At 66.2% G+C, this 57,671-nt stretch carries 39 protein-coding genes, 1 tRNA gene and 2 rRNA genes (2 of these 42 only partly in view); 17 read left to right on the top strand and 25 right to left on the bottom strand.

Features of this window, described 5'->3' with window-relative positions; genetic code table 11:
- From ASE79_RS07455 to ASE79_RS07470, 4 genes are all read left to right on the top strand, one after another.
- Positions 1-2,522, top strand: a 23S ribosomal RNA gene (locus ASE79_RS07455) (it extends 54 nt beyond the left edge of the window).
- A 318-nt stretch (positions 2,523-2,840) separates the two neighbouring features.
- Positions 2,841-2,939: ribosomal RNA gene (gene rrf, locus ASE79_RS07460) — 5S ribosomal RNA — on the top strand.
- A gap of 83 nt (positions 2,940-3,022) precedes the next feature.
- Positions 3,023-3,099, top strand: a tRNA-Met gene (locus ASE79_RS07465).
- Between the two features lie 879 nt (positions 3,100-3,978).
- A complete protein-coding gene (locus tag ASE79_RS07470; RefSeq protein WP_156359597.1) occupies positions 3,979-4,275 on the top strand; it encodes a hypothetical protein in 297 nt (98 codons plus the stop codon).
- A 199-nt stretch (positions 4,276-4,474) separates the two neighbouring features.
- Here ASE79_RS07470 and ASE79_RS07475 read toward each other — a convergent pair whose 3' ends face one another.
- Positions 4,475-7,588, bottom strand: a complete 3,114-nt coding sequence (locus ASE79_RS07475) for a TonB-dependent receptor plug domain-containing protein (protein WP_235516799.1) — start codon at positions 7,586-7,588, stop codon at positions 4,475-4,477.
- Positions 7,589-7,884: 296 nt separating this feature from the next.
- On the opposite strand from ASE79_RS07475, the gene ASE79_RS07480 reads away from it, so the two are divergent.
- The 3 genes from ASE79_RS07480 to ASE79_RS07490 all read left to right on the top strand — a co-directional run bounded on the left by ASE79_RS07480 (position 7,885) and on the right by ASE79_RS07490 (position 10,007).
- Positions 7,885-8,400: a hypothetical protein gene (locus ASE79_RS07480; protein WP_056415686.1), complete on the top strand. Its 516-nt coding sequence runs from the start codon at positions 7,885-7,887 to the stop codon at positions 8,398-8,400.
- Between the two features lie 106 nt (positions 8,401-8,506).
- On the top strand, positions 8,507-9,076 hold the full coding sequence (locus tag ASE79_RS07485; RefSeq protein WP_082445161.1) for a lysozyme inhibitor LprI family protein: 570 nt from the start codon (positions 8,507-8,509) through the stop codon (positions 9,074-9,076).
- A 19-nt stretch (positions 9,077-9,095) separates the two neighbouring features.
- Complete coding sequence (locus tag ASE79_RS07490) at positions 9,096-10,007, top strand: 3-keto-disaccharide hydrolase (protein WP_235516859.1); 912 nt, start codon at positions 9,096-9,098, stop codon at positions 10,005-10,007.
- Between the two features lie 24 nt (positions 10,008-10,031).
- Here ASE79_RS07490 and ASE79_RS07495 read toward each other — a convergent pair whose 3' ends face one another.
- The 6 genes from ASE79_RS07495 to ASE79_RS07520 form a co-directional block, all read right to left on the bottom strand.
- On the bottom strand, positions 10,032-10,349 hold the full coding sequence (locus ASE79_RS07495; RefSeq protein WP_056414179.1) for a hypothetical protein: 318 nt from the start codon (positions 10,347-10,349) through the stop codon (positions 10,032-10,034).
- Between the two features lie 66 nt (positions 10,350-10,415).
- Entirely contained in the window at positions 10,416-11,867 is a 1,452-nt protein-coding gene (locus tag ASE79_RS07500) for a DUF885 family protein (protein ID WP_156359598.1), read from the bottom strand.
- A 5-nt stretch (positions 11,868-11,872) separates the two neighbouring features.
- Positions 11,873-15,697 carry a LamG-like jellyroll fold domain-containing protein gene (locus tag ASE79_RS07505; RefSeq protein WP_056414186.1) on the bottom strand — a complete coding sequence of 1,275 codons (3,825 nt, stop codon included), beginning with the start codon at positions 15,695-15,697 and terminating at the stop codon, positions 11,873-11,875.
- Between the two features lie 72 nt (positions 15,698-15,769).
- Positions 15,770-17,083 (bottom strand): MFS transporter, encoded by a 1,314-nt coding sequence (locus ASE79_RS07510; RefSeq protein ID WP_056414189.1) that lies wholly within the window; start codon positions 17,081-17,083, stop codon positions 15,770-15,772.
- A 23-nt stretch (positions 17,084-17,106) separates the two neighbouring features.
- Entirely contained in the window at positions 17,107-17,904 is a 798-nt protein-coding gene (locus tag ASE79_RS07515) for a 2-keto-4-pentenoate hydratase (RefSeq protein WP_056414192.1), read from the bottom strand.
- Between the two features lie 175 nt (positions 17,905-18,079).
- A complete protein-coding gene (locus tag ASE79_RS07520) occupies positions 18,080-19,558 on the bottom strand; it encodes a UxaA family hydrolase (protein ID WP_056414195.1) in 1,479 nt (492 codons plus the stop codon).
- Positions 19,559-19,651: 93 nt separating this feature from the next.
- Here ASE79_RS07520 and ASE79_RS07525 point away from each other — a divergent pair, with 93 nt between their 5' ends.
- The 7 genes from ASE79_RS07525 (at position 19,652) to ASE79_RS07555 (ending at position 29,788) form a co-directional block, all read left to right on the top strand.
- The gene (locus ASE79_RS07525; RefSeq protein WP_056415690.1) at positions 19,652-20,689 is read left to right on the top strand and encodes a LacI family DNA-binding transcriptional regulator; all 1,038 of its coding nucleotides are present in this window, start codon (positions 19,652-19,654) and stop codon (positions 20,687-20,689) included.
- 340 nt (positions 20,690-21,029) lie between these two features.
- The gene (kduI, locus tag ASE79_RS07530) at positions 21,030-21,872 is read left to right on the top strand and encodes a 5-dehydro-4-deoxy-D-glucuronate isomerase (RefSeq protein WP_056414198.1); all 843 of its coding nucleotides are present in this window, start codon (positions 21,030-21,032) and stop codon (positions 21,870-21,872) included.
- A 113-nt stretch (positions 21,873-21,985) separates the two neighbouring features.
- On the top strand, positions 21,986-22,741 hold the full coding sequence (kduD, locus tag ASE79_RS07535; RefSeq protein WP_056414202.1) for a 2-dehydro-3-deoxy-D-gluconate 5-dehydrogenase KduD: 756 nt from the start codon (positions 21,986-21,988) through the stop codon (positions 22,739-22,741).
- A 91-nt stretch (positions 22,742-22,832) separates the two neighbouring features.
- On the top strand, positions 22,833-23,840 hold the full coding sequence (locus tag ASE79_RS07540; RefSeq protein ID WP_056414205.1) for a sugar kinase: 1,008 nt from the start codon (positions 22,833-22,835) through the stop codon (positions 23,838-23,840).
- Positions 23,827-25,386, top strand: coding sequence for a carboxylesterase/lipase family protein (locus tag ASE79_RS07545; protein WP_056414209.1), 1,560 nt, complete (start codon positions 23,827-23,829; stop codon positions 25,384-25,386). The genes ASE79_RS07540 and ASE79_RS07545 overlap by 14 nt, the downstream gene beginning before the upstream one ends.
- Positions 25,387-25,714: 328 nt before the next feature.
- Positions 25,715-28,717, top strand: a complete 3,003-nt coding sequence (locus tag ASE79_RS07550) for a TonB-dependent receptor (RefSeq protein ID WP_056414212.1) — start codon at positions 25,715-25,717, stop codon at positions 28,715-28,717.
- A gap of 78 nt (positions 28,718-28,795) precedes the next feature.
- Positions 28,796-29,788 carry an alpha/beta hydrolase gene (locus ASE79_RS07555; RefSeq protein WP_056414215.1) on the top strand — a complete coding sequence of 331 codons (993 nt, stop codon included), beginning with the start codon at positions 28,796-28,798 and terminating at the stop codon, positions 29,786-29,788.
- 16 nt (positions 29,789-29,804) lie between these two features.
- Here ASE79_RS07555 and ASE79_RS07560 read toward each other — a convergent pair whose 3' ends face one another.
- The 11 genes from ASE79_RS07560 to ASE79_RS07610 form a co-directional block, all read right to left on the bottom strand.
- Positions 29,805-31,418, bottom strand: a complete 1,614-nt coding sequence (locus ASE79_RS07560) for a family 43 glycosylhydrolase (protein ID WP_056414218.1) — start codon at positions 31,416-31,418, stop codon at positions 29,805-29,807.
- A 90-nt stretch (positions 31,419-31,508) separates the two neighbouring features.
- Positions 31,509-32,333: an HpcH/HpaI aldolase/citrate lyase family protein gene (locus ASE79_RS07565; RefSeq protein WP_056414221.1), complete on the bottom strand. Its 825-nt coding sequence runs from the start codon at positions 32,331-32,333 to the stop codon at positions 31,509-31,511.
- Positions 32,334-32,343: 10 nt separating this feature from the next.
- The gene (locus ASE79_RS07570) at positions 32,344-33,057 is read right to left on the bottom strand and encodes a GntR family transcriptional regulator (protein ID WP_235516801.1); all 714 of its coding nucleotides are present in this window, start codon (positions 33,055-33,057) and stop codon (positions 32,344-32,346) included.
- Between the two features lie 113 nt (positions 33,058-33,170).
- Positions 33,171-34,379 (bottom strand): CaiB/BaiF CoA transferase family protein, encoded by a 1,209-nt coding sequence (locus tag ASE79_RS07575; RefSeq protein ID WP_056414227.1) that lies wholly within the window; start codon positions 34,377-34,379, stop codon positions 33,171-33,173.
- The gene (locus ASE79_RS07580; protein WP_056414229.1) at positions 34,376-35,551 is read right to left on the bottom strand and encodes an acyl-CoA dehydrogenase family protein; all 1,176 of its coding nucleotides are present in this window, start codon (positions 35,549-35,551) and stop codon (positions 34,376-34,378) included. Before ASE79_RS07580 ends, ASE79_RS07575 begins: the two co-directional genes overlap by 4 nt.
- A gap of 18 nt (positions 35,552-35,569) precedes the next feature.
- Positions 35,570-36,943 carry an MmgE/PrpD family protein gene (locus ASE79_RS07585; protein WP_056414232.1) on the bottom strand — a complete coding sequence of 458 codons (1,374 nt, stop codon included), beginning with the start codon at positions 36,941-36,943 and terminating at the stop codon, positions 35,570-35,572.
- The gene (locus tag ASE79_RS07590) at positions 36,940-38,313 is read right to left on the bottom strand and encodes an MFS transporter (protein ID WP_056414235.1); all 1,374 of its coding nucleotides are present in this window, start codon (positions 38,311-38,313) and stop codon (positions 36,940-36,942) included. Before ASE79_RS07590 ends, ASE79_RS07585 begins: the two co-directional genes overlap by 4 nt.
- A 109-nt stretch (positions 38,314-38,422) precedes the next feature.
- On the bottom strand, positions 38,423-38,932 hold the full coding sequence (locus tag ASE79_RS07595; protein WP_056414239.1) for a MaoC family dehydratase: 510 nt from the start codon (positions 38,930-38,932) through the stop codon (positions 38,423-38,425).
- A 74-nt stretch (positions 38,933-39,006) separates the two neighbouring features.
- On the bottom strand, positions 39,007-40,572 hold the full coding sequence (locus ASE79_RS07600) for an OprO/OprP family phosphate-selective porin (protein ID WP_056414242.1): 1,566 nt from the start codon (positions 40,570-40,572) through the stop codon (positions 39,007-39,009).
- A gap of 157 nt (positions 40,573-40,729) precedes the next feature.
- Complete coding sequence (locus ASE79_RS07605; protein ID WP_056414245.1) at positions 40,730-41,641, bottom strand: acyl-CoA thioesterase; 912 nt, start codon at positions 41,639-41,641, stop codon at positions 40,730-40,732.
- A gap of 43 nt (positions 41,642-41,684) precedes the next feature.
- Positions 41,685-42,755: an FUSC family protein gene (locus ASE79_RS07610; RefSeq protein ID WP_200910339.1), complete on the bottom strand. Its 1,071-nt coding sequence runs from the start codon at positions 42,753-42,755 to the stop codon at positions 41,685-41,687.
- Between the two features lie 167 nt (positions 42,756-42,922).
- Here ASE79_RS07610 and ASE79_RS07615 point away from each other — a divergent pair, with 167 nt between their 5' ends.
- Positions 42,923-43,687, top strand: a complete 765-nt coding sequence (locus ASE79_RS07615; protein ID WP_162237014.1) for a hypothetical protein — start codon at positions 42,923-42,925, stop codon at positions 43,685-43,687.
- An 80-nt stretch (positions 43,688-43,767) separates the two neighbouring features.
- On the opposite strand, the gene cobA is transcribed toward ASE79_RS07615, so the two are convergent.
- From cobA to ASE79_RS07650, 7 genes are all read right to left on the bottom strand, one after another.
- On the bottom strand, positions 43,768-44,559 hold the full coding sequence (gene cobA / locus ASE79_RS07620) for a uroporphyrinogen-III C-methyltransferase (RefSeq protein ID WP_056414253.1): 792 nt from the start codon (positions 44,557-44,559) through the stop codon (positions 43,768-43,770).
- The gene (locus tag ASE79_RS07625; protein WP_056414257.1) at positions 44,549-47,143 is read right to left on the bottom strand and encodes a nitrate reductase; all 2,595 of its coding nucleotides are present in this window, start codon (positions 47,141-47,143) and stop codon (positions 44,549-44,551) included. Before ASE79_RS07625 ends, cobA begins: the two co-directional genes overlap by 11 nt.
- A 115-nt stretch (positions 47,144-47,258) precedes the next feature.
- A complete protein-coding gene (gene nirD, locus ASE79_RS07630; protein WP_056414261.1) occupies positions 47,259-47,597 on the bottom strand; it encodes a nitrite reductase small subunit NirD in 339 nt (112 codons plus the stop codon).
- The gene (nirB, locus tag ASE79_RS07635) at positions 47,594-50,095 is read right to left on the bottom strand and encodes a nitrite reductase large subunit NirB (protein ID WP_056414266.1); all 2,502 of its coding nucleotides are present in this window, start codon (positions 50,093-50,095) and stop codon (positions 47,594-47,596) included. The genes nirD and nirB overlap by 4 nt, the downstream gene beginning before the upstream one ends.
- 39 nt (positions 50,096-50,134) lie before the next feature.
- Positions 50,135-51,514: an MFS transporter gene (locus ASE79_RS07640; protein WP_056414269.1), complete on the bottom strand. Its 1,380-nt coding sequence runs from the start codon at positions 51,512-51,514 to the stop codon at positions 50,135-50,137.
- Between the two features lie 354 nt (positions 51,515-51,868).
- Complete coding sequence (locus ASE79_RS07645) at positions 51,869-53,083, bottom strand: CmpA/NrtA family ABC transporter substrate-binding protein (protein ID WP_056414273.1); 1,215 nt, start codon at positions 53,081-53,083, stop codon at positions 51,869-51,871.
- A complete protein-coding gene (locus ASE79_RS07650; RefSeq protein ID WP_056414275.1) occupies positions 53,083-53,661 on the bottom strand; it encodes an ANTAR domain-containing response regulator in 579 nt (192 codons plus the stop codon). The genes ASE79_RS07645 and ASE79_RS07650 overlap by 1 nt, the downstream gene beginning before the upstream one ends.
- 364 nt (positions 53,662-54,025) lie before the next feature.
- On the opposite strand from ASE79_RS07650, the gene ASE79_RS07655 reads away from it, so the two are divergent.
- Both ASE79_RS07655 and ASE79_RS07660 read left to right on the top strand, forming a co-directional pair.
- Positions 54,026-57,481 (top strand): DUF3857 domain-containing protein, encoded by a 3,456-nt coding sequence (locus tag ASE79_RS07655; protein ID WP_162237015.1) that lies wholly within the window; start codon positions 54,026-54,028, stop codon positions 57,479-57,481.
- A 119-nt stretch (positions 57,482-57,600) separates the two neighbouring features.
- Positions 57,601-57,671 carry the 5' portion of a hypothetical protein gene (locus ASE79_RS07660; protein WP_162237016.1) on the top strand. Its footprint extends 496 nt past the window's final position, so 71 of the gene's 567 nt are visible here — the first part of the coding sequence; it begins with the start codon at positions 57,601-57,603; its stop codon lies beyond the right edge, outside the window.

Below are 57,671 nucleotides of genomic sequence, written 5' to 3' on the forward strand. Positions count from 1 at the left end.
GACGTGGCACGCTGCGATAAGCGTCGGTGAGCTGTGAGCAAGCATTGACCCGACGATTTCCGAATGGGGAAACCCACCTATCCCGATTAATCCAATCGCTGCGGTAACGCAGGGTATTGGGTTAATTAGGTTAGGTATCACTTAGCTGAATAAAATAGGCTTCGTGAAGCGAACCCGGCGAACTGAAACATCTCAGTAGCTGGAGGAAAAGACATCAACCGAGATTCCGTTAGTAGTGGCGAGCGAACGCGGGGAGTGAAACAGTACCTGAAACGGATTGCCTACAAGCAGTTGGAGGGCTTTTATGGCCTGACAGCGTACCTCTTGCATAATGGGTCTGTGACTTAATGTATCAAGCAAGCTTAAGCCGATAGGTGTAGGCGCAGCGAAAGCGAGTCTGAATAGGGCGCCAGAGTTTGATGTATTAGACCCGAAACCCGGCGATCTAGGCATGACCAGGATGAAGGTGCAGTAACATGCACTGGAGGTCCGAACCGATTAACGTTGAAAAGTTACCGGATGAGTTGTGTTTAGGGGTGAAAGGCCAATCAAGCCGGGAAATAGCTGGTTCTCCGCGAAAACTATTGAGGTAGTGCCTCGCACGAACACCTTAGGGGGTAGAGCACTGGATGGGCTAGGGGGTCGCGAGATCTACCAAACCTAACCAAACTCCGAATACCTAAGAGTGATATGCGGGAGACAGACGGCGGGTGCTAAGGTCCGTCGTCAAAAGGGAAACAGCCCTGACCTACAGCTAAGGCCCCCAAATCGTATCTAAGTGGGAAAGCATGTGGGACTTCCAAAACAACCAGGAGGTTGGCTTAGAAGCAGCCATCCTTTAAAGAAAGCGTAACAGCTCACTGGTCTAAACAAGAGGTCCTGCGGCGAAGATGTAACGGGGCTCAAGATACGTGCCGAAGCTTAGGGTGTGCCACTGATGTGGTACGCGGTAGCGGAGCGTTCCGTAAGCCTGTGAAGCGATCTGGTAATGGGTCGTGGAGGTATCGGAAGTGCGAATGCAGACATGAGTAGCGATAAAGAGGGTGAGATGCCCTCTCGCCGAAAGACCAAGGGTTCCTGCGCAAGGCTAATCCGCGCAGGGTGAGCCGGCCCCTAAGACGAGCCCGAAGGGGGTAGTCGATGGGAACCACGTTAATATTCGTGGGCCTGGTGGTGTGTGACGGATCATGTGTGTTGTCATCCCTTATCGGATTGGGATGGCTTCGAAATGGTTCCAGGAAATAGCCCCACCGTATAGACCGTACCCGAAACCGACACAGGTGGTCAGGTAGAGTATACCAAGGCGCTTGAGAGAAGTGTCCTGAAGGAACTCGGCAAATTGCCTCCGTACCTTCGGAAGAAGGAGGCCCTCACTATGCGCAAGCACTTTGAGGGGGCACAGGCCAGGGGGTAGCGACTGTTTAGCAAAAACACAGGGCTCTGCTAAGTCGGCTTCAAGACGACGTATAGGGCCTGACGCCTGCCCGGTGCCTGAAGGTTAAGTGGAGGGGTGCAAGCTCTGAAATGAAGCCCAGGTAAACGGCGGCCGTAACTATAACGGTCCTAAGGTAGCGAAATTCCTTGTCGGGTAAGTTCCGACCTGCACGAATGGCGTAACGACTTCCCCACTGTCTCCAGGACATGCTCAGCGAAATTGAATTCTCCGTGAAGATGCGGAGTACCCGCGGTTAGACGGAAAGACCCCGTGCACCTTTACTGCAGCTTCAGAGTGGCATTAGGAAGAAACTGTGTAGCATAGGTGGGAGGCTTTGAAGCATCGGCGCCAGCTGATGTGGAGCCATAGGTGAAATACCACCCTGTTTGTTTCTGATGTCTAACCTCGTTCCGTAAGCCGGAACAGGGACCCTCTGTGGCGGGTAGTTTGACTGGGGCGGTCGCCTCCTAAAGAGTAACGGAGGCGCGCAATGGTGGGCTCAGGACGGTCGGAAACCGTCTGTTAGAGTGCAATGGCATAAGCCCGCCTGACTGCGAGACTGACAAGTCGAGCAGAGACGAAAGTCGGTCATAGTGATCCGGTGGTCCCTCGTGGAAGGGCCATCGCTCAACGGATAAAAGGTACGCCGGGGATAACAGGCTGATAACCCCCAAGAGCTCATATCGACGGGGTTGTTTGGCACCTCGATGTCGGCTCATCACATCCTGGGGCTGGAGCAGGTCCCAAGGGTTTGGCTGTTCGCCAATTAAAGTGGTACGTGAGCTGGGTTCAGAACGTCGCGAGACAGTTTGGTCCCTATCTGCCGTGGGCGTCGAAATTTGAGAGGAGTTGACCCTAGTACGAGAGGACCGGGTTGAACATACCTCTGGTGTACCAGTCGTTCYGCCARGAGCGCAGCTGGGTAGCTATGTATGGACGGGATAACCGCTGAAAGCATCTAAGCGGGAAGCCTCCCTCGAGATAAGATTTCATAGAGCCGTCGGAGACCACGACGTTGATAGATCGGATGTAGAAGTGCGGTAACGCATGGAGCTAACCGATACTAATTGCTCTATTCGCGCTTGAGAGTCTCACACCATCAATGACAACACTGGGTTCGCCCATGTAGAAGTGCGGTAACGCATGGAGCTAACCGATACTAATTGCTCTATTCGCGCTTGAGAGTCTCACACCATCAATGACAACACTGGGTTCGCCCRGCACGTCAGACGATAGTGCGGATGATTAAGACGACGCCAGATTGCCAATCCCCTCGCCGTCGAGGGATTGGTCGAACACAYTACAAACCTTGCACGGTATCGATTTTAAAACCCTCAAGCTTCGCCGCAAGGCGACGCTCGAGGGACCCAGATATTCACGTACGCATGTCGCACCGGCTCCATTGCCTGGTGGCTATAGCGTCGGTGTCCGAACTCGGCCGTGAAACCCRACTGCGCCAATGGTACTATCGCTCAAGCGATGGAAGAGTAGGTCGTCGCCAGGCATTGAAGCCCGTGCAACATGCATCACACGCGAATATTAAAACCCATTCACAATTGTCTCATACCCCTTCGCTAACGCGAATGTCGCGGGGTGGAGCAGCCCGGTAGCTCGTCAGGCTCATAACCTGAAGGTCACAGGTTCAAATCCTGTCCCCGCAACCATTTCCCTACCACGACAACGCCGCCCTCACGGGCGGCGTTGTCGTTTGTGGCGCAGGTCTTAAAGCTCGACCAAAACCTTGGCGGAGGGGCGTTGCGTACGTTCGGCGCCGTCGGCGTCAGTTCCTACGCGGTTCGACTATAGCGCTCGACGCGCGAACGCCCCGTGTAGTCGACCGCTATATCCACGATGCACCCCAGGCATTCTCGGCTGTCGTCATCGATACCGCGTACACATATGGAATCGTCTATTGCAGGCCAACGCGTCCGGGTGCGTTGCCTAGCGACCAACGCTGGTTGGGTGCCTGCGGGCCGGCTGTTGCGTTTGCGCGCCGTCGCTGGTGCTGGCGGTGCAGCCGGTAAACGGAGTTGCTGCATTGCTCTTCTCCGTCTGGTGCGCTTCGCTACCAGCGAAGGATTTCTGGCGAGCAGGTCAGGGGTGGTAGCGGGTACCGATATGGCATTGGCGTATCGAGACGCGGTCCGACCGGAAAAGAGCAAATCGGTTTGCCGACCAGAGAGTGCGCGCAGAACGGAAATATAGAACGATCCGCTTTCTAGAGCCGCTGAAACTATCGGCGTCAGGCTGACGCCCCCGGAAAGCAGGATTACAGGCCGCTGCGGCATGTCGGCGAGGCAAGAGTCGCCAGCGGGAGGCGTGGTCTCCAACCGGTCGCCGACCTAGATATCACCATGCAGAAAGCGGGGACCGCCTTGGCCTGCCGCTTTTCGCTTGACCGAGACCCGGTAATACTTCCCGTTCGACGCATAGGAGATCGAGGAGTTTCGCTTCCGTTCCGGGGCACCGTCCGCTTCAACCGGAACGTCACATATCTGCCCGGCTTGTGGCGGAGCACGGGGTGGCCGTCCTGCGGCGTCAGAATGAATAACGTGATGTGGCTGCTCACGCGGATGCGTTCGACCACCGTAACCGAACGCCAACCGGTCCATCCGCCCTCCGCGGCCAATATCTCGTCCATCAGAACCGGCATTTTCGCGGGCGAGGGCACCAATCAGCCTGACTTCACGGTTGCTTACCTAACCGCCGTACCGAACTGCATCGGCCTGACGTCGATCCGCGTCCTGCCGCGACAGGGCACCGCGTTTTTGAACGCGGCGACGCTTTCGGACATCAGGCCGCACCCGTCGGCTAGGTCGGTGCCCCGTTCCTACCGATGAAGGTCGTGGCGTAAGGGATTTTGTGTAGCGCCTGCCGTCTCAGGTCGAGCCACCGTTCGAAATTTCGATCGCATGGGGACTCGCGACGCACCGTTGTGCATCGTGCCCGCGGAGGCATCGGCTTGCGGTCTGCGAGAAGACGAAAAAAGGGCGGCAGGTGGATGACCTGCCGCCCCAGATATCGGTCCCGAAGGTTCGATTACATGTCGATAGTCAGGCCGACGAACAGGTAGCGGCCGATGGCCTCGTAGATGCCCGGATAGGTGTTGCCATTGCCGAGCGAGCCGATCGGCGATGCTGCCGCACTCAGGATCGGCGGCGTCTTGTCGAGGATGTTGTTCACGCCCATGCGGTAGGTGAACTTGTCGGCGACCCGCACCGTTGCGGCCAGATCGAAATAGTTCTGCGCCTTCACGCGGGCATCGTTGACGAAGAACGGACCGCTGAGATCGCTGTCGCTGCTGGTGCGCTCGAACTTCGTTGCCGACAGGTACCGCCAGTTGCCGGACAGACCGATACCGTTCGGCGTCGTCAGCGATACACGAGCCTGATGACGCCACTTGGACATCGGATAGCCGCACTGCGCGCCGTACAGGCCTGCGCAATCGAACTTCGCACCAACCTTGTCCGACGTGAACTTGTCGACATAGGTGCCGTTGAACGACAGCCCGATCGTGCCGATGCTGTCCGACCGGTAGGTGTAACCCGCCGACGTTTCGATGCCCTGGGTCGTCAGCGTACCCGCATTGACGTTGGTATCGACGATGTAGCCGGCATTACCCTGCCACAACGTGCCGCTGGCATCGCGTTTGATGGCACTGCAGAACTGCTGGTCGGCGGTCTGGAGGCACTGCGCGATGATCGTGTCCGCGCCGATGACGCCGATGCGGTCCTTGAGCTTGATGCGGAAGCCATCGACCGACAGGTTGAAGCCCGGCAGGAACGACGGACGCAGGATCACGCCGGCGGTGAACGTATCGGCCTTTTCGGGACGAAGGTTCGGGTTGCCGCCTAGTAGCCCGTTATACTGCTCGGACGGGTTGGCCGCGATCAGGCCGAAACGGTTCGCAGGCACGCCGGTGAGTGCGCACTGCGCCGCGGTGTTGCCGTTGACCAGGCCGTTGACTGCGGCGCCTGCGCAAGGGTCCGTCGCACCGTCCAGCTGGACCGATTGCTGTGCGAACAATTCCTGCGTGTTCGGTGCACGCACCGCGCGGTTGTAGCCACCACGGAAGCGGATGTCCGAAATCGGCGCCCAGACCAGTTCACCCTTGTACGAGCTTGCCGACCCGGCGGTGCTGTAGCTCGAATAGCGATAGCCACCGTTGACGGTCAGCTCATTGAAGAACGGACGATCGCTGACGAGCGGCACCTGGATTTCGCCGAACGCTTCCTTGACGTTGTAGCTGCCGCGGATCGGCAGTGTCGCACCGCCCTGGCCGGCCAGATCGCCGCTCAGGAACGCGTTGTCGACTTCGAGGCTCAGCGATTCCTTGCGATACTCACCACCGACGTTCAGCGCGATGCCCTCGTTCGCGAACGGCGACTGAACGCCGTATTCGGCGCCCTTGAAGGTGAACGACGCGTTGAGGACCGTCTCCTTGTTCTCACCCGACTGGAAGCCCGGCGTCTGGACATAGTTCAGCGCTGCTGGGGAGATGCCAGCCGAACCGAAGATGTTCAGCGGTACGCAGTTCGGATCGGTACCGTCGACGACCGACCGGCAGACTGCCTGGCCGTTCGTCGCCGAACCCGGGCGCGTATCGGTGATGGCGTCGAGCGCGCGCGTCGTACGCGACACCGAGAACTCGTTGCGATACACCTGGTTGAACACGGTGCTGCCGAACTGGCCGTACGCCTCGTACGAGATACCCTTGTCGAGCGTGCCGCTCGCACCGGCAACGAAGCGGTATTGCGTGTGGCGGAGATCGGCCTGGCGACCGCCACCTTCGACGTTGCGGCGGCCGATGCGGACATTGGCCTGCTGGTACTGCGAACCGTCCGGGTTGGTCAGGTTGATGACGTTGCCGTTCGCGTCCCGCACCAGGTTGGTGTCACGGAAGAAGGTAGCCTTCTGTGCAGCCGACAGGAACGGGTTGTTGCTGTTCAGGACCGAGGTGTTGTTGAAGTCGCCCGACGGTGCGATCTGCGCCACCGAACGGTCGTCCATGAACATGAAATCGGCGTAGGGCTTGAACGCGTCGCTGACTTCGTACTTTGCGAGGAAGCCTGCGGTATAGCGTTTATCCGGACGCTGATAATAGTTCAGCGGGTTGGCGTTATACAGCGTCGTACCCGGGACGAGCTGGCCCGCAGAATTGAGTGTATAGCCGGTTGGCGGCCCGCCCTCGACAGCGTCGTTGAGCGAGAAGTTTGCCGGGAACGCGGTTGCGGATCCGCCGCAGACATAGTCGTTGCCGACATTGCCCGTCGGTGCGTTGAGACCGCACGCGCTGTAGTCACGCGAACCCTGCAGGATCGCACCGATCTTGCGATAGCCGCCATAGCCGACGATGTGGCCGCGGCCGTCGCTGGTGCCGACGCCAACCTTGAAGTTGATGTCGAACTGCGTCCCGTCGAACGACTGACCGGTCGGCGCCGAATTCCCGGCGGTGGTGTTCAGCGCCTTGAAGCGGTCGCTGCGGTTGTTGTGGTTATAGATGCCGCCCGATGCATCGACGCTGAAGCCCTCGTAATCGGTATCAAGCACGAAGTTGACGACGCCGCCAATCGCATCCGAACCATAAACCGAGCCTGCACCGCCGGTCAGCACATCGACGCGCTTGATCAGCGACGCCGGGATCATGTTGACGTCGGCAGCAGCACTTGCGGTGCTGCTCGACGACGGGTTGCCCGGCATCAGGCGGCGGCCGTTGATCAGCACCAGCGTGCGCGATTCACCCAGATTGCGCAGGTTGACCGTCGCCGTGCCGGTCGAGCCGTTCGATACCGACGAGTTCTGCGCGGCGAAGGCCGATGGCAGGCTGTTCAGAACGTCTTCGATGCGCGTCGCGCCGCGCAGCTTGATCTCTGCTGCGTTGACGACGGTCACCGGGCTGGCTGACGTCAGGTTGGGATTCGAGATACGCGATCCGGTAACGACGATGTCGCCGCCGCCGGTCGTCCCGGCTGCGGCCGGATCCTCGCTCGGCGTGTTGGAGATCGCAGGCGTCGTGGCGGCTGCGCCGTCATCGCTTGCCGTGCCCTGAGCCGCGGGGGCGGGGGCGGGGGCCGTTGCGGTCTGGGCAAAGGCCGGCAATGCGCCAACCGCGCCTGCCATCATCGTCGACGCCAGCAGGCAATCTCGAAACATGTGGTTACGCATAGTTTTAATTGGTCCCTTTTCGGTATCAGCGATTTCTCGCGTCACGCGATCATTTGGGGGTCGAAAAGCCCCGATGGCGTCGATTTTTACAAGGCGAGCCCGGCTTGTCCAAAACAAAGTTACAAATTGGTCCCAGTTCATCGCATTGCGACGGCGTTGTTGCTTAATGGCAACATTGCTGACGTGATGCAGCACCGGACGGGGCAGGCGCCGATTGCGGCATTCGGCATGTCGGCCTATCGCTCGACCTCACCGTAAAACCAGGGGGCGACATGCGGGGCACGATGACGTCGACAATCACCGGCTTGATCGGGGTCGCGGCGATTGCAGCGACGACCACCGCGGCCAAACCGCGCGATAGAGAACGTCCGCCTCTACTGCGCGCGGTAACGCAGTGCCGCGCCGTAGCGGAGGCTGCTGCCCGCCTCGCCTGTTTCGATCGATCGGTAGCCGCACTCGATGAAGCAGAGACCAACAAGGTCGTTGTCGTCATCGATCAGCAACAGGTGCGCGAAACGCGTCGCAGCCTGTTCGGCGTCTCGCTTCCCGACGCGGGCCTGTTCGGCAATGGCAACGCTCTGCCGCAGATCGAAACGACGCTCACCAGTGCGTCGGTGGATGACGCCGGGCGGTGGAGCTTCGTCCTCGCAGACGGCGCACGGTGGACGCAGACCGACGATTATATCATCGCGCGGCGGCCGCGGGCGAACGACACAGTCATCATAAAGCGCGCCGCGCTCGGCAGCTTTCGATTGAGCGTCGGCGGGCAGCCCGGTGTAAAGGCCAGGCGGCAGAATTAGCGCATAGGCAATGCTGGCGTGCCGACATGGATTTCGCGACCGCGCGTGAGTTCCGGCAGCCGACGAGATCCTTGCGCTGACGCGGAAAACAAGAAGGCACCGATCGATGAAGGCAACTGTCCATCGCGTTGTACATTGGGGCGCGCGCGCAGGTTTCTGTCTGTTGGCCACCAGCGCGATGGCACAGAGCGGGCCTATCCAGGCTCATCGCAATTCCAATCTTCAACGCCACTGGGATCAGAAATTTGATGTTACTCTTCCCAAGGGCGTGGCGTCAGATGACTTGAAGGGGCGTTGCTGGTCGCAGCCGGCGCTGGAATCATACGTGCTCAATGGCCGCTTCTGGATCGAAGACATCTACGGACTTCCCTACGGTTACGTCGACAGTCACTGCCTGAGAGAACAGCTTTCGAAGATGAATTCGAGCCTTAACGCGTCCTACAAGCTTCTTCTGCGGTCACTTGCCGCGAACCGACGTCAGACTATCACCGCGTCTGAACGGCGTTGGGTTGTCCAGCGAAATAGGGAATGCAACGTCGCGGACGGGGTCAGTTTCGTGATGTTGGGGTCGTTCGTGTGCCTCATGAACATGACAAATGACCGCCTGGATTGGATCACCGCGCGCCAACGATCGCTGGTCGCCCAATGGTTGAGGACGAATGTTTATGTGGTTTGATCGAGCATTGGTGGCACTCATGGTGCTGTCTGCCCCCGCGACCGCGCAAACGTCGAAGGACCGGGCACGCGCCATGGCGGGCGAACCGGCAAGGGCAGCGCAGCGGCTGACGCTGACGGACATACCTGTGCCGACCAGCAAGCCGACCGCGTTGTTCGACGGGCGCAGCCTGAAGGGCTGGACGCCTTGGCTGGGCTATGCCGATCCCTCGATCACCTACCAGCCGAACCCGGGCGTGCCGCCGATCGGTACCAGCCGGGACACCAGCGGCGACTTCGCCGTGCGCTCCGTCGATGGTGCGCCTGCGATCTGGGTGAAGGGCAAGACCTGGGGCAGCCTCGTCAACACGGCCGACCTTGGCGACTATCACCTGCGGCTGCAGTTCAAATGGGGGGCGAAGACTTGGGCGCCCCGCGCGACGCTGCCGCGCAACAACGGGCTGCTCTATCATACCCACGGCACCGCCGGCGACGTCTTCGGCACATGGCGTCCATCGGTCGAGTTCGAGATCATGACCGGATCGACCGGCATGATCGTCGCGGTGGGCGGCAAGCTGCGTGGGCGCACCGGCGTGACGTTCGATCCCGCGTTGGTCGAACCGCATCTTCGCTTCCGCGCCGGAGGCCGCGAGATCGACATCGTCAACGGCACCCCGACCTGGAACGTCGAGGCCGCGACCGATGCCGAGCGTCCGATCGGCGCGTGGAACACGCTCGACCTGTATGTCGTCGGCGACCGCGCGGTGCATGTCGTCAACGGCGTACCGGTCGCCGAAGTACACGACCTGGCGACGATCGCGCCCGACGGCACCCGGCGGCCGCTGACGCATGGCCAGATCCAGCTGCAATCCGAAGGCGCGGAGACGTGGTTCCGGGCGATCACGGTCGAACCGATCACGACACTTCCGAAGATCGTCGTCGCGGGACGGTAAACGTCCGGGGTCGCCGCGATGTCATCACGCCCGTTGCAAGCCGGGCTTGCCGCGCTCGGTCACGAAGCTGTCGTCAGTCGACAGCGTCCCGTTCCGCGTAGCGATCGTGTCCAGCACCCTCAGGTGGTCGCGGCCGACGTCACAGAGAACATAGCCACGGAAGTCCGTCAGCGCCTTAAGGTTCGAGTTCTCGGCGCGCGACGACCGTGTGTAGTCGTCATTCTCGCCGACTCCGTCCGCGCCCGAACTGATCGAGGTCGCGAGATATTCGCTGCTGATGATCTGGCCGTTGCCGTGATCCTCGACCAACGCGCCGAATCTTTCACCGCGGTGCATCTGCATAGGGGATCCTTCGGGCATCGACGTGTCGACAACCCGCAAGCTAGCGAGTGGACGGGTGCTGCGCTGTCATGTGATGAACCCGCTGTTCATCGTCATTCGCTTGCGTCCCTCGAACAGCAGTGCCCTGGCATAGGCGATTGGCGGTCTGTTTCGACCGTGATCCGCCATTGTCAGCCACGCCATGGCTTCGGCGACGCGTGCGGCGGGTTCGAGCGAGATGCGCGCGAGTTCGACGTCGAAGGGGGCGAAGTAGGCGGGTTCGCCCTGCCATTCGATCAGCCGGTCGCGGGCGCGTTCGATCGACCAGCCGTGCAGATGAATGCCGAGATCGACGAGCGCGCGGGCGACGCGGAAGATGAGCCAATGGACATGGCCGAGCGCGTCATGGGCGTCGGCATAGGCACCAGTCCGGTCCGCCAGTTGCTCGGCGTAGATTCCCCAGCCTTCGACGAACGCGGCGGCGTAGTCGACCCGGAGCGGGTGGGGCGGCCTGGCCCCCTCGAGCCCGAGCTGGATCATATGCCCGGGGAGGAGTTCGTGCGCCACGACGCTGGGCAAGGTCCAGCGGGGGCGGCGGCGGATTTCCTTGAGGTCGACGACATAGGTGCCAGGGCGGGTCGGCGTCGGAACGTCACGATAGCCGCCGCGGCCCGCGGCCATCTCCTGCGTCGTCAGCGCGCGGGCGCCGGCGGCGACGGACCATGGCGGAACTTCGCCGAACGCAGACCGGATATGCGCGCGCGCAGTGCCGAGCATGCGGTTCATGTCGGCGACCGCGCGCGCGCGCCCATCATCGGTGTCGGGATAGAGAAAGCGCTCGTCGCGCCACAGTCTGGCGCAGCGATCACCGATCGATGCCTTTGGCGCGCCGACGCTGTCGAACAGATCGGCGGCCCGTGCCTGGAGGCGGCTCAGTTCGGCGTAGAGTCGACGTTCGGCATAAGCAGGCGTCATCGATCCGAGCGAGCGCTCGAGTTGAAGCGCGTACCAGTCCGTTCCCCCGCGGAACCTCCCCACCCCGGGTGCGGAGGGGGCGGTGTCGCGCAGGCTTTCCAGCACCGCGATCTGTCGGTCGATAGCGGGATGTGCAGCCGCGGCGCGGAGCGCGGCGACCGTCCGATCGAGCGAGAGGCGCGGGAGAATTATGCCGGTTTCCGCGTCCGCCAGAACGGCCGCGGTGTCCGCGTCGATCTTTGCCGGATCGGGGCGTTGCGCCTTCCAGGCTCCGGTCGTCGGGGTGACCCGGTAGAGGCTGCGTCCGGTCCGGCCGAACCGCGATCGCGCGATGGCGGCGTCGATCGATAGACCGCTGCGGGCGGTAATCAGGTCCAGGCGGTCACCCGGTTTCAGCGCGCCCGCGTCGAAGCGAGCGAGCAGGCGGAGCGCGTCGTCCGGGTCGGTTGCGCCGGCCGCGTCGAGCGCCTCGCGCAGGGACGCACTGGACTGCGCGCCTGCGTTCACGGGCAGGATGATCGAGGACGCCAGGCCGCCCAGCACGCTTCGGCGGTCCGGGGTCATCGACGTCACGGTAGGGGGACTCGGTTGTTGGCCTGGGTGATCTCGGGCTCGTCACCCGCGAGTGTGACGCGCACGGCCAACGTAGCGCGATCGATGCGCGCCGGGCGTACCAGGTTGACGACCGCCATTTTCGGCCGAAGATCGAGCGGGGCGGATAGCGGCGGAATGCGTGCGGTCGCGACGACGTGTCCCGCCGCGTCGATCAGATCCGCGCGCCCGCCTTGGACCGCCTTCGCGCCGAGGCTGTGGACGGTGACCATCACGTTGCGCCCCTTCGCGACCACGTCGTCGGTGCCGATGCCGAGGTCTGCGCGCTCCTCCACGGGGGATCCCGGCTGTACCAGCGTGAAATCGAACACCGTCGTCCCGGGGGCGAACGTCACGTCGGTGCCGGCGCTGCGTTCGAGCGTCATGGCCTGCGCGTGGCCGATCGGCGTCAGCGTCTTGCCGCCGTCGGTGCTGCTCGACGCCTGCATCGACCAGCGGCCTGCGGTGACGGTCCAGGTCAACATCGTCGCGCGCTGCGCATGGTCGGTCGTGTTGTAGGCGATTACGCGGAACCTGGTCGGCGTCGCGCCCGGCAGCAGGATCGCGACGCGCTCGGCGGCGCCCGGCTCGGCGAAGCGCCAGCTGACCGTGTTGCCGGGCCAGCTCTGGTTACGGCGCAGCGCGATGCCGCCGAGGCGTTCGCGTTGCAGGATCTCGCTTGGCTGGTCGACGCGATCGCTCCACCAATGCCCGTCGGTGTACATGTCCATGTGCTGCGACTTGTCCGCGATCGCATCGGCATGGAGGGCTGCCAAGGGAGCGGTGTCACCGGTCGCGACCCAGGCGGTGTAGCGCGCGAACGGATCTTCGGATTTGCCCGCTGCCAGTGTCGCGCGCGCCGCCGCGCCGCCGGGGAGCGCGTCGAACGCGTTTTCGTTGAACTCGGCGAGCGCGCCGGGTCCAGCCTTCGCAAGTCGCGCGTTGATCGGGCGAAGATATTTCGCATCGCCGGTATAGCGCCACGCGGCCCAGGTCGCCTGCAACGACGTGGAAATACCCCCGCCGTCGCCGACGCGTTCGGCATCGGTGCGCCAGTTGATCTCGTTGGGATAGCGCCAGCTTCCGTCCGGACCCTGTTTGCCGTGCGCCATCCAGCCGTCGATCACGCCGGTGACCAGGCCTCGGGCGAGCGGATTGGCGTTGTAGAGGCCGACCAGCATCGGGCCATGCAGGACCGTGAAGGCATAGGGCTTCTGCCATTCCCATGCGCCCTCGCGGTACATTTTGCGGCCGCCATACCAGTTGCTGGCGAAGTGCATGTGGCCGGCGGGATTCTTGAGGATGACGCTCTGGAGTGCGCGCGTGGTGTCCATCAGGCGTTCGACAGCCTTCGGCTCGCCCCAGTTGAGATAGAGGCGCTCGGCGTTGCTGTTCAGCCCTTCCTCATAGGCATGGAGTTCGTCCGCGGTGACATAGCCGAGGCCATTCACGATCATGCCGTTCCTGTAGACCGCGTCCGACAGCGCGCGGAGCGAGGCGTTGATCTTGTCGGGCTCGACCCCCATCAGCGCGAGGCCCGGCCATTGCTGGGTAAGATCGGTGTCGTCGGAGATGCCGCCGCCGAAATCGCCGTACGCGACCTGCCGCTCGTCGATCCACCAGGTGACGAACTGGCGGACGCGCTTCAGGTCCTCGAGCTGGCGGAAGGCCCAGAGCGGGACGCCGGCGGGGGCGACCGGCTGAACGAACGCCGGCAGGTTCTCCGGGCGATAGTTGATGTCGGCCCAATAGGCGCGCGCACGCGCGTTGTCGGGGTCGACGCGAAGCAGATCGGACATGTCCGCGAACAGGCGCCGGTACAGCCCGGCGCGCTTGGAGGCGGTGTGCTCCTCGACGAGGAAGCCCCAATTGTCCTTCACCTGCGCCATGCGATCGGCGACGTGTTCGGACAGGGCCTCAGCGCGGGGCTTGAAGACGAGGCGGATCCTGGCGCCATCGAGTGCGGTGGCATCGAAGTCGGGGGCGGCGCTGGCGATCGTCAGATAGAGGCTGTCGTTCGGAAGGATGCGGTCGCGAAGGTCCAGCCATAGCGTGCGCGCCGCGTTGGGCCGCACCGAGACGGACAGGTCGATCATGTCGCGGCCCGGCCAGATCGGGTCCTTCACGCGGATATTGAGCGCGATCAGGCCGGCGCCATCGGGCCTGGCGTTCAACGCGGGGATGTCGATCGCGATGCCGTCGAGGCCGTCGCTGAGATTTTGCCAGCCATAATCGAACGCGCGCGCGAGCGGCCGGTCCGGGAGCGCGTCGCCGAAGCTTGCGGGGATCAGGATGTGGACGATCGGCGCGGCGTCTTTGCGACGAACCGGTGCGCCCGATGCGCCGCCGCTGCCTGCGCCGACCGCGGCTTTCAGCCCGGCGGACGGCATCGCGACGACGGTGCTGCGCTCGTCGGGGGCGAAGCGACCGGTGATATAGGCGTTGAGCGGCGTCAGCGCGGCCAGGTCGGCGGACGCGTTCGCGTCGACGGTGTAGGATAGCTTGAAGCTGCCGGCGGGTTCTTCGCCTGCACCGATGTCATAGGCCCAGAGTTCCTGGATCGGCTGTTCCTGCATCGTATTGATGAAGCTGAGCGTGCCGCCGGTGCGGGGCGCGAACTGGTCGACGCTGCGAACGATGCCTTGGCTGCGGTTGGCGATCGGGATGCTCCTCGTCCCGTCGCTCCAGTCGAGCTGGCCATAGGCCGCGCCACGGATCTCGACGCGGTTGACGCGTTCGCCGGCGGGGATCGTCAGGTCGTAGCGCTTGCCGCCGTCGACATAGGTGTTCCAGTCGGGCAGCTGGAAATAGTCGTCGCGGCCGGGCAGGCGCGAGCGGTTGTAGACGCCGGGCCAGGTTGTCTCGGCAATGCCGTCGACGCCTTTCCACATCCATTGCTTGAGGTCCTTCGCGTCGGCGAATTCGACCTTTCGAACGCGGGTTACGGCAGCGTCGAGAACGGGTGGGGCGGTCTTGTCCCAGCCGTAGCGGTGGAGCCATGCGGTGCGTTTGGCGGCGGGGTCGGATGGCCGCGCGGGGGAAGGCTCGCTCTTGTCGGCGAGCGCCGCGACGTCAGGGGCCGCGAGCATATGGTCGTAGACGCGGATCTCGTCGAGATCGGACCCGCGCATGAAATTATAGCGGCTCTGGACCTGGTGCGGGGACATCACGCGACCGGCGAGACCGAACTGGTCGAGGCCGCTGTCGAGGTCGGCCTTCTGATCCTTCCGGGCGACCAGCGCGCCATCGACGTAGAGTTGCACGCCGACCGTTTCGTCCCAGGCGAAGGCGATGTGCGACCAGGCGTCGGGGGCGGGGGCTTGCCGAATAGTCCAGGAAACGCGGATGCGCGACAGGTTCGCGTCGGTGACGAAAGCGTCGAAGCCGTGGCCGTTCCAGTCGATCCGCAGGAACGCCATGTCCCAGCTGGAATGGTCCGCGAACCCCGCGCGGAAGATCACGAACGGCGCTTCGCCGACCGGCGTGCGGGCCCGCCAGAAGAAGGCGAGCGTCCCGCGGTCGGCGCGCATGTTGCCCGGCGCCTTCCACGCGACATAGCCGTCGTCGGCCCAGCGCGCGGCACCGCCGATCGCGCCATCGGGGGTGACGTCGACGCCGCTGCGGAAATTGGGCACGGGGTCGCCTGTGGCGTAGTCGGCGGTCAGCGATGTGTCGGCGGAGGCGCGGAACAGAAGGCCGGTCGCGTCCTGCGCGGCGGCGGGCGCGATGCTCGCGGCTGCCAATGCGAGGGCGGACGAAGTGGCAAAACGCTTCACGGCTCTCTCCTTGGGGCCAATCGACATTGCGCGATCTGGCCGGGTCTCTCTGCGTCTCAAGCCTGTCCGCCGGTGCGCGCGAACAGGGAGGGCGGAGCGTCAGTCGGCGTCCACGCGCGCCAGCCTGGGCGAGAGCAGGTGCACGACGGTGATCGCGATCAGATACGTACTGCCCGCGACCGCGAAGATCAGCGTGTAGCTGCCTGTGGTCTGCAGGATATAGCCGGTGAACTTGGCCATCATCATGCCGCCGATCGCGCCGACGGTGCCGCCGATCCCGACGACCGACCCGACCGCGCCGCGCGGGAACATGTCCGAGGGGATCGTGTAGAGGTTTGCCGAGAACGCCTGATGCGCCGCCGTCGCCAGCCCGACGATCCCGACCGCGAGCCATAGATTGTCGACATATTGCGCAAAGAAGATCGGCATCACCAGAAACGCACAGGCCAGCATCGTGATCTTGCGCGCGAAATTGGCGCTGTACCCGCGCTTCATCAGCTTCGACGACGACCACCCGCCCGCCACGCTGCCCAGATCGGACAGCAGATAGATCGCGACCAGCGGCGGGCCGAAGCTCTTGAGATCGAGATTATAGGTTTTGGCGAGAAAGTCCGGCGTCCAGAACAGGAACAGCCACCAGATCGGATCGATCAGGAACTTGCCCAGCGCGTACGCCCAGGTCTCGCGGTAGCCGAGCAGCTTGATCCAGCCGATCTTCTTGGCCGGATCCGCCGGATCGCTCTCGATATGCGCGAGTTCGGCGGCCGACAGATTCGCCACCTCGCGGGGACGCCGATAGATCGCGATCCACGCGACCAGCCAGACCAGGCTGATCGCACCGGTGATGATGAACGCCATCCGCCAGCCGAACGCGATCGTGATGATCGGGACGATCAGCGGCGTGATGACCGCACCGATATTGGCGCCCGCGTTGAACACCCCGGTCGCGAACGCGCGTTCCTTGGCGGGAAACCATTCCGACACCGCCTTGATGCCCGCGGGGAAATTGCCCGCCTCGCCAAGTCCCAGCACCACGCGCGCCGCCGAGAACTGGAACGCGTTGCCCGCGAACCCGCAGAGCGTATGCCCGAGCGTCCAGATCACGAACGCGACCGAATAGCCGATCCGCGCACCCAGCACGTCGACGATCCGGCCGAAGCTCAGATACCCGATCGCATAGGCCGCCTGGAACCAGAAGATGACGTCCGCATAGGTCGTCTCGTTCCAGCCGAGTTCGGCGGAGATGGTCGGCTTCAGCACGCCAATCATCTGCCGGTCGACATAATTGATCGCGGTCGCGGCGAACAACAGGCTGCAGATCAGCCAGCGATAGCGGCCGATGGTGCCGCCTGCGCCGGCGCCGTCCGAGCCAGCCCCGGCCGCGCCTGGGTCCACCATGTTGATGCTCGCCATTGGCTCTTCTCCTAAACCAGCCTCTAGCGGGCCTTGATGGTGCAATGGACGGCAAAGCGTCCGTCGAAACGCGCCTCGACGCGGTCGCCGACCGCGACCGGATGGACGCCGGTGACCGCGCCGGTCGATATCCATTGTCCCGGCGACACCGTTATGCCGCGCGCCGCCAGATGTTCGAGCAGATAGCGGACCGCACCGAACGGCCCGTCGAGCATCGCCGCACTCGTGGCGGCGCCGATCAGGGCGTCGTTGATCCACAGTTCGACAGGCCAGTCGTTGATGTCGGCGTCGCGCCAGCCCTCGGCATCGGCGCCGACGACCAGGCCGTTGTTATTGCCGAAATCGGAGACCGTGACGGTCGGCCCCAGCGCGTTGATGCCGGGGAAAGGCGAACTCGCAATCTCTATGCCGACATGGACCGCGTCGATCATCGCGCGCGCTTCGTCCGTCGTATAGGTCCGCTTGGCGGGGTCGGGGGCCGTGCCGATCCGCAGCAGGAACTCTGCCTCCGCGGCGGCAAAGCCTTGCGCGAACACCGGCATCGCGACCGGATCGGCACTGGCCTGGACGATCTGGTCGGCAAAGATCGGCCCCGTGAGGCGATCGATCCCGTCGAGCGGCGGGTTGATCCGGCCGACCTTCCACCCGGCAACCACGCCGTCGGCCAGCAGCAACGCTGCGTCCTGCACCGCATAGCCATCGTCGAGCGTGACCGGCACGTCGCCGGGAAATTCGGGAACGACGCCACCCTCCCGGCGCGCCTCGACAAAGGTCTTGGCGATCCGTGTCGTGTTGTCGTTCGTGTTCGGCCGTGCCGCCAAGAACCCCTCCTGTCATGTCATTCTATTTTGCCGAACGGTATGGGAAACCGGTGTCATTGACAAGCGGGCACGTTCCCCGCCTGGATTTGACGATGCCAACGCCGGGTGTTCGACCTGTTTTCGAGGGGCCGTACGGAACGCCGCAGGGTAATGAGGCTTGCCGGAGACGGCCGGTTCACAGCGTCACGCCGCGCTTCCAGATGGCGATCTCGCGTTCGCCATTGCGCTCGGCGGCGGTTTCGGCACCGGACGCGACCTGCAGGATCCGCCCGAGCAGTGCCGCTTCGGTCGCCGCAAAGCCGTCCTCCAGCACTGCGCCTGCGTCGAAATCGATCCAGCCCGGCTTGCGCTTGGCGAGGTCGGTATTCGAGGCGATCTTGATCGTCGGCACGGGAAAGCCGAGCGGCGTGCCGCGCCCGGTGGTGAACAGTATCGCGGTCGCGCCAGCCGCGGCCAGCGCGGTCGAGGAGACCGCGTCGTTGCCGGGCGCCTCCAGCAAGGTGAGGCCGTCGACCCGGATCCGCGCGCCATAGCCTATGACGTCGGCGACCGCGGCGCGGCCCGCCTTCTGGACCGCGCCGAGCGACTTTTCCTCGAGCGTGGTGATGCCGCCGGCGACGTTGCCGGGGGAGGGGTTCTCCGACACCGTCTCGCCGTGATCGAGGAAGTAGCGTTTGAAATCATTGACCACGTCGACGATCCGATCGAACACGCCTTCGCTTGCCGCACGGTTCATGAGCATCTGTTCGGCGCCGAAGATCTCCGGGATCTCGGTGACGAGGACGCGGCCGCCGGCGGCGGTGACCTGGTCGCTCATCCGGCCGACCAGCGGGTTGGCGGTAAGCCCGGACAGCCCGTCCGATCCGCCGCATTTCACACCGAGCACGAGCGTGTCGAGACCGACCGTCTGCCGCGGCGCCCTTGCCAGCGCGGCGAGTTCGGCGACCAGCGCACAGCCTTCGGCGATCTCGTCGCCGCTGGCCTGCGTCGTCAGCGTACGGATCAGCGGGCGCCGCGCCGTGGGGATCGTCGCGAGCAGCGCCTTGATCTGGTTTTCCTCGCAACCGAGCCCGACGATCAGCACGCCGCCGGCATTGGGATGGCAGGCAAGGCTCGCCATGATCGTCCGCGTGCCCTCGAGATCCTGGCCGAGCTGCGAGCAGCCATGCGGGTGCGTGAAGGCGTGGACGCCGTCGACCGCATCGCCGACGAGCGCGGCGGCCTTCGCGGCGATACGCTCGGCCGTGCGGGCGACGCACCCGACGGTCGACAGGATCCAGATCTCGTTGCGCGTGCCGACGCTGCCATCCGCGCGGACATAGCCTTCGAACGTCGCGGCCGATGCACCGGGCCCCGCCACGGTGTCGACCGGATCGAATCGATAGGCGAGCGTGCCTTCGAGCGCGGTCTTCAGATTGTGCGAATGGACGTGCGCGCCGGCGGCGATCGCCTGCGTTGCGGTGCCGATCGGATAGCCATATTTGAGCAACGGGTCGCCCGCCGCGATCGACGCGAGCGCAACCTTATGGCCTCGGCCGATATCGTCGGACAGCGTCAGCTCGCTATCGCCAACCGTTACGACAGCGCCTGCTTGCGCGTCGTCGAGCAGCGTTGCGACGCTGTCGCGCGGATCGACCCTCAAAGCCTTGGCCATCGCATCCTCTTAATCGGTAACCGGTGTCAAGATTATGAGGCGGTGACGGCTTTTCCGCAAGACGGCTCGATCGCGTCGGGCTATGTCGTTGTTATGCAGAAGACCGGTCAGCCGACGATCAACGATGTGGCCCGGATCGCCGGGGTTTCCAAGAAGACGGTGAGCCGGGTGATCAACCGATCGCCGCTGCTGAACGACGATACGCGCAAGCGGGTCGAGGACGTGATTGGCGAGCTCGGCTATATTCCCAATCCGCAGGCGCGCGCGCTGGCGCTCCGCCGCAATTTCCTGATCGGGCTGGTGCACGACAATCCCAATGCGCAGACCGTGCTGAACGTGCAGCAGGGCATGCTCGAGGCGTTGCAGGGGACCGAATTCGAGATGGTCGTGCGACCGCTCGATCGCGGTTCCGCGACGATGCTCGACGATCTGCGGCATTTTCTCGAGCGGCAGCGGCTGTTCGGGGTGCTGCTGATGCCACCGGTCAGCGAGAATGACTCGGTCGCCAAGCTTTGCGACTCGATCGGCTGTCGCTACGTCCGGATGGGCTCTGCGGTGATCGACGACAGCGAGCATATGGTCGCCTCGAACGACCGCGAGGCGGTGCGGACCGCGACCGAATATCTGATCGAGCAGGGGCATCGCCGGATCGGGCTGGTCGCCGGGCCGCACGGTTTCCGGTCCGCGCGCGAACGCCGCCTGGGCTTCGAGGATGCGCTGGCCGCGGCGGGAATCGCTTTGCCGCGCAGCATGATCGCGGACGGGAATTACACGTTCGAGTCGGGGCTGGTCGCGGCCGAGCGGTTGCTCGACGTGATGCCGCGGCCGACGGCGATCTTCTCGTCCAACGACGAGATGGCAGCGGGGATCATCCACGCCGCGCGGCAACGCGGGCTCGATATTCCGCGCGACCTGTCGATCATCGGGTTCGATGACACGCCGATCGCCGCGCATGTCTGGCCGCCGCTGACGACGGTGCGCTGGCCGATCGCATCGATGGCGCGCTCGGCGGCGCTGAAGCTGATCGCGGGCGCCGACGACGGCAGCGATCTTGTCGAGGAACCGTCGCTGTTCCTCTCGACGCTCATCCGCCGTGCATCGGTCTCGCCGCCGGCAGACGCCGATACCTGACGGCATGGCTCGAAATCGCGGTTGCACGATCTCCTGACACCGGTTACCAGATCACCTGAGGATCGCGTCAAGCGGCGAGGAGGATGGATGATGGCTAGGGCGCTGGAACTGCATCCGGACCGTCTTTTCCCGGCGGACCCGAGGGCAGGGGCGGGCGCGGCACCACGTCGAGCGCGCGGGATCGACTGCGGTTTCCTTGCTCGGTTGGTGACGGGCCACCGGCTAGCCGACCGGGAAGCCGCTGACCTCGCGCACGATCTTGCCAGCGGCCTCGTCCGCCGCGCCTGCCGTATCGACGACCCCCTTTTTGCCGCGCAAGCAGCCTGAACCGGAGCTCTTTATGTTCGACCGCACCTATTACGCCACGCATCCCGACATGATGGAATGCGTCTCCAACGACGAACTGCGCGACCGCTACCTCATCCAGAACTTGTTCCGCGATGGCGAATGCGTGCTCAATTACACGCACGCCGAGCGCTTCGTGATCGGCGGGGTCGCGGTCGCCAGCGGCAGCGTCAGGCTGCCCGACCAGACCGAGCCGGCGTCCGCTGCCGGGCATCCGTTCCTCGAGCGCCGCGAGCTGGCGGTCGTCAACGTCGGCAAGGTGGACGGCATCGTCACCGTCGACGGCGAGACGTTCACGCTGGGCAACAAGGATTGCCTCTACGTGACGATGGGCGCGAAGGACGTGCAGTTTGCCGGCGACGGGGCCCGGTTCTACCTGGCGTCGTGCCCGGCGCACAAGGCGTTCACGACGCGCGTGATCTCGGTCGGCGACGCGACGACTCTGGAGCGCGGGAGCCTGGAGGAGTCGAACGAACGGACGATCTACCAGATGGTCATCCCCGGTATCTGTGACAGCGCCCAGCTGGTGATGGGGCTGACGGTCCTGAAGCCCGGCTCGGTCTGGAACACGATGCCGCCGCACATCCATGAGCGTCGCAGCGAGATCTATTTCTACTTCGAGCTCGACGACCTCGAGAAGGACCGCGTGTTCCATTACATGGGCGAGGGCGACGCGACCCGCCACATCGTCATGGCGAACGAGGAGGCGGTGATCAGCCCGCCCTGGTCGATCCACATGGGGTCCGGGACGAAGGCATACGCCTTCATCTGGGCGATGGCGGGCGAGAACCAGGATTATACCGACATGAGCGTGCTGGATATCTGCCAGCTGGCGTAAAGCTCCCCTCCCGCGTGCGGGAGGGGTCGGGGGAGGGCGTGTCCACACGGGCCGGCGCGCGTTTCCCCTCCCCTAGCCCCTCCCGCAAGCGGGAGGGGAATGAGCGAGGACATATGACCAACCCCTTCGACCTGACCGGTAAGGTTGCCATCGTCACCGGCGCGAACACCGGCATCGGCCAGGCGATTGCGGTCGCGCTCGCCACCGCCGGCGCGGATGTCGCGTGCGTCGGCCGCACCCCCGCCGAGGACACCGCCGCGCAGATCCGTGCGCTCGGACGCAAGGCGGAGATCGTCTCCGCCGACCTGTCGACCATCGAGCCGGTCCAGCGCGTCGTCGACGAGACGATCGAGAAGCTCGGCGGGCTCGACATCCTGATCAACAATGCCGGCATCATCCGCCGCGCCGACGCGGTCGACTTTACCGAGGCGGATTGGGATGCGGTGATCGACACCAACCTGAAATCGGTGTTCTTCCTGTGCCAGGCCGCGGGCCGACACATGATCGCGCAAGGCTCGGGCAGAATCGTCAACATTGCGTCGATGCTGACCTTCCAGGGCGGTATCCGCGTACCGAGCTATACCGCGTCCAAGTCGGGCATCGGCGGGCTCACCAAGCTGCTGGCGAACGAATGGGCCGCCAAGGGCATCAACGTCAACGCGATCGCGCCAGGATATATCGCGACCAACAACACGGCGGCGCTGCAAGCCGATGCAGTGCGCAACACATCGATCTTGGAGCGTATTCCTGCGGGGGCCTGGGGCGAACCGTCCGATCTCGGCGGGGCGGCGGTGTTCCTGTCCTCGGCCGCTGCGAACTATGTCCAGGGCCATATCCTGGCGGTCGATGGCGGGTGGTTGGCGCGCTAGCCTCGCCACCGCAGCGCGAAATACCGGCTCCATTACCGCTTCGGAAAGCGGTTCACCGCCCCGTGCCGGGCATGAACGAGAGGAGGGCGATATGGCGAAGTTTCTGGCATTCGGCGAAATCATGCTGCGGCTTTCTCCGCCGGGCCGCGAGTTGCTGCTGCAGACGGCCAGGCTCGACGTCTGGGTCGCCGGCGCGGAGGCGAACGTCGTCACGCAGCTTGCGCGATTGGGGCATGACGTCGGCATGGCGACGGTCGTGCCCGACAACGATCTCGGGCGGGCAGCGATCACCACGCTGCGGGGGCATGGCGTGGACACGTCGGCCATCACCCTCGGCGGCGAGCGGATGGGGCTGTATTTCGTCACCTCCGGGGCAGGCTTGCGCGCCACCGAAGTCATTTACGACCGCGCCTGGTCGTCGTTCGCGCAGGCACCGCTGGGCGCCTGGGACTGGGATGCATTGCTCGCGGGCGTCGATCGCTTCCACCTTTCCGGCATCACGCCCGCGCTGGGCCCGGTGCCGGCGCAGAGCGCGCTTGCCGCCGTGGAAGCGGCGACTCAGCGCGGCATTCCCGTATCGTTCGACGGCAATTGGCGTGGCAAGCTGTGGGAGCGCTGGGAGTCGAACCCACGCGTGATCCTGACCGACCTCGTCGCGCATGCCGATCTGATGTTCGGCAATCACCGCGATATAGCCCTGCTGCTCGACCGTGACTTTTCGGGCGATGCGCAGGAGCGGCCGCGCGAGGCGGCGGAGGCGGCGTTCGACGCGTTCCCGCGATTGCAGACGATCGCGTCGACCGCGCGGCATGTCGAGCATGTCGATCTCCACCGGCTTTCGGCGCGGATCGATACGCGCGCGACGCATGTCCAGACGGACGAGGTCGTGCTCGCCGGGATCGTCGACCGGATCGGTGGCGGCGACGCCTTCGCGGCGGGCGTGCTGCACGGGTTGCGATCGGGCGGGGACATCGGCGACGCCGCACGGATCGGGCTGGCGCTGGCCGCGCTCAAACACTCGCTGCCGGGTGACGCGAGCCTGTTCCGACAGGCCGATATCGACGCGTATCTGGCCGGGGGGCTCGATGTCCGCCGCTGACGGCTGGACGCGGCGCGGCGCTCTCGGTGGAGGCGCTGCGCTGATCCTGGCGTCCGGCGTGCGCGCGGCGTCCCCGCGCGCGGTTCGTGCCCCGGCGGGCGATTTCATCGGAACGGCGGACCGGAACGTCCTGACCTTCAAGGGCATTCGCTATGGTCGCGCCGAACGGTTTCGCGCGCCGGTGGCCGTGGCGATGCCCGGCCAGACTCGTCGGGCACTGGAGTTCGGGCCGGTCTGTCCGCAGTCCGGACCCTATGGTCCGCAGGCCGAGGACTGCCTGTTCCTCAACATCTGGACGACTGCCGCCGACCCGCGCGCCCAGAAACCGGTGATGCTCTACATCCACGGCGGCGCCTATTCGAACGGCAGCGTCACCGATCCGCAGAATGACGGGCAGGCGCTAGCGGCGCGGGGCGACGTCGTGGTCGTGACGGTCAACCACCGGCTCAACGCGCTCGGCTATCTGTATCTCGCCCGGCTCGATGCGCGGTTTCCCGACAGCGGGAATGCCGGGCAACTCGACCTGATACTGGCGCTGCGCTGGGTGCGCGACAACATCGCAGCGTTCGGCGGGGATCCGTCTCGCGTCATGGTGTTCGGCCAGTCCGGCGGCGGCGCGAAGATCGCGACGTTGATGGGGATGCCCGCCGCCGCCGGCCTGTTCCACCGCGCCGCGACGATGAGCGGGCAGCAGGTCACGGCGTCGGGGCCGCTCAACGCAACATCGCGCGCGCGCGCATATCTGGGGAAACTGGGCGTGGCGGAAACCGACCTTGCGCCGCTGCTTGCGATGCCGGTCGAGACGCTCGTCGAGGGGCTCTCGGCAACCGACCCGGTCATGGGCGGCGGTGTGTATTTCGGGCCCGTGCTCGACATGACGTGGCTGGTTCGCCACCCGTTCTGGCCGGACGCCAATCCCCTCGGCAACACCATCCCGATGATGCTCGGCAACACGCATGACGAGACGCGGGCGTTCATCGGGTTGGACTCCCCGAAGGTGAGTGGCCTCGACTGGAGCAACGTGGCCGCGCGCATGGCCCCCGAACTCAGGATCGACATCCTGCCCGAATGGGTCGTGGCGCAGTATCGGGCGCGGTACCCGGACTGGTCGCCGACCGACGTGTTCTACGGCGCGACCACGGCGGGGCGCAGCTGGCGTGGGCAGGTGATCGAGGCCGAGGCGCGCGCCGATGCGGGGGCGCCGACCTGGGTCTATCAGGTGGATTTCGCGTCGCGGATGGATCCGCGGCGCGGCGCGTTCCACACGATGGATATCCCGTTGGTGTTCGGCACGCTGGGCGCGACCGGATCGCAGACGGGTGTGGCAGCGGATGCGCAGGCGGCGTCGAAGGCGATGCAGGACAGCTTCGTCGCGTTCGCGATCACCGGCGATCCCGATCATGCGGGCGCACCGAACTGGCCGCGATACGATCGGGCACAGCGGGCGACGATGATCTTCGACGCCCGGTCCAGGGTGGAACGCGATCCGCGCCGCTGGGAGCGCGAACTGTTCGCCCGCGTCCCGTATATCCAGCCCGGGACCTAGCTGTCGCGCCAAACGCCGGGCGGAACGTTCAACGGCCGCCAGCGTGGCATTTCCCGTCGTTTCATCGAACAATCATCGCTCCGTCACGGCGCGCAACACGGCGTGTTGACACGCCAAAGATCATGCGACATTGTTGTGACACCGGTTACCTAGGCAGGCAGGGGACGGTGGGGGGACCAGCAAGAGTTGGCCTTTCGGGAGAGGATCGGGTGCCCCCGTGGTCAGCAACGGGCCCAAATCTCCAATATAATCAGGTCGAAAGCGCAGCGGCGACATGTCGCGCGCGCAACCGGTGTCATCGGCGATGGCCGAATGGGGAGTGGATGCAATGGAAGTTCAAGCAACGGTTGCGATTCGGCGGACGGGCTGGCTTGGCGGCGTGTCCGCGAGCAGCCTGGTTCTCGCGCTCGCACTGCCTTCGATCGCAACGGCGCAGGCGGCCCAGATCCCCAGCAGCGTGACGCCGGGAACGCCGGCGCAGGTCGATCCCTCGCCCGCGCAGACCGCCGTCGTCCCGCAGGGTGGCGCAGCCGATCCTGCCGCGACGACCGCGCCGCAGGCCGCCCCCGAGACCGTGCCCGCCGACGGCCAGACCGCCGAGATCATCGTCACCGGGTTTCGCAAGTCGCTCGACGCCGCGCTCAACGTGAAGCGTCAGTCGGTCGCGGCGGTCGATGCGATCGTTGCCGAGGATATCGCCAAGTTCCCCGATCAGAACCTCGCCGAGTCGCTCCAGCGTATTCCAGGCATCTCGATCCAGCGCGACGCCGGCGAGGGCCGCGCGATCACCGTCCGCGGTCTGGGCGCCCAGTTCACCCGGGTCCGCGTCAACGGGATGGAAACCGTGGCGACGTCGACCGATGGCGCCAGTTCCAACCGTGATCGCGCGTTCGATTTCAACGTCTTCGCCTCCGAGCTGTTCAACTCGATCGTCGTCCACAAGACGGCGGAGGCGTCGCTCGACGAAGGGTCGCTCGGTGCGGTCGTCGACCTCAACACCGGCAACCCGCTTGGCGGCAAGATCGGTTTCACCGCGGTCGGCTCGGCCCAGGCCAGCTACAATGATCTCAGCAAGAACACCGGCCCCCGCCTCGCAGGGCTGCTGTCGTGGAAGTCGGCGGACGGCAAGTTCGGCGTTGCGGCGTCCGCAGCCTATTCGAAGACCAACAATTTCGAACTCGGCAACAACACCGTGCGCTGGGCCCAGGCGCCGTTTGACTCGGTCGACGGCACGCGCTGCTACACCACGCAGAACCGCGGCGGAGTCTATGTTCCCAGCACCGCCTGCACCGCGGCCGCGCTCGCCTTCCACCCGCGCATTCCGCGCTATGGCTCGGTGCGACACGAACGCGAGCGGTTGGGGATCACGGGCAGCGTGCAATGGGCGCCGAGCGATGCCACCAAGATCTCGATCGACGGGCTGTATTCGCGGTTCAAGGAAACCCGCGAGGAAAAATGGGGCGAAGTCCTGCTGCGCTCCAACGAGCGGTCGATCGACCTCAGCAACTACACGATCGATTCGAACAACAACCTGATCAAGGCGACGCTCAACGACGCCTGGGTGCGGACCGAGCATTATCTGCGCAAGTCGCAGACCGAATTCTATCAGCTCGGCGGCAGCTGGGATCAGGACGTCACCGACACGCTGCGCTTCACGCTGATGGGCGGCATCTCGAAGTCGGACGCGACGATCCCGGTCGAGACGACGTTCGTTTTCGACGACCGCGATGCGCAGGGCTATAGCTACGACTATACCGACATGAAGAGCCCGAAGCTGACCTTCGGCACCAGCGTCACCGATCCGGCGAACTTCCAGCTCGCCGAAATCCGCGATCGCCCGTCGGAAACGGTCAACAAGTTCCGCACCGCGCAGTTGCGGACCGAATGGGACGTCGCGGAAGGGTTTCAGATCAAGGCGGGCGGGCTGTACCGCAAGTTCACCTTCGACACGCAGGGCTTCTCGCGCGATGCCGTCGTCTGCCCCAATGCCGGCGGCCGCGACGTCGTGCTCGGCACGCTGACCTGCTCGCCGAACACGCTGTTCGGGCCGACCGCGGTCTACGGCTTCCCGGCCGGCAGCCTTGGTGAGATCTTTAACCTCGGCAAGGCAGGCCAGCCTTCGGGGACGACGACCAGCTTCCTCATACCGAACATCGATGCGTCGGCGGCGTATACGGGGCTCTATAACCGTCCTGCCACCGTGCTGGTCGGCGACACGCGCAGCGTCTCCGAGCAGGTGACCGGCGGCTATACCGAGTTCGACGTGAAGGGTGACATCCTCGGCCTGCGCTACGCCGCCAATGCGGGCATCCGGTACGTCCACACCAAGCAGCGCTCGACCGGGCTGTCTTCGGCGACCGTCGCCGGCGTGACCGTCAACACCCCCGCGACGGTCGGCCGCAGCTATGACGATTGGCTCCCCGCGATCAACGTCGCGCTGTTCCCGACGGAGGACGTCATCATCCGCGGCGCGATCGCCAAGGTGCTGACGCGGCCGAGTCTGGGCAGCCTGACGCCGGGTGGTTCGGTCGACGGATTCAACTACCGCGTTACGTTCGGCAATCCGCAACTCGATCCGTTCCGCGCGACCGCGTTCGATATCTCGGCGGAATGGTATTTCGCGCCCCAGTCGATCTTCTCGGTCGCGCTGTTCAAGAAGACCGTCGAGAGCTTCCCGGTCTCGGCGACGCGCAGCGGCACGTTCGCATCGACGGGTCTGCCCTTGTCGGTCATCCCGGCAAGCTCGCCCGCGGCGGGCAACCCCGAAGGCCAGCTGTGGCAGATCACCTCGCCGGTCAACGGCACGGGCGCGTCGTTGAAGGGGGCGGAAATCTCGATGCAGACCACGTTCCGCTTCCTGCCCGGGTTCCTGCGCAACTTCGGCGCGCTGGCCAACGCGACGTTCGTCGATTCGAGTGCGGGCTACTCGCAAGGCGGGCCGGCGACGGCGATCGTCCAGCCCGGCGGCACGCTCGGCGCGTTGCCCAACACGACCCGCACGGCAACGCTCTACGGCCTGTCGAAGCGCGCCTATAACGGCACATTATACTATGAGGATGCCAAGTTCAGCGCGCGCGGATCGATCAGCTATCGCAGCCCGTATATCGACGGCGCGTCGGCGACCGGCAACTTGTTCGAGGGGTATGGTGCGACGACCAACGTCGACGCGTCGATGCGCTACAAGCTGACGCCAGCGGTGGAGGTCTCGCTCGAGGGGACCAACCTGACCGACAATTACCGCAGCCGGTACACCGATCTCGACGCCCAGCGGAACTATGAGAATAATCACTTCGGCCGCACCTTCCTCGTCGGCGCACGCTTCAAGATGTAGGTCCCGATCGACATCGTCTCTCTTTATCCTCGGGCGCATACCTTCCGGCGTGCGCCCGTTTCTTGTGGACCCGAGCATATGATCGATCGTCGGCATGCACTGCTGGGAACGCTGGCCGCCGGCCTGTCTGTCGGCGTGCACGCACAGGCACCGCCGCCAGCGCGGATCGGACGCCGACGACCCAGGCAGCCCGACCCGACCGAAACGATCGAGCTCTGGCCGGCTGGCGCGCCCGGCTCGCCCTCGAGATTGCCGATCGAGGTGGTCGAGGATCGAGCGACCGGTGACGCGGTTGCCGATCGCGCCGTCCACGGCATCGCGCGCCCGCGCATGGTCGTGTTCCGGCCGGCCAGGCCGAACGGATCCGCCGCGCTGGTGATGCCGGGCGGCGGCTATGCCCGGATCGTCGTCGACCGCGAGGGGTATGAGATCGCGCGCTGGCTTGCCGATCGCGGCTGGACGGTGTTCGTGCTGTTCTACCGGTTGCCCGGCGATGGCTGGGCGGCCGGGCCCGACGTCGCCCTGTCCGACGCGCAGCGCGGCCTGCGGCTGGTCCGATCAAGCGCAACGCGGTTCGGGATCCACCCCGATCGGGTCGCCGCGATGGGGTTCTCCGCCGGCGGCCATGTCTGCGCCGATCTGGCGACGCGGTTTGCGCAGCCAATCTACGCGCCGGTCGACGCCGCCGATCGCGTCAGCGCGCGGCCCGATGTCGCGGCGTTGCTCTATGCGGTGCAATCGATGGCGCTGCCGCTTGCGCATCCAGGCTCGCGAGCGCTGTTGCTCGGCCCCTCGCCGACGCCGTCATTGGAGCGCGCGCATTCGACCGCCGCCAACGTGACGTCGGCGACGCCACCCTGTTTCCTGGTCCATGCCGAAGACGACCGAAGCGTCGCCGTCGACAATAGCCTGGCGTTCAGAGCGGCGGCGATAAAGGCCGGCGTCGCGGTCGAAACGCATCTGTTCGCCGTGGGCGGGCACGGCTTCGGCCTGAGCCGCGCCGTCGGCAAACCGGCGGCGTCATGGCCGATCCTGTTCGAAGACTGGTGCCGCGCACAAGGCCTTGGCTAACAAACTTCGCCTGCGATCACAGCGCCTCGTAGCGGAAATCGCGAAAGCGCGCCGCGCCGCTGCCGGCCGAATACAGACCGGGGCGCAGCATCAGGAACCCGCCGCGGACGTTGTGGTGATAGCCCGACACCTCCATCCCGCGATCGAAACGGTGCCAGCTCTTGCCCGCATCGCCGCTGGTATGGATCGCGATGATGTGCCGCGTATTCGTGATCCGGATGCGCATGTGGCGTCCGTGCGGATTGGCGGGACGGCCGCGCTCGTTGCCATATTGATGCGTGACGAACCGGTGTTCGTCGAAGCCCAGCCCGCAATACAGCTTGTCGTCGTAGAACAGCACCAGCCCCGCGGTTCCCCCCGGCGCGATCTCGATGTCGCAGTCGAACCGGTACGCCTGGTCGCCGGCGATCAGCAGCAGCGGCGATGAATCGACCGGGGCGGTGCCGCTGGCCTGCAGGATCAACGCGCCGCCTTCGGTGCGGGCGCGATCACGTTCGGCCGGCCCCGGTCGAAAGAAATTCCATTTGCTGCCGATTTGCAGCGTGCGGAAATCGTCCGAAAGCGGTTGGCCATGGGGTAGGGCCGTACCGCCGCGTGGCTTGGCGAGAGGTTTCGAAAGATCGCCGCCGGTCATCGCGAACCAGCCATCGGCGGTCCAGCGGATCGGGTCGAGCAGCGCCTGCCGCCCGAGCGTCCAATACCCGTTCTCGAAGCCGTGATAGACCGACCACCAATTCCCGTCGGGCGCCTCGACGAGGCTGGCATGGCCGCGCGACCACCATTTTTCGTCGGTGCTGACGGTCCGCACGACGGGGTTGGCGGGATCGTTCGTCCACGGGCCGTGGATCGAGCGTGACCGTGCGACGATTACCATGTGGCCGGTCGGTGGCCCGGCGGTGCCGCCGACCGCGGTGATCATGTAGAACCAGCCGCCGTGGCGGGTGATCTTCGGCCCCTCGGGACTGAAACCCTCGACGTCCCACGTGTCCGGATAGCGCCACGGGTCGTAGACATGCTCGACCTTGCCGACCGTCGACAGGCCATCGTCGACCAAGCGGATTCGGTCGCCGCCCGACAGGAACAGCCAGCGCGATCCGTCCTCGCCGACTGCATGGCAGGGGTCGATATGGTTGGGCAGTCCGAGGTCGATCGGGTCGGACCAAGGGCCGTCGATATGGTCGGACCAGATGACGTGGATCCCGTTCGGCTTTGCCTTGACCGGAATATACAGAAAGTACCGGCCGTTATGCTTCTCGAGGCTGACCGCCCACACCGATCCGATATTCCGGGTCAGCGCGGCCTTGCGCGGTTGCCAGTTCACCAGGTCGCGACTGTGCCAGATCGTCAGCCCTGGATAGGAATCGAAGCTCGAAAAGGTCATGTAATAGTCCGCGCCGTCCTTCAGGATGGCGGGGTCGGGATGGTCGCCTGCGATCAGCGGGTTGAGGAACCGGCCGTCGCCGAGGTCGGCCCTGCGCTGCCCTTCGAAGCCACGCCGCCAATTGCCGTCGAACCGCGGCACGCCCGCGCCGGGTTCGAGACCGTCCGCATCCGAGGCTGTCGCGGGACCAAGTGCGGCGGCGCCACCCGCGAGCGCCAGTCCGAACGTCTCCCGGCGATTATAGACCATCCGCATCTCCCGTCCTGATTTCGCGCTTCTACCAAGTACGTCGTACCAGCAGGTCGCACGCAATACAGGGGACCATGGTCCTCGCCCCCACTACGCCGCGGATCGGAAGGCGTCGTGCGTGGCGAGAAGGCGGCGGGCGCGGTCGACGACGGGTTTGTCGATCAGCTTGCCGTCGACCGCGACGGCACCGAACGCACCGTCGATCGCGGACATCACGCGCGTCGCCCAGTCCACGTCAGCGTCCGAGGGCAGGAACGCGCGGTTCACGACCGCCACCTGGCGCGGGTGGACGCAGAGCTTGCCGCCAAAGCCGAAGCGCCGCGCGTGTTGCGTGTCGCTTTCCAGCGCAGCGTCGTCCGAAAGGTCCGTCGAAACGCCGTCGACGGGTGCCGCAAGCCCGGCGCTGCGCGACTGCAGCACGATCTGCGTGCGGACATGATCGATTTCCGCCCGGTCGCCGTCGATGCCGGCATCGGCCTGGAAGTCGACGGTGCCGAACGATAGCCGCGACAGGCCGGGCGCGGCGACGAGCTCCGCCAGGTTCAGGATTGCCGAGACGGTCTCGACCAGTGCGTGCAACGGCTTTCCCCCCGCCGCCTCGCGCATCGCGGCGAAATCGGACGCGCGCTCGGCCTTGGGCAGCATCAGCCCGGCGACGCCCGGCAACGCCGCGAGCGCGCGGACGTCGTCGGCATGCCAGTCGGTATCCAGGCTGTTGACGCGCACGACGAAGCGCGGCTCGGTCAGGCTGGCGAGCGCGTCATGGACCGCGTCGCGCGCGGCGCACTTGCGATCGGGGAGCACCGCGTCCTCCAGATCGATCACCACCATGTCCGCGCCGCTCGCGCGCGCCTTTTCGAAGCGCTCGGCGCGATCGCCGGGGACGAACAGGATGCTGCGGGCGGCAATGGTCATGGAAAATCCTTTAGAGGCCGGATTCGGGATCGCGGCGGAAGGTCTGGGAATAGGAATAGCGGTCGGCGGGATGGGTATTGATCGCCATCTCGATCACCTCGCCGCGTGCGTTCAGATATTGGCGCGTCAGCCGCAGCCCGGGCGCGTCGGTCTCGGTTTCGAGCAGCGTGGCGATCGGTGCGCGGATCGCCACCGCCTCGATCTGCTGGCGAACCTCGGCGACGCGCTCGCCGAACTGTTCCTCGATCCGGCTGAAGATCGGCATCGACCCGACATCGTCGTCCAGCTTCAGGCTGCGAAACGCCGGGTGGAGATAGATGTCCGAATAGGAGATCGGGCTGGTCCCGGCGGCGCGGCGCAGCGCGCGGAGATGGAGCCAGGTCTGGCCCGGCGTCGCGCCGACCTGATCGGCGATCGGCCCCTCCAGCACGATCGTCTCGCGCGCGATGATCGTGAGGCGGGTCTCGTTGGTATATTGCTGGAGATCGGACAGCCCCTCCATCACCTGGCGATAGGCGGCCGGTCGCGACAGCCCGAGGACTCGCGTGCCGACCCCCGCCTGGCGCGAGACCATGCCCGACTGCACGAGCCGCTTGATCGCCTCGCGGACGGTGAAGCGGCTCGCGCCGAACTGATCGCACAGGTCGAACTCGGTCGGCAGCAGCGTGCCGATTGGATAGCGCCCGTCCTCGATCTCGTTGATCAGCGTCTGGGCGAGTTGCAAGTAACGCGGTTGCTGACGAAGCTGGGGCATTGGATATCCATCGGTCGCTTTGTCGGGTGATCCGGACAATAACTTATCGTTCAATGCCTTGGCGTTCGATGCAAGCGCTGGTGTCACCGTACCGCGCCGCGGGTCCGCAAGTCCGCCACATCGTCGCCGGTATAGCCGAGCGTCGCGAGGATCGCGTCGGTATCCGCGCCGAGCGCCGGCGCCGCCTTGTCCGGATGCTCGACACCGCCCGCGCGGATCGACGAGGCGATGCCGGGCAGGGGGCCGTGCTCGGGATGCTGGAAGTCGATGATCCGTTTCGACTCGGCGAGAAACGGATTGTCGAGCGCCTGCTGGACGTCGAGCACGGGCGCAGCGGGCACGCGGCCTTCGAACAGCTGCATCCACTGCGCGGTCGTGCGGGTCGAGAGCACCGCATCCAGATCGGCATTGAACGCGGGCCTGTTCTCCAGCCGTGCGGCGAAGGTCGCATAGCGCGGATCGGTCGCCCATTGCGGACGCTCGATCAGGCCGCACAGGACCTCGAAGAACTTCTCCTTGTTGCACATCACGAAGATCCAGCCGTCGCTGGTGGTGTAGAGCTGGCTCGGGGTCAGCGACGGGTGGCTCGAGCGCGACGTGCGTTCGACGGTGACGCCGCCGTTGAGATACCACTCGGCGACATAATTGAGGTTGCCGAGCGCGACGTCGAACAGGCTGACGTCGAGATCGCGGCCGATCCCGCTGCCGCGCGCCGAGACGACGCCCGCCAGGATCGCGAGCGCCGCGGTGGTGCCCGTCATGAAGTCGACGATCGACAGCCCGAAGCGCGCAGGCGGGGTGCCGGGCTCGCCGGTGAGCGACAAATAGCCCGCCTCGGCCTGCATCAGATAATCATAGCCCGGCCACGCCGCGCGACTGCCGGTGCGGCCATAAGCGGAGAGGTGGACGCACGCGATCGCCGGATTGAACGCCGACAGCGCCGCATAATCGAGCCCGAGCTTGGCGGGCAGGTCGCCGCGCAGATTGTTGAACACGACGTCCGACTCCGCGACGAGCTTCTCGAGCACCGCGCGCCCGTCCGCGCTCTTCAGGTCGAGGCCGATGCTGCGCTTGTTGCGGTTGAGCGATTCGTAGAAATGGCTGTCGCCCGGCGCGAAGAAATACGGGCCGACATGGCGGCCGATATCGCCGCCATCCTTGTGGTTCTCGATCTTGATGACCTCGGCGCCGAGATCGGCAAGTTGCTGCGTACCGAAGGGGCCCGCGCCATATTGCTCGACCGCGACGATGCGGAGCCCGGCGAGCGGCTGATTGGGGGCTGGCTGGCTCATGCCGGGTTCCGCGCGATGATCTGCTTGGCGATGATGATGCGCTGCAGCTCGTTGGTGCCCTCACCGATCGTCAGCAGCGGCGCGTCGCGGTAGAGCCGCTCGACGTTATATTCCTTCGAATAGCCGTAGCCGCCGAAGATCCGCATCGCCTCGATCGCATTCTCCAGGCCGGCTTCGGTCGCGAAATACTTCGCCATGCCCGCCTCCATGTCGCAGCGCTCGCCGCGGTCATACGCATTGGCCGCAGCCTCGGTCAGCAGGCGCGCGGCGTAGGTGCGCGTGGTCATCTCGCCGAGCTTGAGCTGGATCGCCTGATGCTCGCAGATCGGCTTGCCGAACGTCTTGCGCGTCTGTGCATAGGCGACCGCCTCGTCGAGCGCCGCCTGCGCAATCCCGACGCCGCGCGCGGCGACGTTGATGCGGCCGAGCTCGAGCCCGCCGAGCACCTGCTTCAGCCCGACGCCCTCGACCCCGCCGATCAGCCGGTCGACCGGCACACGGTACCCGTCGAAGGTCAGCGCGTTGCTGTCGATGCCCTTGTAGCCGAGCTTTTCGAGCTTTTTGGAGACGATGAACCCGTCGCCCTTCTCGGCGATCAGCAGGCTCATCCCCTTGTGGCGCGGCTCCGCGGTCGTGTCGGTCTTGACCAGCAGCAGGATGGTGTTGCCCGAGCCCGAATTGGTGATCCACATCTTGCTGCCGTTGACGACATAGTCGTCGCCGTCGCGGACCGCGGTGGTGCGGATCGCCTGAAGGTCGGTGCCCGCGTCGGGCTCGGTCAGGCCGATTCCGCCGCGCAGCTCGCCGGTCGCGAAGCGGGGCAGATAATGATCCTTCTGCGCGTCGGTGCCGCAGCGCTGGACGGTCATCGCCATGATCATGTGGCTGTTGATGATCCCCGCGACCGACATCCACACGGTCGAGATCTTCTCGATGATGCGGGCATAGGTCAGCGTCGAGACCCCGAACCCACCGAATTCGGGCGCGATCATGAGCCCGAACAGGCCCATCTCCTTCATCGTGTCGACGATCTTCTGCGGATATTCGTCGTCATGCTCGAGCTGGTGGACGAACGGCTTCACATCGGTTTCGAGGAACTTGTCGATCGAATCGAGAATCATCACCTCTTCGTCGGTCATCGAGGCGGCGGGGAGAGCGGACTGGGTCGTCATGAGGGATCTTCCTTGAATTCAGGCGCGCTGGGCGAGGATGTCGCCGAGTGCGGAAGCGGGGTGCCGGTCCATGTCGAGCACGGCGGCGCGGATGTGGGCGGCACGGGTCGAGTCGACCGTGCGGTCGGCGTTCTCGGAATATTTCGCGTCGATGTCGGCGTTGCTCAGCGGTCGGTCGGACGCGCCGCGATTGATCGCCTCGCGGTGCGCGAGCCTGCGCCCATCGCGGGTTTCGACGATCACTTCGCCGGTGAAGTGCTTGGGATAATCGCTGTCGGGATCGATCGCGTAGGTGACGCGCGCGGCCAGATCGAGAACGTCGGGATCGTTCAGCGCGGCCGGATCGAGCGCATCCAGCGTGAACTTGCCCGTCAGCAACGCGGTGGCCACGGTGTAGGGGATCGAGAATTGCGCGTCATAGCCGGTGCGCGGCGTCCGCTTCGGTGCGACGGGTTCGCACACGATCGGGATTACCGCCTCGGGCACCAGCACGGTGACCTGCGCGATATCGGCTGCGGTCAGCCCGTGCTGCGACCGCAGCGCGATCGCGGCGTCGATCGCGGCGTGCGTCATGTGGCAGGCGGGCAGCGGCTTGACCGACACCGCCTCGATTTCCCAGGTCTCGCCGATCCCGGCGGTCGCCTGGTCGAGCAGCGCAGGGGCGGCGTCGCGCAGATAGAGCGCGAACAGCCCGAAGCGCCCCTCATAGGCGGCGGGCGGCCCGACGAAGCCGCGCTTGGCGAGCGTCGCCGCGGTCAGCGCGGAACTCGCCGCCCAGCCGGGGTGGAGCCGCTTGGTCCAGGCGCCATCGGCGAGGAATTCGAGGCTGCCGCCGGCCATCGACAGGACGATGCCCTGCGCCATCGCGATCTGCTGCGCGTCGAGGCCGAGGAGCCTGCCCGCCGCGAGCGTCGAGCCGAACGCGCCGATCAGTCCGGTCGGGTGAAAGCCAAAGCCATGGAACCCGCCCGCACCGACCGCCGCGACGCGGGTCGAGACCTCCATCGCCGCGATATAGGCGACGAGCAGGTCGGCCCCCAATGCACCCGCCTTGTCCGCCGCGACGAGTGCGGTCGGAAAGGCGCTGACGGTGGCATGGATGATCCCGCGCGCATGCGTGTCGTCATAGTCGAGCCCGTGCATGACGAGGCCGTTCATCAGCGCCGCATCGCGCATCGCCAGCGTGCGGCCATAGCCGAGCACGGGGGCGGAGCCGCTGCCGAGATCCCCGGCGGCGGCGAAGCTCGCCTCCGCCCAGGGTGCGCCGACCGCGGCGAGGCCGGTACCCACGGAGTCGAGGATCAGGTACCGCGCACGCTCCTTGACCGGGTCCGGGATGGCATCGATCGTCAGGCGCGTCGCGAAGTCGGCATAGGTTTGCGAGAGCGTCACTTGGCGGCCCCCCCGGTCACCAGCGAGTCATCCGAGACATCGTCGAGCGACTGGCCCGTGGTCTCGATGTTCAGCAGCCCGACCGCGGCGATCATGCAGGCAAGCACCACGCCGACCATGCCGAGCACCCCGTGGAGCCCGAAGCGCTCGAACAGCGCGACCGTCGCATAGGGCGTGAGCATCGAGGCGGCGCGTCCGCACATCCCCGCGAACCCGGTGCCGCGCAGGCGGTAGGCGGTCGGGAACAGCTCGGGGATGTAGGCAAACAGCGCGAGCGTCACGAGCGTGTAGATGCTGGAGACGAGCAGGAAGCCGGTCAGCGGCACCATCAGGTCGCCCTGCGCAGTGGGATAGAGGAAGCCGAAGATCATGATCGCGACGGCGGCCGCGATCAGCGAGGCGCGGCGCGAGATACGGTCGGCGATGCCGATCGCGACGACCGCGCCGAACACGCTGCCGAACGACATCAGCGTCGTATACCAGAGCGAGGTGACGATCCCGGTCCCGTGGCTGACCAGGAAGGTCGGCAGCCACGCGACGAACCCGTAGACCGAGACGTTGACCGCGATCGCGGCCAGCGTCGCGGCGATCAGGCGGCGACGCAGCTTGGAGCCGAACAGCGCGCTGAGCGGCGCGTGGACCTGCTGCACGGCGCGGACCTCGGGGACCTCCGCCAGCGGGCCCTTGTGCGCGACGACTTCGGCTTCGATCTCGCGCAGCGTCGCCTCGGCCTCGTCGTTGCGACCGACCGATTCCAGCCAGCGCGGCGATTCCGGCATCTTCTTGCGCATCACCCAGACGATCAGCGCGAGGATGCCGCCGATCGCGAACATGTAGCGCCAGCCGAGCGTCGGGATGACGATGTACCCGACCGCGGTCGCGACCAGCAGGCCCGAATTGACGACCATGCCCATGATCGACACCCAGCGCCCGCGATAGGCAGGCGGGATGAACTCGCCGAGCGTCCCCGCCGCGACGACCAGCTCGGCACCGAGGCCGATGCCCATGATGAAGCGGCAGACGATCAGGAACGGCATGTTCGGCGAGAAGATCGCAACGATCGACGCGAGCCCGAACAGCGCGAGGTTGAACTGGTACGACGCACGGCGCCCGAAGCGATCGCCGACATAGCCGGCCATGCCCGCGCCGATCATCATGCCGAGGAACGTCATCGACATGAACACCGCGGCCTGCGCCAGCGTCGAGAAGCCCTCCGCCTTCAGCGCGGCGATCACGCCACCGGCCAGATACACGTCGAACGCGTCGAGGAACGCGCCCGCGCTGATCAGCCCCAGGATACGCCAGTGGAATCGGGAGATGGGCAGACGGTCCAGCCTGGCTCCGGCGTTGACGGCGATGGTACTGGCCATGGGGCTACCTCTCAAGGGAATGGCGATGCGTCGGGGCGTCTTGGTCGAGGCTCTCGCGGCGCATGCGGGGGATGTCCGGCCACCAAGGGCAGCCGGTTAGCCGGTCGAATTACTTGTCGTCGGGGGACTCGCCGCGCTTGTAGACCAGCGAGTTGCGCGTGAACTCCATGATCTGCTTGGCGTCCTGGTTGAAGGCGCGCGTGCGCGTCGTGACGATCCCCTGGGTCGGGCGCGACTTCGACTCGCGGATCTCGAGCACTTCGGTTTCCGCGGTCAGCGTGTCGCCGCCGAACACCGGATGCGTCAGCTTGATCTCGGTCCAGCCGAGATTGGCGGGCGACTTGCCGCTGACGTCGTTGACGGTCATCCCCAGCACGATCGCCAGCGTCAGCCCGCTATTGACCAGCAACCGGCCGAACTCGCTCTTCGCGGCATATTGCGCGTCGCAATGCATCGGGTGCGCGTTCATCGTCATCAGCGAGAACTGGATATTGTCCGCGTCGGTGATCGTCCGTCCGGGGCGGTGCTCGTAAGTGTCGCCGACGACGAAATCCTCGAGATAGCGGCCATAGCTTGCGCGGTAGCGCTGCTCGCCGACCTTGATAGCCGATAGGCTCATACATCCTCCTTATCGCTTTGTACGGACATTACCGAACTTGCTCCAGGTTTACAAGTCCGCTGCGGTGCCGGCGTTTAGAACGCCACTTCGGCGCGGGCGGCAAACGTGTCGCCGGAATCGCGCCCGACGAAACTGCCCGTCCGGTTGTCGGTACGGAAATGCGTATAGTCCGCCATGAAGCGGAAATTGTTGGTCAGTGACCAGTTCAACCCGATCGTGCCGGCCGTACCGGTGCCGCCAAGCGGAAGGCTCGAACTGTCGAGATCCTCGTAGCGCACCACCGCCTCCAGCGCGCCCCAGCCCCCATCGAGCACCGAGTTCAGCACGTTCGGCGCGACATAGGTGCCGCTCCGCGCGGAATAGGTCGGTGTCTCGCCGGTGATCCAGAACCCGCCATTGACCGACAGTGCCTTGATCTTGCCGCTGCGGAAGGTCGAGGTCGGCCCGCCATGCACGGTGCGCTGGCCATATTCGCTGAACGCATAGAACGGCCCGAGCGTGCCGCCGAGTTCGAGCCCGAACGCCTTCGACCCATCGGCGCCGGTCAGCGCGGCGGATTCGACGCGGACGCTGTTGTTGAGCGCGCCCGCCATGCCCTGCGCGAAAGTCGTCGGCAGCGTCGTGTCGGGGATGTTCTCGCTATACGCCCAGCCGCCGATATGGATCAGCCCGCGCTTGGTCAGGACCGGGTTCCAGTGCGCGCGGCCCAGGAACATGCGGTTGTCGCTGCGCGTGAAATCGCTGTCGATCGCATCGCCGTGCACGCCGAAGCTCGCATGCCAGTTCTTGCCGCCCGCGCGGCCGACCGCGCCCATCAGGAAGACCTTGCCGCCCTGCGTCGCGAGCGCGGTGGTGTTGATGTTGGTGGTAATGAACGGATTTGCCGTCGACGCGGTGCCGATGTCGATGCCGCGATCGGTGATGAGATTGCCGAAGCGGACGTCGGCGTCGGTCTTGCCGAACTTCTCGCGGTAACCGACGAACGCCTGCACGACCTCGGTCGCGTTGCGGCGGAAATCGGTCTCGAACTGGTAGAACAGATGATCGCCGATCGTGCCGATCGCCCCGACTCGGAACTGGCGCAGCGTCGAGACGGTAATGTTGCGACGGTCGAAATCGGATCCGCCCGTCGACGACACATCGGCGAGCAGTCGCCCGCGCATCTTGAAGGTGAACTTGCCGTCGCGGCTGCTGAACACCGGTGCGCCCCGGCTCCAGTCGACCGCGAGGTCGGCGGGCAATGCGACCCCGCCGGTGCGGGTCACCTGCTCGTTGCCGACCGGGACGGGGGCGATCTTGGCGCCGGCATCACGCTCCTGCTTGGCGACCTGCACGGGAGTCGACACGCGTACCGGGGCGGCCGGTATCGGGGCAGGGGGTAAGGGCGCTGCCGGCGCATTCGCGGCCAGTGCGCGTCCTGCTCTCGCCTTGGCGGTGGCGATCAGCGTATCGGCGCGTTCGCGGCTGACCAGCTTGTTCTCGACCATCTCGTCGATCAGCGCGAGCATCGTCTGGTACGATGCATCGGTATCGAGCGGCGATGGCGACGGGGACAGCGGCGGCGACGAAGTCTGGGCATGCCCCGCCGATGGCAGCATGGCGAGCAACGCGCAGAGCGATACGGCGTACGAATGACGCATACAGACATCCTCAAGTGACCGGGCTCACGTCATCGGCATCGTCCGTCTTCAGCGGCGCGACGTCCCGAGATCAGCCTCGCTAGTTCGACTTGATCTTAATGTCCGTACAAATGCGCTGTCAACGTCGTTCTGTGCGGTGAACGGAGCGGCGACCCGATCAGGGCATGTGCGGAATGGTCGTGCGCGGTGCCAGATCCGGCCGCAACCGGATCAAACCCTCCTGCGTCACATGCGCGATCGCCCGCCCGTCGCGGCTGTGGAAGACGCCGCGCCCGATGCCGCGGCCATGGCCCGACCACGGGCTTTCGCACGCATAGAGCAACCAGTCGTCGAGCGGCACGTCCTCGTGAAACCACATCGCATGGTCGAGGCTGGCGGTCTGCATGCTGCGATCGAACATGTTGACGCCGTGCGGGATCAGCGATGCGCTGAGCAGCGCATAGTCCGACAGATAGGCGAGGATGCCGCGGCGCAGCGCCGGGTCGGCCGGCGCGCGGCCGCGCAACCGGATCCAGACATGCGACACCGGCGCGCCGGGCTCGGTCTGGAGAAACGCGGGGACGCCGCACGGGCGGATATCGAAGGCGGACGGTCGGCGAAGGAACGCGGCGGCCTGTGCCGAGCGGTCCGCATAGTCGCTGGCGAGCATGTCGAGCGAACGGAGCGCCTCCGGGGGCGGAAGATCGGGCATCGCGACCGCATGCTCCAGACCGGCTTCGGGCCGTTGGAACGACGCGGCCAGCGTCAGGATCGTCGCGCCGCGCTGGCTGGCGGTGACGCGGCGGTTCGCGAACGACCTGCCGTCGAAATCGCGTTCGACGCGGAAGATGATCGGGTGCGTCTCGGCGCCCGCACGCAGGAAATAGGCGTGCATGCTGTGCGCAACCGCGGGCCCGTCGACCGAGCGCTGCGCCGCCATCAGCGCCTGCGCGGCGACCTGTCCGCCGAACACGCGCGCGCTGGCGCCGGGCCGCTGGTGTCCCCGAAAGAGGTCGGTATCGAGCTGTTCGAGGTCGAGCAGGGTGACGAGTTCGGCGGTCAGGTCTGGCGTTGAGGGTCGATCGATCATGGTCGCCCGTACCCCGCGATCGCCGTTGGTCAAAGCCGGCGCGTCAGTTGCGCTCGGCGGCGAGCGGCTTGGTCGGCGCGATCTCGTCGACGCGTCCGGCCAGGTCCAGCAGGTCGCGGTGCAGTCGGCCGGCCGCGAAGGCGAGGCCGAACACACGGCCCGACGCTTCGAAGTCCAGCGTCGCGGCGGCCTCGCTTCGGCGGAAGAGATCGAGCGCGGTGCCGAACGTGCGATAACAGGTCTCGACATCGCCGCGGTCGACGGTTCCGCGCGTGCGCAGCGCCTCCGAACACCGTGCCGCCAGCGCCGCATGCGCGGTCAGCATCGTCGCCGACGGCGTGGCGAGCGCCGCCATCGCCGCAGGCGGCAGCGGCTCGTCGAGCGCGCGACCGCTCAGCACGAGGTCGTTGCGGATCCGCCAGAGCGTGCGCGGCACCGCCGCCGGAATGCCGTGATCGGCAAGGCGCGACGCCCGTTCGCGGTCGGCGTCCTTCATCGCCAGTTCGACCGCGGCCAGCGCCTGGCGGAGCGCGGCGTGATCGGGTGACGAAGGCAGTGCGAGCCCGGCCGTCAGTGCGTCGGCCTGTGTGTGCAGCATGCGTTCGATGTGCCGCAGCACGGCGCGCGTGCGCGCGATCACGACGCCGTGCGACCGCGCCGGCAGGATCAGCATCGCCGCCAGCACGCCGATCACGCCGCCCAGCCCGATCTCGATGATACGGTCGCGGACGAACAACTGCACCGAGGCGCCCGGCGGCGCGCTCAGCAGCATGATCGCCGCGGTGACCGGCGCGATCCGCAACCGCGGTCGCAGCGACGCGACGAGTGCGGCAATGCCGGTGACGGTGACGAGCACCAGGCCGAGTTCGAGCGTGTCGGTTCGCCCGAGCGCCGCGCCGATGCCGCCGAGAACCGCGCCCAGCAACGTGCCGAGCAGGCGATCCGTCGCCGCGCCGAGCGTTCCGCCGATCGACGCCTGCATCACGATCAAGACGGTGAAGACCGCCCAATAGCCTTCGTGCAGCCCCATCGTCTTGTAGGCAGCAAACGCCGCAGCGGTCGCGACGATCACGCGCACCGTCTGGCGCAGGCTGTCCGCATTCGCCTTGATCAAGGCACTCGGCCGCAATTCCACTGTCAGCGGGCTTTCCTTCGATCGTTGCCGGACAGGTCGTTAGCAGCAATGCCGCGACCCGTGATCGTAAATCGCAGCACGCCAAGCGATCCATTGCGGGGCCGATGACCATGGACCTGGTCGGCAAAGCGCGGCATCCTCTCGCCATGAACGACGATACTGGTCCGCAACAGCCGATGATCCACCGGGCGCGCACGATCGCGACCGGTCTGGCCGATGTCGGGCTGACGCATGCCGAAGAGCTGCTCCGCCGCCTGTCGCCCGAAGGCCGCGAGCAAGCCCGCCGCGAGCGCGAGGCGAAGGCGCGACGGCAGAAGCGGGTGATGATCCGGCTGGTCCTGGCGGCGATGGCGTCGTTGGTGGCTTTCGGATTGGTCGCGATCGTCGCCCCGGCCGGGCTGTCGCTGGCCGTCGCGTCGGTGCTGATGCTGCTGCTCGTCACTTTGGTGTTCCTGCGCGCCGATCCCCCTGCGCCGGGACGCGAAGCCTTGACCGAGGCGCCACTCGCGACCCTGGCCGAGCACGCCACGATCTGGCTGGCCGCGCAACGCCGCGGGCTACCACCGCCCGCACTCGTGCTGGCCGACGCCATGGCTGGTCGGCTGGAAGCGCTTGCGCCGCAGCTTGCGCGCCTCGATTCACGCAGCCCCGCGGCGGCGTCGCTGCGCAAGCTGATCGCAGAGGAGCTCCCCGCTTTGGTCCAGGGGTGGCGCATGGTGCCTATTCCGGCGCGGCGTATCCGTCATGCCGATGGCCGCACGCCGGACGAGCATCTGGTCAACGGCCTGCAGATCATCAACGCGGAGCTCGGTCGGGCATCGGAGCAGCTCGGCAAGACGACGCTCGATGATATCGCGGTGCAGGGGCGCTATCTGGAACTGAAATACAGCGACACCGGCCACGCCATATGACGCGTGCACCGCGCTAGCCGCACGCTGGTCTGACCGCGCGCTGTTCGCCGTACCGGTGGCCGCGCGTCCGCGGCATCGGATCACCCCGTGGTCGCGACGCTGAAATTCTGGACCAAGGCTGCGCGCTGACCGAGCGGCGGCGATACGGCGACGGCTTCACCGATCAGCAGCAGCGACGGATCGGAGTCGCTGATCGTCTCGACTAGGAACGCCAGCGCCGACAGTCGGCCGCGGATGATGCGTTCGGTCGGGAGCGAGACGTTGACCGCGACCATCACCGGCGTGTCGGGCGCGCGCCCGGCGGCGATCAGTTCGCGCGCGACTTGGGCAGCGGCGGCGCGACCCATATAGACCGCGAGCGTGGCGTCGGGCGCGGCCAGCGCGGTCCAGTCGAGATCGAGCGCTTCGCCGGCGCGGGCATGCGCGGTGACGAAGGTGAGTTTGCGCGCGAGGCCGCGTAGCGTCAGCGAGGCGCCGCCCGAGGCTGCGGCGGCGCTGGCGGCGGTGATGCCGGGGCAGATGCGGACCGCGATGCCATGCGCGGCGAGGTGGTCGAGCTCCTCGGTCGAGCGGCCGAAGATCGACGGGTCGCCGCCCTTGAGGCGGACGACCCGCTTGCCCGCGAGCGCCGCACTGGCGAGCAGCACGTTGATCGAGACCTGGTCCTTCGAATGGCGGCCCGATCGCTTGCCGACGCCGACCAGCTCGGTGCCGGGCGGGACGAGCGCGAGAACACCCGGGCCGACCAGCGCGTCGTAGAACACGATGTCGGCCGCCGCGAGCAACCGCTCGGCCTTGCGCGTGAGAAGGTCGGGATCGCCGGGGCCGGCGCCGACCAGCCAGACCGAACCGGGCGGGAAATCATGCGACATTGGCTGATCCTTGCGTGACGAGGAGTTTGGCGAGGGCAGGGCGGCACGACCCGCAATTGGTGCCGGCCTTCAGCGCGGCACCGATGGCGGGGACGTCAGCGAGATGCTGGTCGGCGATCGCGGCAAGGATCGTCTTCAGCCCGACGTCGAAGCACGCGCAGACGATCGGCCCGCGATCGATCTGCACGCCCGGCGCGCGGCCGGCGAGCAGGGTGGGCGCCGCAACCGCCTCGCTCAGTTGCGCGACGAGCCAGTCGCGGGGTGGCAGCGTGGCGTCGCGGGTGACGAACAGGACGGCGGCGAGTCGGCCATTGTCGAGGATCGCGATCCGGCGGCTGCCGCGGGCGGAGTCGATCGCCTCGATTCGCTGGCCTTTGGGGAGCAGCGCGTCGAGTGCGCCCGCGTCGCCATCGCCCGCCATGTCCCACGCCGTTCCGCACGGCACGGCGACGCGCGTCGCCCACAGGCAATCGGGGCGGCGCGCGAGTTCGCCGCGCACGACGATGAAGCCACGCCATTCGGTGGCCACCGCCTCGATCCGCACGGGAGTCGACTTGAACCCGGGCTGGCCCGAGATTGGATCGGCAAGCGGGCGGGGGAGCAGCCCGGTGCGGCCGCCAGTCGCGGTCCGATCGGTCCAGTGGATCGGCACGAACAGCTCGCCGATCCGCTGCGTCGCGGCGACACTCGCGCGAAACACGCTGTCGCCCTGCGGCGTCGACACGCGCGCCAAGCCGCCATCGACGATCCCCAGCCGCGCAGCATCGTCGGGGTGGATCTCGACGAGCGGCTCCTCGCGGTGCCGCGCGAGCTTGGGCGACAGACCGGTGCGCGTCATGCTGTGCCACTGGTCGCGGTAGCGCCCGGTGTTGAGCGTCATCGGCCATTTCGCGAGCGGCGCCGCCATCGGCTTCTGTACGACCGGCACCAGCCGCGCGCGCCCGTCCGGCGTCGAGAACCGGCCATCCGCGAACGGCGTGCCGCCCCAGCGAAACGGCGCCATCGCGTCATAGTCCGCATTGCCCTTGGCCGCGTGACCGGGGAGCGCGAACAGTCGCGCGCCATCATTTTCATAGGCCGACAGCCGGCAATGCTCGCGCCAGATCTCGGCGGGGCGATCATAGGGGAAGGCGCTCTTCCACCCCATCCGCCGCCCGACCTGCGAGACGATCCACCAGTCGGGTTTCGCCTCGCCGGGCGCGGCCAGGAACGCGCGCTGGCGGCTGATCGTGCGGTCGGAGTTGGTGACGGTGCCGTCCTTCTCGCCCCAGGCGGCGGCGGGCAGGCGGACATGCGCGTGGACCGACGTGTCGGTCGTCGCGACCACGTCGGAGACGACGACGAACGGGCACGCGGCCAACGCCTCGCGGACGCGGCCGGCATCGGGCATCGAGACCGCGGGGTTGGTCGCCATCACCCAGAGCGCCTTGATCCGGCCGTTGCCGAGCTCGCGGAACAGGTCGACCGCCTTCAGTCCCGGCTTGGTCGCCATGTTGGAGGCCGCCCAGAACCGGCCGACGCGCGCGACGTTCTCGGGCGCGAAATCCATATGCGCGGCGAGGCTCGAGGCGAGCCCCCCGACCTCGCGACCGCCCATCGCGTTGGGCTGGCCGGTGATCGAGAAGGGGGCCGCACCCGGCTTGCCGATGCGGCCGGTCGCAAGGTGGAGATTGGTGATCGCGTTGACCTGATCGGTGCCCGACAGCGACTGGTTCACGCCCTGGCTGAACAGCGTCACGGTGCGCGGCGTCGCGGCGAACAGCTCGAAGAAGCGCCTGAGGTCTTGCGGCGAAACGTCGCAGGTGCGCGCCACCGACCACAGGTCGCTGCCCTCGCCGAGTTGATCCCAGAACGCGTCGGGTGTCGCGACATGCGCGGCGAGATAGGCATGGTCGACCACGCCCGCGTCGCGGCACCAGGCGAGCAGGCCGTTCATCAGCGCGACGTCGGTGCCGGGTCGGACCGCGAGATGCAGGTCGGCCTCGTCCGCGGTCTCGGTCCGGCGCGGGTCGATCACGACGAGCTTGGCGCCGGCCTCGCAGCGCGCGCGGATGCGTTGATAGACGATCGGGTGGCACCAGGCGGTGTTCGATCCGACCAGCACGATCAGGTCTGCCGCGTCGAGATCGTCGTAGCTCGCGGGCACGATGTCCTCGCCGAACGCGCGCGTGTGCCCGGCGACCGCGCTCGCCATGCAGAGCCGCGAATTGGTGTCGATGTTGGCCGAGCCGATAAAGCCCTTCATCAGCTTGTTGGCGACGTAATAATCCTCGGTCAGCAACTGCCCCGAGACGTAGAAGGCGACGCTGTTCGGCCCGTGCTGCGCGATCGTGTCGCGGAAGCGTCTGGCGACGAGGTCGAGCGCCTTGTCCCACGATGCGCGCCGCTGGCCGATCATCGGCGTGAGGAGGCGGCCCTCGAGCCCGATCGTCTCGCCGAGATGCGTGCCCTTCGAGCAGAGCTTGCCCGCGTTGGCGGGGTGGTCGGGGTCACCCTTGATCGTGACGCCGCGCTCACCGGTCGGCGTCGCGAGGATGCCACAGCCGACTCCGCAATAGGCGCAGGTCGTGCGGACGGACGTCATTAGCCCTCTCCCCCTCGGGGAGAGGGTWSGGTGAGGGGSAGTTGGGAAGCGCAGCACGCGCCCCARCCCCTCACCCCGACCCTCTCCCCRSWGGGGAGAGGGAGCAGYGAYGCGATCACGCCGCCGCCTTCATCGTCGWGGCGCGGCAGAGCAGCACACGTCCGCCCGAAACCTTCACCGGAATCACCGGCGTACACCCCTTGTCCTCGCCCAGCGCCTCGCCCGTATCCAGCGCGATCCGCCAATTGTGCAGCGGGCACGCCACCGCGCCGCCGTGCACGATCCCCTGCGACAACCGACCGCCCTTGTGCGGACAGCGATCGGCGAGCGCGTAGACCCGGCCGTCGCCGGTGCGGAACACCGCGATGTCGTCGCCGCCCGTCACCTGCACCGTGCGGCTGCCGCGGACCGGGATCTCGTCGACCCAGCCGATATCGAGCCATTCTCCGATCATGCCATTTCCTTCCCGAGAACGAGGGGCGTTGCATCCAGAGGCGTGAAGCGCGCCATCGGGGCGTGCTGTTCGCGGTGCTCGCCCGCCGCGCGTGCCGCCCAGGGATCGTCCTGCGTGAACTGCTGCGAGAACAGGAACCGCGCCGCCAGCGCATCGCGACCCTCGGCATCGTCGGCGATCCGCTCGCGGATATAGGCGACGCCGATCCGCTCGATCCACGGCGCGGTGCGCTCGAGATAGCGCGCCTCCTCGCGGTACAGTTGGATGAACGCGGCGCAATAGTGCATCGCCTCTTCCTCGGTCGCGACCTTGCACAGGAAATCAGTCGCGCGGACCTTCATCCCGCCATTGCCGCCGACCGACAGCTCATAGCCGCTGTCGACGCAGACCACGCCGAAATCCTTGATCGTCGCCTCGGCGCAATTCCGCGGGCAGCCCGATACCGCGATCTTGAACTTGTGCGGCATCCACGAGCCCCAGGTCATCTGCTCGACCTTGACGCCGAGCCCGGTCGAATCCTGCGTCCCGAACCGGCACCAGTCCGACCCGACGCACGTCTTCACGGTCCGCAGCGACTTGCCGTACGCATGCCCGCTGACCATCCCGGCGGCGTTGAGATCGGCCCAGACCGCGGGCAGATCCTCCTTCCTGATCCCGAAGATGTCGAGCCGCTGGCCGCCCGTCACCTTGACCATCGGGGCGTCGTATTTCTCGACGACGTCGGCGATCGCGCGCAACTCGCGTGGGGAAGTGAGCCCGCCCCACATCCGCGGCACGACCGAATAGGTGCCGTCCTTCTGGATGTTGGCGTGCACCCGTTCGTTGACGAACCGGCTCTGTTGGTCGTCCTTATAGTCGCCGGGCAGCGCGCAGAGCAGATAGTAATTGAGCGCCGGCCGGCACGACGAGCAGCCGTCGGGCGTCGACCAGCTCATCTTCTGCATCACCTCGGGGATCGATCGCATCCCCTGCGCGACGATCTCGCGGCGGACGTCGTCGTGGCCGAAGCTGGTGCATTTGCACACCGTCTTCACCGCACGCTCGCCCGAATACTCGTCGCCCAATGTGACCGCGAGTAGCGTCTCGACGAGGCCCGTGCACGACCCGCACGATGCGGATGCCTTGCAGGTCGCGCGGACCGCGTCGAGCGTCGCGTTGCCCGCGCCGATGCACGCCACGACCCGTCCCTTGCTGACGCCGTTGCAGCCGCAGATCTCCGCCTCGTCGGAGAGTGCCGCAACGGCCGCCTTAGGGTCCGCCTGCGCCCCTCCTGCGGCGTAGGCCTGGCCGAAGATCAGCATGTCGCGCAACCCCGAGATATCCTCGCGCCGCTTGAGCAGGTCGAAATACCAGCCGCCGTCGCTGGTATCGCCGTACAGCACGGTGCCGACGATCCGGTCGTCCTTCACCACGACGCGCTTGTAGATGCCGCGCGACGCATCGCGCAGGACGATGTCCTCGCACGCCCCGCCGCCCGAGAAGTCGCCCGCGGAGAACACATCGAGCCCGGCGACCTTCAGCTTGGTCGAGGTCACCGATCCGCGATAGCCGCTGTGGCTGTCGGTCAGCCCGTCGGCGAGCGCGCGGCACATGTCCCACAGCGGTGCGACGAGGCCATAGACGTTGCCATCATGCTCGACGCATTCGCCGACCGCGAGGATCGACGGGTCGCTGGTGACCATATGGTCGTCGACCTTGATCCCGCGTCCGATCTCGAGCCCGGCGTCACGCGCGAGGGCGACGGAAGGGCGGATGCCGACCGCCATGACGACAAGGCTCGCGGGGATCAGCGTGCCGTCCTTGAGCCGCACGCCCTCGACATGCGTGTCGCCGACGATCTCGGCCGTGTCGGCTTCGGTCAGGATGGTCTGGCCGCGCGCCTCCAGTGCCGATTTCAGCAGCCACCCTGCCGCCTCGTCGAGCTGGCGTTCCATCAGCGTCGGCATCAGGTGGATCACCGTCACCTTCATGCCCCGCAGCGTGAGGCCGTGCGCCGCCTCCAGTCCGAGCAGCCCGCCGCCGATGATGACCGCAGCGCCACCCTTGCCGGCGGCCTCGAGCATGTGATCGACATCGGCCATGTCGCGGAACGAGATGACGCCGGGCAGGTCCTTACCGGGGACGGGAATGATGAACGGATCGGAGCCGGTCGCGATCAGCAGCCGGTCGTACGACACCGCCAGCCCCGATCGTGCGGTGACGGTCTTCGCGGCGCGGTCGATCGCCTGCACCGGATCGCTCGTCACCAGCTCGATCGTATTGGTCGCGTACCAGCTATGGTCGTTGATGACGATCTGCTCGAACGTCTTCTCGCCCGCCAGCACCGGCGACAGCATGATGCGGTTGTAGTTCACGTGCGGCTCGGCGCCGAAGATCGTCACGCGGTAGCGGGTCGGATCGCGCGCGATCAGCTCCTCGACCGCGCGACAGCCGGCCATGCCGTTGCCGATCACGACGAGATGCTCGCGGGTATCGGGGGAGGGGGTTTGGTGGTCCATCAGATCGTCCAGTCGGGTTGGAGCCGGGGAAGGGGGGCGTCAGGCGGGGATCGCGCCGTTCACCGCGCGGTCGCTGGTGCGGCGTGCGTCGAGCGCGGCGTCGAGCAGCGCGCGCTCGTCCGACTTGTGCGTGGCGGAGAAGCGGACGGCGAGCGCGCAGACCGCGGTGCCCGCCACAATGTAGCCGAGGAGGATCAGGCATTGCTGCGGGCTGGCCGATGCCTTGTTGAGGAACCCCGCCGCGACCGCGCCGATATTGCCGCCCGCGCCGATCAGCCCGGCGACCCCGCCGAGCGCCTTGCGATCGACGAACGGCACCAGCGCATAGGTCGCGCCGCATGCCATGTGCGTGAACAGCCCGAACATCGTCATCGCCAGGATCGCGAGCATCACGCTGCCGGCATGGCCGAACAGCACCAGCCCGACGCCCTCGCCGAGCATCAGCGCGAACAGCAGCAGCGCGCGGCCGTCGAGCCCTTTTTTGAGCGCGATCCGGTCGCTGGCGATCCCGCCGAGCGCCCGCGCGAACAGCGCCAGCCCACCGAAAATCCCCGCCGCCAGCCCGGCGCTCGTCAGCGAAAGCCCGAACCGGTCGACGTAGTAGCTCGCCGCGATATTGTGGATGAAGATCTCGACGCCGAAGCATGCGCCATAGGTCGCGGCGAGCATCCAGGTCCGGTAATTGCCCGCGGCGCGGCGGAGGATCGCCATGCCCGTCGCCTTGCCGCCGTCGAGTTCGATCCCCGCCGCGCGGAGGTCGACGATGTCGCCCTGCGGCGTGTCCTGCGTATAGCGGGCATAGACGAACGCCATCGCGACCATCGCGACGCCGGGTACGAAAATCGCCGCGCGCCAGCCCAAGGCGTGCTCGACACCGAGCCCGACCAATGCGGCGACGACCAGCGGCATCAGGCTCTGCGCCGCGCCGCCGCCGGCATTGCCCCAGCCGCCGACGGTCGCGTTGGCGGTGCCGACGACGTTGGGCGCGAACATCACGCTCGTATGATATTGGGTGATGACGAACGACGCGCCGATCGCGCCGATCGCGAGGCGGAAGACCAGGAACGCCTCATAGGTCTGCGCGAAGGCGAGCCCGAACACCGGGATCGCGCCGAGCAGCAGCAGCCAGCTATAGGTGCGGCGCGGGCCGAACCGGTCGCAGAGCGGCCCGACCACGAGCCGCACCAGGATCGTGACGGCGACCGCGGCGATGTTGATGTTGGCGATCTGATCCTTGTCGAGGCCGAACTCGGTCTTGATCAGCGGCATCAACGGTGCGGCGGCGAACCACGCGAAGAAGCACACGAAGAATGCGAGCCACGTGACATGGAACGCACGCATCTGCGGCGTTGCGGCGCTGAACAGGTCGATCTTCGTGGCCTTGGGCGCGGTCGCGTCGATACCCGGTGATGCGAACATAATTGGTCCTCCGTCTGCGATGGACAAAGAAAAAGCCGCCCCGACGGCGACCTTGCGGACGCATCGGAGCGGCTTCGTTGCCTATGGACGATCGGTGGATCGTCCTACGCGGTCGGGCCCCTTCGTTGGAACCGGTCTCGCGATGATTTCGTGTCCGACTCCCTTGCCGGACGATGCGAAGATGACCGAAGTGGCTTTATCGCGCAAGCGTCATTTCGCAGATGCAGCAGATTTGGGTCGGTGGCTCAGCAGCCTGTCCTCCTGCGCACGCAGGAGCCCGGGGTATCGAGCGCCATCCGCCGTGATCCTGCTTGACCCTGGGTTCCTGCGTTCGCAGGAAAACCGGGGCGGCCCTTACGGCAACCCGGCCAGATACCCTTGGATATCGTCCGGATCGAACGCGCGCCTGTCGAAGAACGCGTCGCGCCCGAGGATCAGCCGACCCTGCGTCGATCCCGCGCCGATACCGTCCGCGCCGATCGCCCCTTCCAGCTTCGAGCTCGCGTTGGGCAGTGGCGCGTCCGACCCCGCCAGCGCGGCGCGATACACGTCGGGACGGAACACGCCTTGCGCGACATCCGCCTCTTCGGCTGAAAACGCCGTGCCGTCCCAGCGGGCCATCTGCGAATACAGCCACGCCGCCTGGCTGCGCCACGGGAAATTCGCCGCCTCGCGGTACTGGAACATGAAGTCGGGCACGTGGATCGGCACCGCGTCCTGCACCAGCCGCACCCGGTCGCCGATCGCGCGTGACACCGCATCGACCGGCGCATCGAGATATGCCGGTCGGGCCAGGATTGCCGCATTGGCCTCTCGCGTGGCGGGATCGACGAACTGCGCAGCGGCGGCGTGGAGCGCGCGGATCAACCGGTGGACTACGTCGCCGCGCTCGACCAACGTCGCCGCGCGCATCGCCAGCACCTTCTCGACGCCGCGCCGCCAGACCTGCGCGGTGACCAAGGCGATCCGGCCGACGCCGCGATCGACCGCGACGCCGTTCCACGGCTCGCCGACGCAGATCCCGTCGACCTCGCCCGCCGCCAGCGCATCGGCGGCAAAGGTCGGGCTGGTCGTCACGATCTCGACGTCGGTATCCGGTCGGACGCCGACCGCCGAAAGCCAGTAGCGCAGCATGTAGTTATGGCTCGAATAGCGATGCACCACGCCGAACCGCAGCCGGCGTCCCGCCGACGCGCGCGCCGCCGCGACCGCCTTCAGCCGCGCGCCCAGCACCACTGGATCGCCGAGCGCATCGCCCTCCATCACCTGCGCGGCGAGCGGCAGCGAGAGCGTGATCGCGTTGCCGTTGAGCCCCAGCACGAACGGCACCGCCATCGGTACAGCGGGCCGGCCGCGTCCCAGCGCGGTGGCGATCGCGAGCGGCGCGACCATGTGCGCGGCATCGGTATGGCCGTACAGCAGCCGATCGCGCACCGTCGCCCAGGTCATGTCGCGAACCAGCTCGATCTCCAGCCCCTCGGCCTCCGCGAACCCGCGTTCGCGCACGAGAATCGGCAGCGCGGCATCGACCAGCGGCAGGAAGCCGATGCGGACCCGGTCGAGCGCCATCACAAATCTCCCATGAGCGCGTCGCTCGTGATGATCGCGTCGGCGATCTCGGCGATCCGGCGGTTGGATCGCATCGCCTGCGCGCGGAGCAGGCCGTAGGCGGTCGGCTCGTCGATGCCGCGGCGTTTCATCAGGATCGCCTTGGCGCGGTCGACCGTCGTGCGGTCGGCGAGCGCGCTGCGCGCCTCGTGCAGTTCGGCCTGCAACCGCGCGAACGCCTGGAAACGCCGGATCGCGAGGTCGATGACGGGCTTGATCCGCTGCTTGGCGAGCCCGTCGACGATATAGGCCGAAACGCCGGCGTCGACCGCGGCGGCGGTGGACTCGGCATCGCTCTGGTCGACGAACATCGCGATCGGACGGGCGAGCGCGCGCGATACCGCGAAAAACTCCTCGAGCACGTCGCGACTCGGGTTTTCGAGGTTGATCAGCACCACTTCGGGGGCGGCCTTCTCGAGTGCGGCGACCATCCCCGGCGTACCGTCAATCACGACGATATCGTCGAGCCCCGCCTCGCGCAGACCATCGGAAATGATGGCGGCGCGCGTGGTGCTGGTATCGATGATCGCGATGCGCATGACGCGGTCTTATGCCGCACCGTTCGCGATGGCGAGAGCGCGTCGACAGAACGGGTCCGACTCCGCGCGTACACCGAGCTCCATGGTTGATCGCTTTTGATATCGTGGAGCTCCGCGCAATCGAGCGATGCCTGCTCGCGTGGTTCTATTCTTCCTGCACGTCACCCCGCACCGCTCGCAAGCTTTCGTAAAATAATCAGGCCTATTCCCCGATTTCCGAATATGGGGTTTACTAAAGCCGGATAGTATTCACCAATGCCGATCGGAGGCAGCTTGCAACAGGTCGTGGCGTGTCATAGCTGATGTCCGGGGCATGACGGGGGCAGTTGCAGGCGTGAAAATATTAACACGGTCGTATCGCGTATTGTCATTCCTTTTGCTGACGTCGGGCGTCGCCGCCGGTGCCGCGCAAGCGGCGGATGACGGTCACGCGGCGAAGACCGCGTCCGCGCCGGTCGTAGCGATCGAAGCCGAACCTGTATGGATACGCGAGCGGACGATCCCGGAGGCGACCAAAGCCCGTGTGGCGAACGCGCAGAGTGGTATCGCATTCCTGTTGCTCGACGAACAGCACCGGACGCGCGCCGATGGTCATGACGACTGGTTTCGCACAGCGACGAAGGTAACCGACCGCAGCGGGCTCGAATCCGCCGGCCAGCTAGCGCTGTCTTTCGACCCCGCGTTCGAAACTGCGGGAATCGCCTTCATCCACCTGATCCGTGACGGGAAGATCATCGACCTGACGCAGGACACGAAGTTTCGGATCGTCGAGCGGGAAGACAGCCTCAAGGACGGCATCGTCACGGGGACGCTGAAGGCGATCGCGAACCTGCGGGACGTCCGTGTCGGCGACGTGGTCGATTATGCGACGACGATCTACACGCGTACGGCGCTCTGGCCCGGCCACGCATTCTATCATCTGTCGCAACGCTTTTCCGACGCGCTGGCGACGCGCGCGCTGCGCTTCGTCTGGCCCGCGGGGACGACGCCCCGGTTCAAGGCGTTGAACAGCGATGTGGCCTTTCCCCCGCGTAAAATCGCAGCGGGTACGGAATGGGAGTGGATCGTCACGGATCCACCGGCGATGCGCGGCGAGGAGGATGTACCGCCGGGCATGTTCCAGTGGGGGCGGGTCGATATATCGACGATGAAGGACTGGGCCGAACTCGCCCGCTGGGCGACGGCGCTGTATCAGGGCGACGAGAGCCTGCCCGGTGCCTTTGCCGCGCGGCTCGACGCCATCGCCAAGGCCTCTCCCGCGCCAGCCGATCGACTGACCGCCGCGGTCCGGTTCGTGCAGGACAATATCCGGTACGTCGGGGAAGAACTGGGTGAGGGATCCTATGTGCCGCGCCGTCCGGCGATCGTGCTCGCGCGGGGCTATGGCGACTGCAAGGACAAGAGCCTGCTGCTCGCGGTCGCGCTGCGTCGACTTGGCATCGATGCAGTTCCGGCGCTCGTGTCGACGACCGGCGGGAAGCGGCTTCCCGATCGTTTGCCGTCCCCGCTGGTGTTCGATCATGTCATCGTCCGCGTCGTGATCGACGGCAAGGTCCTGTGGCTCGATCCTACCGGTACGCACCGCGGTGGTACGGGACGCGGCATCGTGCCCTCCGATCTCGGCTATGCGTTGCCGATCCGCGCGGAGCAGACCGCGCTGGAGCATATCGACGGCTATGGCGACCGCGCGGGGCGCGTGACTGTGCTCGAGCAGTTTGCAGTGGACGAGACGGCGGACATCCCGTTGCGGCTCCACGTCGAGACGCGGTTTACCGACGCACGCGCCGATACGATGCGCGCGCGCTGGGCCAACGGATCCGCCAAAGCCATCTCGGATGCGAACCTGGAATTCTACCATGATCGGTTCCCGGGGCTCGTCGAGAGCAAGACGCTGGAACTGATCGACGATCGCGACCGCAACGTCCTGACGTTGAACGAGAATTACACGATGCCACGCGACGCATTCGGCAAGGCCGGCATCCCCGCCAAGCTGACCACGCGCGCCTATATCGTGCAGAATGTTCTCCCCGCACGACAGTCCAGCCCGCGCATGCAGCCGCTTGCGCTACCGACCGATCTGGCGAACGATCAAGCGATCGAGCTTCGCGTCAAAGATCGCGTGCTCACGCCGCTCGACGATCTGGATGCACGGGCCGGGGCCATGACGTTCTCCCGGAAGACCACCGCGTTGCCCGACGGCCTGCGCGTGATCTACCGGCTCGATACCGGCACGCGCGATGCCGTCCCGGCGAGCGCCGCCGCCGAGGTCTATGCGTTGTCGGATCAGATCAAGGACAATGCGGGGATCGAGTTCTACCTGGAGAAATCTCCCCACACCGCGTTCGCGCCAAAGGGTATCGACGCCGCGACCTGGGCACCGATCAAGGCCGACATGGAAAAGGCGGTCGCGCTCACGCAGAAGAACGAACAGTCCACCAATCTCGAAGCGCTGGCACTGCTGTCGACGGCGTCCGGCAAGGTGCCGCATCCCTCCGCCGCAGCCGGTCTGATCGACGGGTTGAAGGGGGCCATTCTCAGCGACCTGCGCCGCCCCCAGGCAGCGTTCGCCGCACTGCAATCCGCCACGGCGCAATATGACGGCAATCCGCCGGTCTATCGCCTGTGGCTCGGCTATGAACTCGACTTGGGAACGGCTGAGTCCTTCGTCAAAGCGCTGGAGCGGACGATCGCTGTCCAGCCGAAGGAGATCGGCACGTTGGACAAGCGATTGATCCAGCTGGCGCTGCAAAAGATAGTCGCGCTGGCACCGGAGAAGCGTGAGGCGGCACGTGAATCGTTGTGCATGACGCTCGACAAGGGTGGGTGGCAGCAGGATCCGAGGACGGATTTCGGCAACAGCATGCTGGGCTGCGCGATTGCGGCGCACAGTGTGAGGGGGAATATCGTCGAAGCGCGCAGCGGGCTGGCGAAAGATCCGCCCACCGAGGCATTGCTGACGATGGCGATCGACCGCCGTCACCAGGCGCTCTGGCCGGACATAGACCGGATTGGCGGCGATCGGTTTCGCAGGAGCCTCGAACGCGAGGCGGCACGCGCCGCTGCCGTCTCCGCTGCGACGCCAAAAGACTATGCCGCGATGACGTATCGGATGCAGACGCTACGTGCGCTGGGCCGCTTCCAAGAGGCGCTGGACGCCGGCAAGGCGTTAGCGAGCGATACGGCGCAGATCGAGATCGTGGGAACCGACGCATTCTGGCTGGTCAACGAATATGCGAGCAATCTGTCAGCGCTCGGTCGCGGCGATGCGGCGATCGCGGCATTGGACGGCGTGCTAGCGCTGGGTCTCGACCGCTATCCCGAACTAGTGTCGTTCGCCATCAATCGCGCGGAGATCGTCGTTCAGGCGGGACGGTTCGATGCGGGGCTGGCCAGCGTGACCGAGCTCGACACGCGCCATGCGAGCGGCTTGAGCGACTATGGCCGGATGTGGGTCTGGACGACCAAGAGCTGCGCATTGCGCGCACTGGGTCGCGTGGCGGAGGCCGAGGCCGTCGAGGCGAACATTGCAAAGACGCCGCAGAACAACTGGAGCGCGGCGACTGAGGCTGCCGCATGTCGGAACGACGGCGGGGCGATCGCCGACCTTATTAAGCTTCGGCTGGGCGACAGCGAAGCGCGCCACGGCGCGCTGGCCCTGTTGATCACGTTCGACACGCAAACGTCGCAGACTGCGTTTCAAAAGCGGTTGCGTGATGCGCTGGCCGCCGCGATCGCACGGCCCGATGTCCAACAGGCATTCGCAAAATATGGGCGCGCGGTTCGCTATGCCGGGACGACACAAGGCTGGAACGAATTCTGACGGGATTGCTGTTCAGCGGTGAGCGCGTGTTAGCGACAGGAGATGTAACCGGAGGCGGGGGGGGCTGTGACCGGTGCGGTTTGATCGCCGTCAATGTCGGGGACCGGGTGCCGTGCACAGTGGCGGCATGGAGAGCCGCGATGATCGATCATGACGAATTCGGCGGATTAGTCGTACCGTTCGTGCGGCG

Source organism: Sphingomonas sp. Leaf28 (assembly GCF_001421685.1).
GTDB classification, from domain to species: domain Bacteria; phylum Pseudomonadota; class Alphaproteobacteria; order Sphingomonadales; family Sphingomonadaceae; genus Sphingomonas; species Sphingomonas aurantiaca.

What these genes read in the sequence shown, in the direction of transcription:
- ASE79_RS07470 (WP_156359597.1), top strand. Translation starts at nt 3,979, where the DNA reads ATGAATAACGTGATGTGGCTGCTCACGCGGATGCGTTCGACCACCGTA.
- ASE79_RS07475 (WP_235516799.1), bottom strand. Translation starts at nt 7,588, where the DNA reads ATGTTTCGAGATTGCCTGCTGGCGTCGACGATGATGGCAGGCGCGGTT.
- ASE79_RS07480 (WP_056415686.1), top strand. Translation starts at nt 7,885, where the DNA reads ATGACGTCGACAATCACCGGCTTGATCGGGGTCGCGGCGATTGCAGCG.
- ASE79_RS07485 (WP_082445161.1), top strand. Translation starts at nt 8,507, where the DNA reads ATGAAGGCAACTGTCCATCGCGTTGTACATTGGGGCGCGCGCGCAGGT.
- ASE79_RS07490 (WP_235516859.1), top strand. Translation starts at nt 9,096, where the DNA reads ATGGTGCTGTCTGCCCCCGCGACCGCGCAAACGTCGAAGGACCGGGCA.
- ASE79_RS07495 (WP_056414179.1), bottom strand. Translation starts at nt 10,349, where the DNA reads ATGCAGATGCACCGCGGTGAAAGATTCGGCGCGTTGGTCGAGGATCAC.
- ASE79_RS07500 (WP_156359598.1), bottom strand. Translation starts at nt 11,867, where the DNA reads ATGACCCCGGACCGCCGAAGCGTGCTGGGCGGCCTGGCGTCCTCGATC.
- ASE79_RS07505 (WP_056414186.1), bottom strand. Translation starts at nt 15,697, where the DNA reads ATGTCGATTGGCCCCAAGGAGAGAGCCGTGAAGCGTTTTGCCACTTCG.
- ASE79_RS07510 (WP_056414189.1), bottom strand. Translation starts at nt 17,083, where the DNA reads ATGGCGAGCATCAACATGGTGGACCCAGGCGCGGCCGGGGCTGGCTCG.
- ASE79_RS07520 (WP_056414195.1), bottom strand. Translation starts at nt 19,558, where the DNA reads ATGGCCAAGGCTTTGAGGGTCGATCCGCGCGACAGCGTCGCAACGCTG.
- ASE79_RS07525 (WP_056415690.1), top strand. Translation starts at nt 19,652, where the DNA reads ATGCAGAAGACCGGTCAGCCGACGATCAACGATGTGGCCCGGATCGCC.
- kduI (WP_056414198.1), top strand. Translation starts at nt 21,030, where the DNA reads ATGTTCGACCGCACCTATTACGCCACGCATCCCGACATGATGGAATGC.
- kduD (WP_056414202.1), top strand. Translation starts at nt 21,986, where the DNA reads ATGACCAACCCCTTCGACCTGACCGGTAAGGTTGCCATCGTCACCGGC.
- ASE79_RS07540 (WP_056414205.1), top strand. Translation starts at nt 22,833, where the DNA reads ATGGCGAAGTTTCTGGCATTCGGCGAAATCATGCTGCGGCTTTCTCCG.
- ASE79_RS07545 (WP_056414209.1), top strand. Translation starts at nt 23,827, where the DNA reads ATGTCCGCCGCTGACGGCTGGACGCGGCGCGGCGCTCTCGGTGGAGGC.
- ASE79_RS07550 (WP_056414212.1), top strand. Translation starts at nt 25,715, where the DNA reads ATGGAAGTTCAAGCAACGGTTGCGATTCGGCGGACGGGCTGGCTTGGC.
- ASE79_RS07555 (WP_056414215.1), top strand. Translation starts at nt 28,796, where the DNA reads ATGATCGATCGTCGGCATGCACTGCTGGGAACGCTGGCCGCCGGCCTG.
- ASE79_RS07560 (WP_056414218.1), bottom strand. Translation starts at nt 31,418, where the DNA reads ATGGTCTATAATCGCCGGGAGACGTTCGGACTGGCGCTCGCGGGTGGC.
- ASE79_RS07565 (WP_056414221.1), bottom strand. Translation starts at nt 32,333, where the DNA reads ATGACCATTGCCGCCCGCAGCATCCTGTTCGTCCCCGGCGATCGCGCC.
- ASE79_RS07575 (WP_056414227.1), bottom strand. Translation starts at nt 34,379, where the DNA reads ATGAGCCAGCCAGCCCCCAATCAGCCGCTCGCCGGGCTCCGCATCGTC.
- ASE79_RS07580 (WP_056414229.1), bottom strand. Translation starts at nt 35,551, where the DNA reads ATGACGACCCAGTCCGCTCTCCCCGCCGCCTCGATGACCGACGAAGAG.
- ASE79_RS07590 (WP_056414235.1), bottom strand. Translation starts at nt 38,313, where the DNA reads ATGGCCAGTACCATCGCCGTCAACGCCGGAGCCAGGCTGGACCGTCTG.
- ASE79_RS07595 (WP_056414239.1), bottom strand. Translation starts at nt 38,932, where the DNA reads ATGAGCCTATCGGCTATCAAGGTCGGCGAGCAGCGCTACCGCGCAAGC.
- ASE79_RS07600 (WP_056414242.1), bottom strand. Translation starts at nt 40,572, where the DNA reads ATGCGTCATTCGTACGCCGTATCGCTCTGCGCGTTGCTCGCCATGCTG.
- ASE79_RS07605 (WP_056414245.1), bottom strand. Translation starts at nt 41,641, where the DNA reads ATGATCGATCGACCCTCAACGCCAGACCTGACCGCCGAACTCGTCACC.
- ASE79_RS07615 (WP_162237014.1), top strand. Translation starts at nt 42,923, where the DNA reads ATGAACGACGATACTGGTCCGCAACAGCCGATGATCCACCGGGCGCGC.
- cobA (WP_056414253.1), bottom strand. Translation starts at nt 44,559, where the DNA reads ATGTCGCATGATTTCCCGCCCGGTTCGGTCTGGCTGGTCGGCGCCGGC.
- ASE79_RS07625 (WP_056414257.1), bottom strand. Translation starts at nt 47,143, where the DNA reads ATGACGTCCGTCCGCACGACCTGCGCCTATTGCGGAGTCGGCTGTGGC.
- nirB (WP_056414266.1), bottom strand. Translation starts at nt 50,095, where the DNA reads ATGGACCACCAAACCCCCTCCCCCGATACCCGCGAGCATCTCGTCGTG.
- ASE79_RS07640 (WP_056414269.1), bottom strand. Translation starts at nt 51,514, where the DNA reads ATGTTCGCATCACCGGGTATCGACGCGACCGCGCCCAAGGCCACGAAG.
- ASE79_RS07645 (WP_056414273.1), bottom strand. Translation starts at nt 53,083, where the DNA reads ATGGCGCTCGACCGGGTCCGCATCGGCTTCCTGCCGCTGGTCGATGCC.
- ASE79_RS07650 (WP_056414275.1), bottom strand. Translation starts at nt 53,661, where the DNA reads ATGCGCATCGCGATCATCGATACCAGCACCACGCGCGCCGCCATCATT.